Source organism: Kamptonema sp. UHCC 0994 (assembly GCF_029167235.1).
Taxonomy (GTDB): domain Bacteria; phylum Cyanobacteriota; class Cyanobacteriia; order Cyanobacteriales; family Microcoleaceae; genus Kamptonema.
Window position 1 is genome coordinate 1 of sequence record NZ_JARFTR010000048.1, and the last position, 44,933, is coordinate 44,933.

The 44,933-nt window shown below is 42.4% G+C and carries 43 protein-coding genes; 21 read left to right on the top strand and 22 right to left on the bottom strand.

Annotation, left to right across the window (positions count from 1 at the left end; translation table 11 throughout):
- Positions 1-48: 48 nt before the first annotated feature.
- The 10 genes from PY364_RS04725 to PY364_RS04770 form a co-directional block, all read right to left on the bottom strand.
- Positions 49-822 carry an ABC transporter permease gene (locus PY364_RS04725; RefSeq protein ID WP_275521037.1) on the bottom strand — a complete coding sequence of 258 codons (774 nt, stop codon included), beginning with the start codon at positions 820-822 and terminating at the stop codon, positions 49-51.
- A gap of 188 nt (positions 823-1,010) precedes the next feature.
- Entirely contained in the window at positions 1,011-2,054 is a 1,044-nt protein-coding gene (locus PY364_RS04730) for a hypothetical protein (RefSeq protein WP_275520999.1), read from the bottom strand.
- 224 nt (positions 2,055-2,278) lie between these two features.
- Positions 2,279-2,833, bottom strand: a complete 555-nt coding sequence (locus tag PY364_RS04735) for a hypothetical protein (protein WP_275521000.1) — start codon at positions 2,831-2,833, stop codon at positions 2,279-2,281.
- 169 nt (positions 2,834-3,002) lie between these two features.
- Entirely contained in the window at positions 3,003-4,028 is a 1,026-nt protein-coding gene (locus tag PY364_RS04740) for an ABC transporter permease (protein ID WP_275521038.1), read from the bottom strand.
- Between the two features lie 468 nt (positions 4,029-4,496).
- Complete coding sequence (locus tag PY364_RS04745; protein ID WP_275521001.1) at positions 4,497-4,841, bottom strand: hypothetical protein; 345 nt, start codon at positions 4,839-4,841, stop codon at positions 4,497-4,499.
- Between the two features lie 324 nt (positions 4,842-5,165).
- On the bottom strand, positions 5,166-5,909 hold the full coding sequence (locus PY364_RS04750; protein WP_275521002.1) for an HAD family hydrolase: 744 nt from the start codon (positions 5,907-5,909) through the stop codon (positions 5,166-5,168).
- 357 nt (positions 5,910-6,266) lie between these two features.
- A complete protein-coding gene (locus tag PY364_RS04755; RefSeq protein ID WP_275521003.1) occupies positions 6,267-7,400 on the bottom strand; it encodes a 30S ribosomal protein S1 in 1,134 nt (377 codons plus the stop codon).
- 261 nt (positions 7,401-7,661) lie between these two features.
- Positions 7,662-8,225, bottom strand: a complete 564-nt coding sequence (gene nrdR, locus PY364_RS04760) for a transcriptional regulator NrdR (RefSeq protein ID WP_275521004.1) — start codon at positions 8,223-8,225, stop codon at positions 7,662-7,664.
- A gap of 143 nt (positions 8,226-8,368) precedes the next feature.
- A complete protein-coding gene (locus PY364_RS04765) occupies positions 8,369-8,464 on the bottom strand; it encodes a photosystem II reaction center protein T (RefSeq protein ID WP_275521005.1) in 96 nt (31 codons plus the stop codon).
- Between the two features lie 734 nt (positions 8,465-9,198).
- On the bottom strand, positions 9,199-10,377 hold the full coding sequence (locus PY364_RS04770) for a glycosyltransferase family 2 protein (protein WP_275521006.1): 1,179 nt from the start codon (positions 10,375-10,377) through the stop codon (positions 9,199-9,201).
- A gap of 157 nt (positions 10,378-10,534) precedes the next feature.
- Here PY364_RS04770 and PY364_RS04775 point away from each other — a divergent pair, with 157 nt between their 5' ends.
- Positions 10,535-10,921 carry a transporter gene (locus PY364_RS04775; protein ID WP_275521007.1) on the top strand — a complete coding sequence of 129 codons (387 nt, stop codon included), beginning with the start codon at positions 10,535-10,537 and terminating at the stop codon, positions 10,919-10,921.
- 258 nt (positions 10,922-11,179) lie between these two features.
- On the opposite strand, the gene PY364_RS04780 is transcribed toward PY364_RS04775, so the two are convergent.
- On the bottom strand, positions 11,180-12,070 hold the full coding sequence (locus PY364_RS04780) for a hypothetical protein (RefSeq protein WP_275521008.1): 891 nt from the start codon (positions 12,068-12,070) through the stop codon (positions 11,180-11,182).
- Between the two features lie 170 nt (positions 12,071-12,240).
- Between PY364_RS04780 and PY364_RS04785 the strand changes: the two genes are divergently transcribed.
- The 9 genes from PY364_RS04785 (at position 12,241) to glcD (ending at position 19,128) form a co-directional block, all read left to right on the top strand.
- A complete protein-coding gene (locus tag PY364_RS04785) occupies positions 12,241-12,849 on the top strand; it encodes a hypothetical protein (protein ID WP_275521009.1) in 609 nt (202 codons plus the stop codon).
- A gap of 233 nt (positions 12,850-13,082) precedes the next feature.
- The gene (locus PY364_RS04790) at positions 13,083-13,331 is read left to right on the top strand and encodes a hypothetical protein (protein WP_275521010.1); all 249 of its coding nucleotides are present in this window, start codon (positions 13,083-13,085) and stop codon (positions 13,329-13,331) included.
- Positions 13,332-13,344: 13 nt separating this feature from the next.
- Positions 13,345-13,737 carry a type II toxin-antitoxin system VapC family toxin gene (locus PY364_RS04795; protein ID WP_275521011.1) on the top strand — a complete coding sequence of 131 codons (393 nt, stop codon included), beginning with the start codon at positions 13,345-13,347 and terminating at the stop codon, positions 13,735-13,737.
- Positions 13,738-13,758: 21 nt separating this feature from the next.
- Positions 13,759-13,971, top strand: coding sequence for a hypothetical protein (locus PY364_RS04800; protein ID WP_275521012.1), 213 nt, complete (start codon positions 13,759-13,761; stop codon positions 13,969-13,971).
- Entirely contained in the window at positions 13,971-14,357 is a 387-nt protein-coding gene (locus PY364_RS04805) for a type II toxin-antitoxin system VapC family toxin (protein WP_275521013.1), read from the top strand. Before PY364_RS04800 ends, PY364_RS04805 begins: the two co-directional genes overlap by 1 nt.
- A gap of 3 nt (positions 14,358-14,360) precedes the next feature.
- Positions 14,361-16,754 carry a CHAT domain-containing tetratricopeptide repeat protein gene (locus PY364_RS04810; RefSeq protein ID WP_275521014.1) on the top strand — a complete coding sequence of 798 codons (2,394 nt, stop codon included), beginning with the start codon at positions 14,361-14,363 and terminating at the stop codon, positions 16,752-16,754.
- A gap of 142 nt (positions 16,755-16,896) precedes the next feature.
- On the top strand, positions 16,897-17,145 hold the full coding sequence (locus PY364_RS04815; protein WP_275521015.1) for an AbrB/MazE/SpoVT family DNA-binding domain-containing protein: 249 nt from the start codon (positions 16,897-16,899) through the stop codon (positions 17,143-17,145).
- On the top strand, positions 17,139-17,495 hold the full coding sequence (locus tag PY364_RS04820) for a type II toxin-antitoxin system PemK/MazF family toxin (RefSeq protein ID WP_275521016.1): 357 nt from the start codon (positions 17,139-17,141) through the stop codon (positions 17,493-17,495). The genes PY364_RS04815 and PY364_RS04820 overlap by 7 nt, the downstream gene beginning before the upstream one ends.
- Positions 17,496-17,652: 157 nt before the next feature.
- The gene (glcD, locus tag PY364_RS04825) at positions 17,653-19,128 is read left to right on the top strand and encodes a glycolate oxidase subunit GlcD (RefSeq protein ID WP_275521017.1); all 1,476 of its coding nucleotides are present in this window, start codon (positions 17,653-17,655) and stop codon (positions 19,126-19,128) included.
- Here glcD and PY364_RS04830 read toward each other — a convergent pair.
- Positions 19,125-21,026: a PAS domain S-box protein gene (locus PY364_RS04830; RefSeq protein ID WP_275521018.1), complete on the bottom strand. Its 1,902-nt coding sequence runs from the start codon at positions 21,024-21,026 to the stop codon at positions 19,125-19,127. The two genes, glcD and PY364_RS04830, sit on opposite strands and share 4 nt — an antisense overlap.
- 196 nt (positions 21,027-21,222) lie before the next feature.
- Here PY364_RS04830 and purH point away from each other — a divergent pair, with 196 nt between their 5' ends.
- The 3 genes from purH to PY364_RS04845 all read left to right on the top strand — a co-directional run bounded on the left by purH (position 21,223) and on the right by PY364_RS04845 (position 24,551).
- Positions 21,223-22,776, top strand: a complete 1,554-nt coding sequence (gene purH, locus PY364_RS04835) for a bifunctional phosphoribosylaminoimidazolecarboxamide formyltransferase/IMP cyclohydrolase (RefSeq protein WP_275521039.1) — start codon at positions 21,223-21,225, stop codon at positions 22,774-22,776.
- A 149-nt stretch (positions 22,777-22,925) separates the two neighbouring features.
- Positions 22,926-23,846 carry a 2OG-Fe(II) oxygenase gene (locus PY364_RS04840; protein ID WP_275521019.1) on the top strand — a complete coding sequence of 307 codons (921 nt, stop codon included), beginning with the start codon at positions 22,926-22,928 and terminating at the stop codon, positions 23,844-23,846.
- A 24-nt stretch (positions 23,847-23,870) separates the two neighbouring features.
- Complete coding sequence (locus tag PY364_RS04845) at positions 23,871-24,551, top strand: GDSL-type esterase/lipase family protein (protein ID WP_275521020.1); 681 nt, start codon at positions 23,871-23,873, stop codon at positions 24,549-24,551.
- Positions 24,552-24,668: 117 nt separating this feature from the next.
- Here the strand turns inward: PY364_RS04845 and PY364_RS04850 are convergent, their stop codons facing one another.
- Positions 24,669-26,153 (bottom strand): ankyrin repeat domain-containing protein, encoded by a 1,485-nt coding sequence (locus tag PY364_RS04850; protein WP_275521021.1) that lies wholly within the window; start codon positions 26,151-26,153, stop codon positions 24,669-24,671.
- A gap of 95 nt (positions 26,154-26,248) precedes the next feature.
- On the opposite strand from PY364_RS04850, the gene PY364_RS04855 reads away from it, so the two are divergent.
- Positions 26,249-26,719 (top strand): DUF4079 domain-containing protein, encoded by a 471-nt coding sequence (locus PY364_RS04855; RefSeq protein WP_275521022.1) that lies wholly within the window; start codon positions 26,249-26,251, stop codon positions 26,717-26,719.
- Between the two features lie 264 nt (positions 26,720-26,983).
- On the opposite strand, the gene PY364_RS04860 is transcribed toward PY364_RS04855, so the two are convergent.
- Both PY364_RS04860 and PY364_RS04865 read right to left on the bottom strand, forming a co-directional pair.
- Positions 26,984-27,940: a glycosyltransferase family 2 protein gene (locus PY364_RS04860; protein ID WP_275521023.1), complete on the bottom strand. Its 957-nt coding sequence runs from the start codon at positions 27,938-27,940 to the stop codon at positions 26,984-26,986.
- A gap of 155 nt (positions 27,941-28,095) precedes the next feature.
- Positions 28,096-28,803: a DUF1997 domain-containing protein gene (locus PY364_RS04865; protein WP_275521024.1), complete on the bottom strand. Its 708-nt coding sequence runs from the start codon at positions 28,801-28,803 to the stop codon at positions 28,096-28,098.
- A 251-nt stretch (positions 28,804-29,054) separates the two neighbouring features.
- On the opposite strand from PY364_RS04865, the gene PY364_RS04870 reads away from it, so the two are divergent.
- The 3 genes from PY364_RS04870 to PY364_RS04880 all read left to right on the top strand — a co-directional run bounded on the left by PY364_RS04870 (position 29,055) and on the right by PY364_RS04880 (position 30,686).
- Positions 29,055-29,714, top strand: a complete 660-nt coding sequence (locus PY364_RS04870; protein WP_275521025.1) for an SDR family oxidoreductase — start codon at positions 29,055-29,057, stop codon at positions 29,712-29,714.
- A 107-nt stretch (positions 29,715-29,821) separates the two neighbouring features.
- The gene (locus tag PY364_RS04875) at positions 29,822-29,947 is read left to right on the top strand and encodes a hypothetical protein (protein ID WP_275521026.1); all 126 of its coding nucleotides are present in this window, start codon (positions 29,822-29,824) and stop codon (positions 29,945-29,947) included.
- 34 nt (positions 29,948-29,981) lie between these two features.
- Positions 29,982-30,686 (top strand): glycoside hydrolase family protein, encoded by a 705-nt coding sequence (locus tag PY364_RS04880; protein ID WP_275521027.1) that lies wholly within the window; start codon positions 29,982-29,984, stop codon positions 30,684-30,686.
- Between the two features lie 124 nt (positions 30,687-30,810).
- On the opposite strand, the gene PY364_RS04885 is transcribed toward PY364_RS04880, so the two are convergent.
- From PY364_RS04885 to PY364_RS04895, 3 genes are all read right to left on the bottom strand, one after another.
- Entirely contained in the window at positions 30,811-31,827 is a 1,017-nt protein-coding gene (locus PY364_RS04885) for a histone deacetylase (protein ID WP_275521028.1), read from the bottom strand.
- A gap of 198 nt (positions 31,828-32,025) precedes the next feature.
- Complete coding sequence (gene cbiE / locus PY364_RS04890) at positions 32,026-33,309, bottom strand: precorrin-6y C5,15-methyltransferase (decarboxylating) subunit CbiE (protein ID WP_275521029.1); 1,284 nt, start codon at positions 33,307-33,309, stop codon at positions 32,026-32,028.
- A 106-nt stretch (positions 33,310-33,415) separates the two neighbouring features.
- On the bottom strand, positions 33,416-34,198 hold the full coding sequence (locus PY364_RS04895; RefSeq protein WP_275521030.1) for a DUF1868 domain-containing protein: 783 nt from the start codon (positions 34,196-34,198) through the stop codon (positions 33,416-33,418).
- Between the two features lie 143 nt (positions 34,199-34,341).
- On the opposite strand from PY364_RS04895, the gene holA reads away from it, so the two are divergent.
- Together holA and PY364_RS04905 are read left to right on the top strand one after the other, a co-directional pair.
- Positions 34,342-35,319, top strand: a complete 978-nt coding sequence (gene holA / locus PY364_RS04900; protein WP_275521031.1) for a DNA polymerase III subunit delta — start codon at positions 34,342-34,344, stop codon at positions 35,317-35,319.
- 824 nt (positions 35,320-36,143) lie between these two features.
- Positions 36,144-37,286, top strand: coding sequence for a hypothetical protein (locus PY364_RS04905; protein ID WP_275521032.1), 1,143 nt, complete (start codon positions 36,144-36,146; stop codon positions 37,284-37,286).
- Between the two features lie 152 nt (positions 37,287-37,438).
- Here the strand turns inward: PY364_RS04905 and PY364_RS04910 are convergent, their stop codons facing one another.
- The 3 genes from PY364_RS04910 to rpmI form a co-directional block, all read right to left on the bottom strand.
- On the bottom strand, positions 37,439-37,969 hold the full coding sequence (locus PY364_RS04910) for a tetratricopeptide repeat protein (protein WP_275521033.1): 531 nt from the start codon (positions 37,967-37,969) through the stop codon (positions 37,439-37,441).
- Positions 37,970-38,112: 143 nt separating this feature from the next.
- Positions 38,113-38,469: a 50S ribosomal protein L20 gene (gene rplT, locus PY364_RS04915; protein ID WP_275521034.1), complete on the bottom strand. Its 357-nt coding sequence runs from the start codon at positions 38,467-38,469 to the stop codon at positions 38,113-38,115.
- 19 nt (positions 38,470-38,488) lie between these two features.
- A complete protein-coding gene (gene rpmI / locus PY364_RS04920; RefSeq protein ID WP_007354712.1) occupies positions 38,489-38,686 on the bottom strand; it encodes a 50S ribosomal protein L35 in 198 nt (65 codons plus the stop codon).
- Between the two features lie 145 nt (positions 38,687-38,831).
- Between rpmI and PY364_RS04925 the strand changes: the two genes are divergently transcribed.
- On the top strand, positions 38,832-40,493 hold the full coding sequence (locus tag PY364_RS04925; RefSeq protein ID WP_275521040.1) for an adenylate/guanylate cyclase domain-containing protein: 1,662 nt from the start codon (positions 38,832-38,834) through the stop codon (positions 40,491-40,493).
- Positions 40,494-40,723: 230 nt separating this feature from the next.
- Here the strand turns inward: PY364_RS04925 and PY364_RS04930 are convergent, their stop codons facing one another.
- The gene (locus tag PY364_RS04930) at positions 40,724-43,144 is read right to left on the bottom strand and encodes an FHA domain-containing protein (RefSeq protein ID WP_275521035.1); all 2,421 of its coding nucleotides are present in this window, start codon (positions 43,142-43,144) and stop codon (positions 40,724-40,726) included.
- Between the two features lie 169 nt (positions 43,145-43,313).
- On the opposite strand from PY364_RS04930, the gene PY364_RS04935 reads away from it, so the two are divergent.
- Positions 43,314-44,780, top strand: coding sequence for a serine/threonine-protein kinase (locus PY364_RS04935; protein WP_275521036.1), 1,467 nt, complete (start codon positions 43,314-43,316; stop codon positions 44,778-44,780).
- Positions 44,781-44,933: the final 153 nt, after the last annotated feature.

The following is a 44,933-nucleotide window of genomic DNA, read 5'->3' on the forward strand; positions in this document are numbered from 1 at the left end:
GGTGATTTTACCGCCCAGAGGGCGGCGTTACGGGCAATTAAAACTCCCTTAAAGTCTTCTCTCTACGCTCAACATCCGCCGATAAGATAGCCAACCTCCTCCTACCATTAAAACAGCAAAACCTGATAAAAACCAGAAGTGCGGTGCAATATCAGATAACCCTTTACCACCTGCCCAGACACCCATTAACGCCTCATTCATGTGATAAATGGGATTGTATTTAGCAAGTTCTAGTAGATTTTTTGGAAATAGCGAAGCTGGCAAGAATGCACCACCTAAAATTAATAGAGGAACACCAAAAGCTGCTACCAACGAATTAACATCTTCAGTACGTCGCGCAAATTGCGTACCGAGAACAAAGCCAACCCCAACATAAGAGATAATACTTAATAAGATAATCAGACATCCCAAAGGAATAGAACCTTGAAATTGTGCTCCAAAAAAGGTCGCGATCGTATATACTAAAAGTGTCTGACCAATGCCAATACAACTGTGAGCAACAAAAATTCCTAAAAAGTAAGACGTGCCACTGAGGGGTGAAATAAACAAACGTTTAAGGGTTTGTTGTTCTCGCTCCGCTACCACAGTTGCCACACTACCACCTAGACAACTAAAAAATAGCGCCGCACCTACCAAAGTTGCGGGAGCAGCACTTTCAAAAGCCTTTGCAGTTGTGAGCTTAGCACGTTCTGCCAAAATAAATCCATTAAGAAGTAGCACAGAAATCGGAAAAATACTCCAAAAAACCAAGCTTCGCCGCCGCCGCAATAATTCAGTTAAAATGCGCTGCGCTACTGCCAGCGTTTCGTGCCAGTATTTCATAAAATGGGAAATTTGGGAAGGGATAAATCCAGTAGAGTTGGTCATGCCAACTCTACTATTTTATAGCAACCGCTAAGGCATTTAAGACACTCTGATTTCCTGCCACCATAGATTTTATTCCCTTCTTCCCCTAGCCCCTAGCCTCTCTTTTCCCCTAGCCCCTAGCCCCTAATCCCTAGCTATACTCCTCATTTAATCGAAAAACTTGTACCTCGATAACATCCCTGAAAAGAAGTTACACTTGTATTATTGAGCTGTTCGAGTACATCGACCAGTGACGGTGTATCAATACTATCAGAGGGAACGCCCCATTGGTAAGTAAAGTTGCCAAGAGAAGTTCCATTTCCGTTGTAAGTATACTGCTCGATAGGGATTCCAGCAACACCAGAAATAGTTTGCTCGTGATAGCCATTGACGATAATTTTTTCGATTTCCGCGCCTGGTTCTGCGATAATATTCCAGCGGACTGGTTCGTAAGCTGAAAGTGCAAGAATGATGCGCTTATTTTGACGTTCTACTCTCACATCAATCGTACCAGTGGGATGATTTACGCCGCTATGATCTGTTCCCGCTTCATAAACACCAATTACATGAAGCTCTGTATTTCCTGTCGAAAAAGCCACATAAGCAGAAAAATCATTAGAACTACCGATGCCACAGTTAGCATCTGGACTAACTGGCGAGATAGGAATTTTTGCTGCTAATTGTTGTTGAACAGTTGGCACTACCCATAACTTAGTTCCCGCGCCTAAAGCAACTATTAAACCCACTGCAATGCCGAGGGGAATAAAATTTGTCAGATGGCGGATAGTGTCTGAACTTCTAAATTTTCCTAGTGTCTGTTGTACAGATTCAGCAGTTTCTTGAATCGGATTGTTATTACCATCAAGACAGGCGAGTAAAGCTAAACTTTCCGGCTGTTCGAGCAAACTTTGGACAGCTTTTCCTTCGCCGATATATATATTTCGGCTTTGTCTGTCTAAAAGTAACCAGTTGCGATCGCTTTCCGTTAACTGATAGTCTTGTACAGAGGGATTGACAAGCCGATGTTGCAAGAAAATCCGCCATGCCATATTCTTGCCAGTTCCGAAGTTTTTGCCATCAGAGCACATAAGCTGTTCAATTTCCGGTTCCCAGTGCCAAGCTACCCAACGGCTGTCTCCTTGATAGCCTAGGGATTTCTCTAGTCGGGGATGAGCGGTGATATCTAAGTGCTGAACTAAGTTTGACATGACAGTTATTCGCTCCTAGCAATAAAGTTTTGGCTTTACTTAATCTTGCCACTTCTACCGCCAACACGCCAATAGAAATCGTATTTTTTTTAATCCTTGCTGGGGGGATTTTAAGTGAGGTACGCACCTACCAATTACCAATTGCCAGTTAACTGTTAACTGTTAACTGTTAACTGTTAACCGTTAACCGTTAACTGTAGTCAAAGAATTACCGTAGACCTTCTTTACTGTTGATTTTGAGGGCCGTTAATACTATCCCTAGTTGGTGCAGTTCCTCCAGGGCCAAAAGCACTTGAAGGAACTCTAGGAAGATTAATCCCAGTATTATCGGGAAAGTCTAAGCTATCATTGGTATTATTTCCATTACTAGGAGATTGACTGCCATTTGGATTACCAGATGTCGGGTTTCCCATATTTCCGGTGCCTGGATTTCCTCCTGTATTCCTACCCTCATTATTAGTTGTAGGTAGACTTATTCTTTCTCTAGTATTAGGGTCATTCGTCGGATTAGTTCCAGCGTTTATGGGATTAGTTTTATTGGCTGGATTATTGCCATTATTGTTCGCGGGAGTAGTGCGAGTGCTGGTAGAATTGGAGCCGCACAATTTTCTTAAATCCAGAGTTGTGCCATTTGTAGTTTCGATATAACAAATGGGTACGTAAACTTCCGGGTTTGATACTCTGGGAAACTCGGAATTTAAAGGCTGGCTCAGAGCAGCCTCCGCCATAAATGGAGTCAAGACAGCCGATAAAGCCACCATGCTGTGCCATATTTTCATTAGTATTTCCTCAAGAATTCAAATCTGTTATTTCTAGTATTACCTCGAAAATATTAAGATGTCCTCATTCTCAAAGCGGATAAGTAAGTAGATTGACGCATCATCCTTCGTAACGCGGCCGTCTCGGCGGTATCCTTAACCGCCGAGACGGCGGCGTGACAAGTAGATTTTAGTACCTAATTCGCGGGTCGATATAGGCATTTAAAAGATCGATAACAATACTAGCAACCACGACAATTGCGGCAAAAAATACCACAATTCCTTGTACTGTTGGGTAATCTCGATCGGAAATCGCCTGATAGAGTCGATTGGCTAACCCAGGCCAAGAAAATGTTACTTCTGTTAAAATTGCACCGCCTAAAAGTGCGGCAAATGTTAATCCTAAAACTGTGATTACTGGAATTAAGGCGTTTTTCAGAGCGTGAGCCCATAAAATCTGTAATTCGGGAATACCTCTAGCTCTAGCTGCTTCTACATAATCGGCTTGCAAAGTTTGCTTGAGGTTTACCCGCACAATTCGCTCGAAAATGCCGCTGAGCAGAATTCCTAATGTCATGCTAGGCAATGCTAAATAGTGTAAAGTTGTAAAAAATTGGCTAATATTGCCGCTAAGAAGGCTGTCAATAGCATATAGTCCAGTGAGGTTTTGTGGTGGGGGAAAAGTTACAGGAAATCTTGTTCCTAATGGAAACCAACCTAACTGGACTGCGAAAATTAATTGTAATACCATCCCTGCCCAAAAAGCGGGTATAGAATAAGTGATGATACCAAATAAACGGCCTCCGGCATCGAGGATGGTGTTGGGATGGGATGCTGCTAGGGAACCGACGGTGACACCGACAATCACAGCTATGGTCATGCTAAATACTGCAAGTTCGACTGTTGCGGGGAAATTGTCTTGGATAATTTGCCAAACGGTTTGGCCGCGACTGGTGATAGATGTTCCTAAGTTAAAATTTAGTAAATCTTTCATGTAGTTGAGGTACTGCTGCCACAGGGGATCGCCTAAACCAAGTTGCGATCGCAAAGCTTCTTTAACGCTGGCCGGAGCTCGCGGCCCCAAAATCGCATCTACTGGGTCGCCTGGGGTAGCTCGTAGCAGTAAAAATACTACTGTGGTAATAGTCCATAGCATCAGCGGTGCTAGCATTAAACGGCTGAAAATATAATATTGCAGGGCTTTGGAACGGGACATAATATTTGGTAATTGGTAATTGGTAATTGGTAGTAGATGAACATATATATTATGTGTCATTGCGAGTGAAACGAACCAATCTCCCTGAGCCTATTGGTAGTAAATGAACATATATATTATGTGTCATTGCGAGTGAAACGAACCAATCTCCCTGAGCCTATTGGTAGTAAATGAACATATATATTATGTGTCATTGCGAGTGAAACGAAGCAATCTCCCTGAGCCTATTGATAGTAGATGAACATATATATTATGTGTCATTGCGAGTGAAACGAAGCAATCTCCCTGAGCCTAATGCCTCTCTCCATAGTTGGGTGTTGGTCGTGCAATTAGGACAGGACTTACCACTCTGACCAAAGAAACCGGGTTTTTTACCAATTTGTGGTCTGCAAGGAAGTATTTTCGTAAAAAACTCGGTTTCTAAGCCCAGATTCAATTAGCTATTAGCAATTAGCTATTAGCAATTAGCTATTTTCCTAAGAGAGATTCAAAGGTAGCCTGCAAAGACTTGATATCAGCAACTCTTGCTACTAATAGGTTTTCGCTGCCGGCATCCTGTAAGCGGCACTTCCAATAATGAATACTTTCTGAGTTTGCCATCCAGAAGCTAATTACTGCCTCTACGACTCGATCGCCATCCCAGCCGCGAGTTGGAGAAACTGTTTCTACTGATTGGACAAAGGCATCTAGAGTACATTTACGGTTTGCCAAGTATTCTACACCAGTGCTGGGGGATTCCGTGAGAATTTTTTGCTGTTGATTAAAGAAGGATAAAATCGGAGAGACACCCAAGAGTTCAAATGTGTAGTTCATGCCATCCTCCAAAAGTATTAAGATTGAAAGAGCGTAATTTTTAACTCGCTTACTTTATTAATAGCAAATCTGAGCTAGTATAATTGTTACATCGCTTACATTAGCCCTGTTCAATCTGTAACAAAAAGTTGCATAATATTAGCTTAACTCCTTTGTGTAAAGGTTTTCAGTTACTTTACACTGTGGTAAATATTAGCAAGTTTCCCTTTGGAGAATCTATCTAGATCGTTAGCACTCTAGTCGTGAGAGTGCTAATTAAAACGATCGGGGCGGGTTGGGAAATCGACAACTGGCTGATAGTAAAGATACTGGCAAAAGCTGCATCTATAGATCGACAATTTTAATTTCATCCAGAGATGCGATCGCGACATCTGCTTTTTCTAAATGACTAGCCTTCGCTTTCCCCCAACAAATCCCAATACAACCCGCTGCGCCTGCATTTTTACCCATCTCAATATCGCCGGCCGAATCTCCAACCATCAAAGTTACTGCGGGTTCTACGCCAAGTTTCTCGCAAGCTTGGAGAAATAATGCCGGATCGGGTTTATTAAGGTTAGCTGAATCCACTCCCATTTTTAGCTGAATGTAATCGCCGAGTTGATGGCGTTCGACAAATGCTACTACTGTTTCAGTGGTTGCTGCTGAAAGAATTCCCTGTTTTAAACCTGCTTCTGAAAGATATTTTAGCACTTCCAAACTACCGACAAATAAAGGCGAAGGTGCTGTATTTTTTAACATTTGGTCGGCTTCATCAAAGGCACGATGAGCAATGGTTAAAGATTCTAACCAACCCCTGCCAGTTTCGGCGATATAGCCAGCAGCTACTATTTCATTTTCTCGCCTACTGCCGACTGCCATCAAGCCTGTGGGGTCAATTTTGCCGCCATCGATACCGAAGGCCATCAGTAAGGGTTCGCCAATACCGGGAATTTGCGCGTCTGCGAGGCGCGATCGTTTTAACCCCAGATTTCTCAAAAATTCCTGTGAATCTTCGAGTGTGCCATCTTTATCGAAAATGATGGCTTGAATATTTGGAAAAGTAATTCCCCGACACTTAATATTTACCAATTTAGTAAACTCCTATGTTTTGTTAGTTGTTAATTGTTAGTTGTTGATTGTTGGTTGTTGGTTGTTAGTTGTTAGTTGTTGGTTGTTAGTTGTTGGTTGTTAGTTGTTGGTTGTTATATCAAATCTGGCTAAATACTTGTAATTGTCAATCCTTGCAAAGTAATCCTAAAACTTGGGGATTGCTTCGCTTTGCTCGCAATGACAGATCGTAAGTAATTTGCCGGACACAATATTAGCTATTGGCTGGTAACAGTTAACAGTTAACAGTTAACAGTTAACAGTTAACAGTTAACAATTTATGGAAATAGTTACAAAAAAAGAGGGTAGTTCCCTCTTTTCATAAGAAAAATAGGGATGTTAATCTTCCGTTGCTGGGGGAATTTCTTCCTCTGGAATCTCCGCCACTATCTCTTCAATTGCCGTCGGAGTTTCGGCAGAAGTTTCTGCCGGAATTTCCGCTGCTATCTCCTCCATTGCTGGCGGAATGTCGTCTATTTCCTCAGTGGCCGAAGGAATATCGTCTGGAATGTCGTCTAGTTCATCAGTTGCGGCTGGGACTTCTGCGGGAATCTCAATAGCAGCTTTGGCTTGCTTTTGAGCTAACATTTTCTCGCGGAATTTAGCGGCCATTTCCTCAGCTTTTTCATAAACCAGGTCGCGATTTTTTACCATTGCTCCTGGTTCAGGTTCTAACTGCTTCGTGGAGAGGGAAATTCTACCCCGTTCAGCATCTAGGTCAATGATCATTACTTTCACTTCATCATTGACATTGAAAACGCTGTGAGGCGTATCTATGTGATCGTGAGAAATTTCGGAAATGTGTAATAGACCGCTGACTCCACCGATGTCGATAAATGCACCGTAAGGTTTGATACCGCGCACTGTACCGATTACCACTTCCCCAACTTCGAGGCGGTTCATCTTCCGTTCTACGAGGGCTCGGCGGTGACTTAAAACGAGGCGATTACGGTCTTCATCTACTTCTAGGAATTTTAATGGCAGTTCTTCTGCGACTAATTCTTCCTTGGGTTTGCGGGTGCTGATGTGAGAACCGGGGATGAAACCGCGCAACCCTTCAATTCTTACTAATGCACCGCCGCGATTGGTTGCAAAAACTTGCGATCGCACTGTTGCATCTTCTGCTTGAAGTTGGCGCACTCTTTCCCAGGCTCGCATATATTCTATGCGGCGAATGGAGAGGGTGAGCTGACCGTCTTCATTTTCATCGGTGAGGATGAAAAATTCTCTGGTTTCGTTTGATTGCAATACCTCTTCTGGAGCTTCTACCCGATTGATTGACATTTCCTGAATGGGAATGTACGCGGCGGTTTTTGCGCCGATATCAATTAGGGCTCCTCTGGGTTCTATACTGAACACCGTACCTGCTACTATATCGCCAGGGCTGAAGTGATAGTCATATTTGTCTAATAGGGCGGCAAAATCCTCGTGAGTAAAGCCAACTTCTTTAACTGCTGTTTTCTGATTGACCATGCGAATAGTTTCCTGGGATTTCTCTCCTTAGTTTTTTGTTCCTGTGGATGGATGCTGTAGATTTTAGTTAATAAGCTGTTGGCTTTTCTATCAATCTTTTGTAAAAGTTAGCGCTAGCTAACCGTTACCGGGTGCAACCCCACACCCGCTACCATTATTATTACTCGAAACTTCAGGTTAGGAGTGTTAATTATAATCATGGGGCGGTAAGATAGTTTATTATAGCCTAACTATGCCCGTTTAAAACTATTTGTGGTGAGTTTAGTTGGGTGTCGCGCAGGATGCCTGAATTTCTAGCTCTCTGGACTCTGAGGGAGTTAACTCGGAATCTGCGATCGCGTCTGGATCGGTTTCTCTTTCGATGTTAGCGTCGTGGTCGCTTTGTAGGCGATCGAGGGCTTCGACGAAATCCCGAATGCCTTGAAATTGGCGGTAAACTGAGGCAAATCGGACGTAAGCAACTTCGCTCAAACGTCGCAACTGTTTGAGAACTAATTCGCCAATGTCTGAACTTGCAACTTCTCGAAGCGATCGCCCTTGCAGTTCTGATTCAATTTCATCGGCAATTTTTTCTACTTCTGCGGCGGCAATACCTGTTTTTTCACAAGCGCGAACGATCCCCCGTAGCAATTTGGATTTATCAAAGGACTCGCGTTTACCATCGCGCTTAATTACTGTTATCGGCACAAATTCTATGCGTTCATAACTGGTAAATCGGTGTTGGCAGTTCAAGCATTCGCGGCGACGGCGAATGCTTTTACCGGATTCGGCCGATCGCGACTCCAGAACGCGGCTATTTGGATCGTGGCATAAGGGACAGCGCATAACTACTGATTTTTACAGACTTCTAAAATAGATGGCAATTCATCTCGCCCAACTTAGGGCCGAGATGAATTGCGGGACTTGTATATATTGCTCAGCGCTAAGAGCTGAGAGCTGTTGGATAGTAAGAGCTCGGAGGGAGCTAGTTACTTGCCAATCCGAGGGGGTTCCCGGAAGGCGATCGCAAAAAAGATTGTGCCGATCGCTAAAGCCAAAATCAAAATGTAAGCAACGCTTTCCATATCCTAGTTTTTCCTTAATCTTCCAGTTCTATGTAAGTTTATCCCAATTGGGGAAACTATTACTAGCACTATCCAGACTATATATTATTTTGACACTCTCAAGGAAGAAGTAAGAAGGAAGAGGGCAAAAGACTTATGTAGCCAGCCTTCTAATTTAGGTTTAATTAGGTCGATTTACTTAGACGCGACCGATAATCAAAGTATCTGCTAATTCGATGCGATCGCGACAAAGGTACGTAGTTGCGCTTTAGCGCTCCTGCGAAGGTATAGGAAAGAGCGCTAAAGCGCAGCTACATACCTGCTAATTTGATGCGATCGCGCCAAAGGTACGTAGTTGCGCTTTAGCGCTCCTGCGAAGGTATAGGAAAGAGCGCTAAAGCGCAGCTACATACCTGCTAATTTGATGCGATCGCGACAAAGGTACGTAGTTGCGCTTTAGCGCTCTTGCGAAGGTATAGGAAAGAGGGCTAAAGGGGAACTACATACCTGCTAATTTGATGCGATCGCGCCAAAGGTACGTAGTTGCGCTTTAGCGCTCCTGCGAAGGTATAGGAAAGAGGGCTAAAGGGGAACTACATACCTGCTAATTTGATGCGATCGCGCCAAAGGTACGTAGTTGCGCTTTAGCGCTCCTGCGAAGGTATAGGAAAGAGCGCTAAAGCGCAACTACATACCTAAAAATTAACTCCTATCTTGTGACACTTGGCTTTAGTCCGATAGAAGTCGCTCAAAGCTCAGCGCCGTTTCAACCCCAATACGCTGAGAAAAAAGCTAGACAAAACTATCTGAAAACCTACAGTCAGACAAGTGATAGAGGGAATTACTAAGCGCAAAGTTTTGGAAGGGTCTAAAGGGCCAAAAGAAGTCTCGCCCCAGAGGGTAAACGACAAAATGGAGCCGATTATTCCTATCAACATCAGTAGGATTCCTACTATCAATCCTATTTCTAGACTGACGTAGCGCAACAATTTTTTAATTTGCGGATCTTCAGGTAACAATTTTTCGCTGATGGCGAAGACTTTGGTAAATAAAGCGAAACTAACGGCTTGAAAGCCGACAATAATCGCGATCGCAGCATAAAGCAGAGTGTGTACGTCAAAACTGACACGCCCAACTACTCTCGTAGTCGGTAACAGCCACATTCCCACCGCCAAACCCACAAATATTAGCAACAAACCGGGATACAGAAACAGCCACCTAGGGCTGTACAGCAGCAAAAATCGCAAGTGTCGCCACCCGTCTCGCCAAGTCCGCAAGTGGGGCGGGCGGCTGCGACCATCGGGAGATAATGTAGTGGGGACTTCTGCGATTCGCAGTTGATTGAGAGAGGCTTTAACTATCATTTCACTGGCGAATTCCATCCCTGTTGTTTGTAAATCCAGTTGCAAGATTGCGTCTCTCCTGAAGCCTCGAAGCCCGCAGTGAAAGTCACCGCAAGGACTTGCGAATAACAGCCGCCCCACCCATGTCAACACAGGATTCCCTAAATATCTGTGCAATCGAGGCATTGCTCCCGGCTTTACGCCACCTTGGAAGCGGTTCCCCATTACCAAGTCGTAGCCTTCTCGCAATTTTTTCACAAAAGAGCCAAGGTTGGAGAAGTCGTAGCTATCATCAGCGTCACCCATAATTATGTAAGTTCCGCGTGCGGCTACGATCCCGCCCATGAGAGCGCTGCCATATCCTTTGGCTGCTACGGGGATTACTCTGGCTCCCAGCCGAGTTGCGATCGCCTGGGAACCATCTGTGCTACCGTTGTCTGCGACGATCGCTTCGCCAGCAATATCGAGTTCTCGTAATGACTGCTGTGCTTTCTTGATACAGGCTTCTAAAGTTTCAGCCTCATTCAAGCAGGGCATTAGTATGGATAATTCCAGAGAGTATTCCTCGCTTGCGTTTGCGTCTTCTACCATATTTTTGTTATAATTTTACCCATTCTGGGCAATAATTGTTTTAACTACCTCTAAGTTTAAAATGTAAGGGATTGAGAAAACAGGTAAATATTGAGCGCGGCTGTTGGGTGAGATTTTTTTCAACTATTATGACAGTATACTATAGGTTAATTAACTAATGACTCGAAGTGTTTTTCTAGTTTTGCTTGCTGCTATCCTTTGCGGTGTTCTTGGTCAATTTAGTCTTAAGGGAGCAGCTAATATTTTAGGGCCGATTGGCGCAGCGAATTTAGCTGAAAAAGTCATAGCAATGGCAAGTCAACCTTTAATCTGGGTTGGTTTAATTTTATACGGATTGGGTGCTTTTGGTTTTATTGTCGTGCTATCTCGCGCCAACATTAGCATCGTCTCGCCTTTACTCTCAATTAGTTACATTTGTGTAGTTTTAGGCGGTAAAATTATATTTAATGAGCCTTTGCCACCATTGCGACTGGTAGGTGTAGCTTTAATTATGACCGGAGTGGTTTTTGTACTTAATAGTTCGCCTAGTAGTTCTGGTGGTTAAGAAGCCGGGTTTAACTCGCATTTGGACAAAGCTTATTTTGCTTGCTTTCGTGCTTAGGGAGAAGGCGGAAGGGGGGCTGTTTCATTGTAGCAAGATGACCGCTTTAACTTTGATATTATTGAATAATACGAAATCCGGGTTAGTCATCTCCTTTATGTCCTCATTGCGAGCAATCGCAGAGGTCTTGAGATTGCTTCGCTTCGCTCGCAATGACAATAAAGAGGGTAATAAACCCGGATTTGGTATAATAATCAAAATTTAGGGCGATCGCGGTTTAGATGGTTCGGGGCTAAAAATCATTAATTGTTCGCCTAAATTACTTTCTTGAATCGCTAAAACTATGGGGCGGTCATCAGATTTTGCATCTTTTGGCAAGTCTTTAAATAGATAAATCCAGCCGCCACGTTCTAGTAATAATCGCCAAATAATCGGCTTTTCGGGGTTAGTAATGATATCGGTTTCTTCGGTTATGTATAATTCATTAAATAAGCCTCTATCTCCAATAATTTTATAGCCTTTTAGAGATGGATCGGCAAACACATCATCGAGTTTGCGTCCTAATGCTAGACGGTTTTCAGGTATGACTAGAGTAACAACTGGTAAGGTGGAGTTTTCGCCGGCATCTCGTTGTGCGTCAGTAATGCCTTGATTGCGGGCTAAGTGAAATAACATCAGTAAAATCCAACCTACTATGATTATTTCATCAACCAGCGATCGCAGAAATTCTATGGAGTTAAATTTTTTGGCATTAAATAATACTAGAGATTTGATTGGGTGATAGAGTAACCATAGTTTTGTTTTTTCAGTATAAAGAAATATTTGCCACAATACAGCGTCTATTACCTGAAAAATAACTTTATTTAATATTGAAATTATCCATAAGCTGAGGTAAATTGCTAGGCCGGTACTCAGGAAGGCGATCGCACTTTTGGCAATTGTCCGGCCATCGGCTAAAAACACCTGGAGGGGAACGATAAAAAATGATTGGGCGGGTAAATCTAGGGTGGTAATTTCTAGTTGAAAGAAGTAGAAATATGACCAGCGGTAAATCCAGCCACTGAAGAAAAGGGCAGCACCAACTAAGCCAACGACGCTGGCAAATTTGCCTAAGATATTGGGTTCTTTGGCGGGTTCGGAAGATGGAGACACGGAATCTATTTTAAGGTAGTTGAGTTATAATTTTATCAGTCAGGACTTACGCAAAACTATCCGTAACGCCGCCTTCTAGGCGGTAAAGATACCGCCAGGATGGCGGCGTTACGTAATCGTGCGTAAGTCCTAAGTATAACAGGACTTTGCCCATTATTCAGATGAGTCTTATGGGGAAAATGATTATTAAAGCACTTTCATCAAGGTTAGCTGTCGCATTTTTGGCGATCGCAACAGGTTTACTCACGCAGGCGACTGTGGCCAGTCAGGATTTGCAGAGGCAAGATTTGCCGTTTTTGCAAGCGGAGGTTAATGCAGGTAAGACACCTTTAAAAGTGGCGTTACCGACTTTAGCACAAGTGTTTCTGAAGGGCAATTCGTCAAAGATTGGACAAGTAATAGTAATTGATTCTCAGGGACAAAAGTTAGTGCTGAAGCATCAAAGTGGTCAAACACTATCGCTTCCTTTGGATCAAGTTGAAAAAGTGGTGTTTAAGGATGGGAATGTGTTTTATAGAACTGATGGCCGGATGGTGATGCGGGGGAATGGGAATGAACCAGTAGGTAAGCAAGATTCTTGGGTTAATATTCCGCTGAATGATTTTAAGTTGGGAGATGCAAATAAAGGTCAAGGAGAGGTGACTTTGGGGCCGCCTGTGGTTGATGAAGATAAGTTAGAGGGGATTCGGTTGGTGGCGAAAAATTCACAATTTGTTGTGGATGAAATGCAGTTTAATTTGCCGAAAAAGACGATGATGATTAAGGCAACTCCTTATTAAGGTAGGGAGACGGCATTGCCTATTAGTGTCAACTTAAGGTCAAATACTTAGTCCGTCAGGGGTTAAAACCCCTGCCTCAAAGCTAAAGTCCTCTAAAGAGGACTAAAGAACTCATTAGTCCTCTTTAGAGGACTTAAATTATTAGACAGGGGTTTTAACCCCTGGCGGGTTTTGGGAGTGCGACATCAATGGTGCTACAATAGGTAAAACTTCGTTAAAAGGGAGATACAACCATGAAAATAAAAGGCATCAAACGGGGTAACATTATCGAGATATCAGAAAACTTAAACATTCCTGATGGTTCAGAAGTTCTGATTGAAGTACCAGAGGCTTCGCGAAAGAGCGATGAGGAAAGAATGAAACGTTTACATCAAGTATTTGGAGCTTGGAAAGATAATACTGAACTGGAGGAAATTTTTGCCGAGATTGACAGAGAGCGGCATAATTATTTTGGCAGGAAAATAGATTTTTTAGATGATTAGTAGGAGATAAACTGTGTATTTGTTGGATACTAATATTTGTGTGGCACTGATAAAAGGTAATCCCGCTGCTGTTGCTAAATTCGATCCTAAATCTAAGGAGTGCTATCTATCGACAATCGTTTTGGCTGAACTCTATAAAGGAGTGTATTGTTCGCAGCAATTTGAAACAAATTTTAGGGAGGTAAATCAATTTATTAGGGAAATGGAAATTGTCCCATTTGATGGAGATGCGGCGGCAGAGTTTGGGATAATTCAAGGTGAGTTAAAACGTATAGGCAGACCGACAGGAGAATTAGATGCTTTAATTGCGGCGGTTGCTAGAGTGCGTGGAGATATTGTGGTGACTCACAATACTCGTGATTTTATCAATATTCCAGGGTTGCAATTAGAGGATTGGTTAATTTGATGAGGAGAAGTAGGTAAGGTTATGAAACGAATCAAAGGCATCAAACGGGGTAATATTATCGAAATATCAGAAAACTTAAATATTCCTGATGGTTCAGAAGTTCTGATTGAGGTGCCAGAGGCTTCGCCTCCTAAAAAACAGCGCCGTCCCCCGCTGTTTGGAAGCGATCGCGAAGTGATTTCCATATCTGACAAATTTGATGAGCCGTTAGAAGGTTTTAAGGATTATATGTAATGAGACTTTTGCTAGATACACATACCTTAATTTGGTTTTTTGCAGGCGATTCTCAACTGAGTTCTATCGCACGGATTCTAATTGAGGATGAAGATAATAATAAACTATTGAGTGTAGCAAGTGTTTGGGAAATGGCGATTAAGAAAAGTCAAGGAAATCTGAATTTTACTTTGCCTTTTCAAGAGTATATTGAAGAAAAACTCAGTTGGGAAGACTTTAATCTGCTGAATATCAATTTAGATCATCTCAATGCGATCGTAACTATGCCTTTTCATCATAAAGATCCGTTCGATCGCTTAATCGTCGCGCAAGCAATGGTGGAAGGGATACCTGTATTAAGTAAAGATTCTGCGTTTGATGCTTATTCTATTAATCGAATTTGGTGAATTATGAAAAGGATAAAACGAATTATTATCAGTGTTTTGGCTTTGGGTGTGTGTTTGACTCCTCTGACTGTGCCGATGATGGTTCAACCTAGTTGGGGGCAAAGTCAAGATTCACAGGTTTTAAAATTATTATTGTTACTTATACTGCAAGCAAAAGAACACCAACAAAAAGAGCAATATCAACAGGCAATTGAAACCTTGCAGGAAATTATACCTATTTCACGACAAATTCAAAACACTACTATTGAGTTATGGGCGCTTAGTGCTATGGGTTTTAATTATAACCAGATAGCTAAGTATCAGGAAGCATTGGATTACTATAACCAGTCTCTTACTATTGCCAAAAAAATTGGAAATCAGGATTCTGAAGCTGCTATTCTGGATAATCTTGGTCAAATTTATTATAAGATCGGTCAGCCACAAAAAGCATTGGAATATCTCAACCAAGCCTTGTCTATTCTACAAGAATTGGGTGAGCAGTCTAAGAGGGTGAGGACTCTAAATAATATCGGCGTAATCTACAATAGTATTGGGCAGCCACAAGCAGCTTTGAAATACTATAATCAAGCTTTACCAATTCTACAGAAGGCTGGTGATCGCAGTGGAGAAGCTGCTACTCTAAATAATATAGGTGCAGTCTATAGCAGCACCAAACAGCCTCAAGAGGCTTTAAAATACCTTAATCAAGTTTTGCCAATCATGCAGGAAATTGGCGATCGTGCGGGAGAATCTGCTACTTTGAATAATATCGGTGTAATCTACAGTAGCATCGGACAGTGGCAAGAGGCTTTAAAACACTTTAACCAAGCTTTGCCAATTATAAGGGAAGTTGGCGATCGCGCTATTGAAGCTGCTACTTTGAGTAATATTGGTGCAGTTTACCGAGATATGAATAAACCCATAGATGCCATCAAAAATTATGAGCAATCCGTCAATATTATGCTAGAAATACGAAGTGGTTTACAGCAAGAATATCGGCAAAAGTATTTAAAATCTGTAGGATATAGACCTATCAGCCTTATCGACATCCTCATCGATCAAAACCAACCCGATCGCGCCTTCCAATGGGTCAACCTCGCCACCACAGCCGACCTTGCCGACTACACCCGCCTCATCAACGCCAAAGTCAAAAACCCAGAAGCACAGCAATTAATTGACCAGTGGAATCAAAGAAGTCAGCAAATTCAATCCTTATCTCGCCAATTACAAGATAAATTTTCCGACCAACTTTCCCAACAAATCAATCAACTTCACGAAGACAACAGCAAACTTGCAGAAGAAATCCGCCGCGATTTCCCAGAAGTCGCCGAACTCTTTGAAACCACACCCAAAGACATCACCCAACTCAGATCCAGCATCCCCCCAGAAACCGTAGTCATTCAACCCGTCTTACTCACAAATGTCAAAAATGTCCCCAATACTATCGCCCTATTTGTCATAACAAAAGACAGTTTAAGCGTTAAAAAAATCCCAATTGACCCCGCAGAATTTGATAAACTCCTCACCGAATACCGCGAACAACTGCAAAACTATAAAGACGGCAGCATCATCGTAACTCGCCGCAAACTCTACGATATCCTCATCCGCCCCGTAGAAGAACAAATCAAAGCATTTTCTCCCAAACAATTGAGCATCATCGCCACAGGAAAACTGCGGTACATCCCCTTTGAATCACTCTATGACAATGAAGCAAAAAAATACCTAATCGAGAAATATCCCATTAACTATCTCACCCGCATTTCTACAAAAACAATTCCTGATTCATCCCTAAAAGGCGGCGTGTTAGCATTAGGAAATCCCGTTCCCCGCGCTCCCTATAATTTACCAGATTCACCACAGGAAGTTCAAAGCATTACCCAAATGTTTCCCGGTAGTTTATCCTATATCGGCAATGCTGCCACCTTCGACCAATTCAAAAATCAAGCACCTCGCTTTCCCTTTTTGCACTTAGCAACTCACGGATGTTTTCAACCTGAAGGTTGTTGCTTGCCTGACTCTCTAAATTGTAGAACACCCGACAGAGTGGATTTACAGCCGAATACTATCCTGTTTGCCGATCGCGAATTAAACATAGCCGATGCCGCATTATTAGGCCTAGAAAATACCCGACTTCTCACCCTCAGCGCGTGTCAAACTGCCCTGCAAGCTAATTCTAATGGTGAAGAAATATCGGGAGTTGCCTATATATTTGAGCGTGCCGGTGCAAAAGCAGTGATGGCGACTCTCTGGAGTGTTGAAGATCAGGCGACTAAGGAATTGATGATTGAGTTTTATCAGAATATCAATAAAGGCATGAGCAAAAGTGAAGCTTTACGGGAAGCAAAAATTAGTTTGATTCAAAGTAAAGGACATCCTTTTTTCTGGGCAGCATTTATACTAATAGGTGATGGACGGTGACAGCAGTTTAATGTTAATTCGAGAAGGAAACCGGTTTCTACGATAACTTTGGCATCCTCACCGAGATTGGCGTAAGAAACCCAGTTTTTGAGCCACCACACGAGTTACAATAGATAAACCTGAGCATGAAAATCGCAAATGTATGACAGCAAAAATAAACATCAGCAACTTGGGTAATTCCTTAGCTTTGCCAATACCAGACTATATTGTAAAATTTTTCAACCTGAAAGCAGATGATTCAGTAATTTGCAGTATAGAAAATGGAAAAATGGTCATAGAGCCTGTAAATCAGAAAGTTTCAAAATATACCCTAGATAAATTATTGGCAGGCGAAATAGAACCTAGCGAAGAAATCTCTTGGGGAAAACCAGAAGGAGAAGAAGTTTGGTAAACTATATCCCCGAACGAGGTCATTTCATTCGCCTCAATTTCGATCCTCAAGCAGGACACGAACAAATGGGTATTCGACCTGCACTGGTTGTGAGTCAAACTAAATTTAACCGAAAAATGGGGTTTGTGTTTGTCTGTCCGATTAGTACCACACAACGCAAAAATCCGTTTTATGTTCCCATTCCCGAAGGTGAAGTGGTGACAGGTGTAATTATGACAGATCAACTGCGTTCTTTAGATTATCGCTCAAGGCAAGCAAGTTTGATTGGTGAATGTCCAGAAGATTTAGTTAAGGAAGTATTGAAGCGAATTGAACCTATCTTGTTTGAAGATATGACTGTTGAGGAGTAGTTAATTATTAAGAATACGGCAGTTTTATAGTTTGCATTAACAATATCGACACTAATCCAAAAAACCGGGTTTATGCGATAATTATTGCATCATCACCAAAATTTAGCTAAGAAACCCGGTTTCTGATTCCCACACACCCACTTAAATTTACCCACCAATGATCGCCCTCGAAACTGAACGCAACTGGAAACCCATCATCAAAGAATTTGAAGCTGTAGTCGGCAAAAACGGCGTAGTTCAACGCCGCGAAGAATTGCTAGTCTATGAATGTGACGGACTCACCAGCTATCGCCAACGGCCCGCGCTAGTAGTATTACCGAGAACCACAGAAGAAGTCTCAGCGGCCGTAAAAATATGCGATCGCCACTCTATTCCCTGGGTAGCTAGAGGCGCGGGCACCGGTCTTTCTGGCGGCGCTTTACCCGTCGAAAACTGCGTATTAATTGTCACCGCCTTAATGCGAAAAATCCTGAAAATAGACTTAGAAAATCAGTTAGTTGTTGTACAACCCGGCGTAATTAATAATTGGGTAACGCAAGCAGTTAGTGGTGCTGGTTTCTATTACGCGCCCGATCCTTCTAGTCAAATTGTATGCTCAATTGGTGGTAATATTGCCGAAAATTCCGGCGGCGTTCACTGTTTGAAATATGGGGTGACAGTTAACCATGTTTTAGGCTTAAAATTAGTCTTACCTGATGGTTCAATTGTTGATGTCGGCGGACAAATTCCCGAAATGCCTGGTTATGATTTAACAGGTTTATTTGTCGGTTCCGAAGGTACTTTAGGAATTGCCACAGAAGTTACCTTAAGAATCCTGAAAGCACCAGAATCTATTTGTGTGTTATTAGCAGATTTTACCAGCATGGAAGCAGCAGGAGCATCAGTTTCAGATATTATCAGCGCGGGGATTATTCCCGGTGGTATGGAAATCATGGATAACATCAGTATTAATGCTGTAGAAGATGTTGTCGCTACTGGTTGTTATCCCCGCGATGCTGCTTCTATTTTATTAGTAGAAGTTGATGGTTTAGAAGTGGAAGTAGCGGCAAATAAACAATTAATTGCTGATATTTGTCAGAAAAATGGGGCGCGGAACATCACAACGGCAAAGGATTTAGAAACCAGGTTAAAAATTTGGAAAGGAAGGAAAGCTGCTTTTGCTGCTGCGGGTCATTTAAGCCCAGATTATTACGTGCAAGATGGCGTAATTCCCCGGACACAAATGGTTTATGTGTTGAAAGAAATTGAGTTATTAAGCGAAAAATTTGGCTATCGGATTGCTAATGTATTTCACGCTGGGGATGGCAATCTACACCCGCTAATCCTTTACGATAATGCTGTTAAAGGTGCTTTGGAAAAAGTGGAAGAATTGGGCGGTGAAATTCTGAAATTGTGCGTGAAAGTGGGGGGAAGTCTTTCAGGAGAACACGGTATTGGTGCTGATAAGAAATGCTATATGCCGGAGATGTTTAGTGAGGTAGATTTGGAGACAATGCAGTGGGTACGTCAGGTGTTTAATCCCCAAGGTTTGGCGAATCCGGGGAAGATGTTTCCCACACCTCGCACTTGCGGGGAAGCAGCAAATGCAAAGGTTGAAAGTGTTAAGAAATTTGAGGGAGTAGACGTTTTTTAGGTTAAATGCCGAATTGGAAGCTTAATATTAAACTCTGTACCTTGACCGATTTCGGAAACACAATTAACTTCACCTCTATGTCTTTCAGTAACAATTTGATAGCTGATTGACAAGCCAATTCCCGTACCTTTACCTACTGGTTTTGTCGTAAAGAAAGTATCAAATATCCGTTGCTTCACCTCTTCCGTCATTCCTGGGCCATTGTCAGCAATTTTGATTTCTACATAATTGTCATCTACAACAGAGGTGCTAATCTTAATCTTACTAGGATTGTCGCGAATTTCTTGGATAGTTCGCTCTTTATTGCTATCTTCCAAAGCATCAATTGCATTGCCGAGAATATTCATAAATACTTGATTAATCGGCCCTGCATAACATTCCACAGCAGGCAATTCTCCGTACTCTTTCACAACCTGAATAGCCTGAGTGCTTCCCGTAGCTTTCATACGATGATTAAGAATCAGCAAAGTGCTATCAATTCCTTCGTGGATGTTAACAGCTTTGATCGCCGATTCGTCATGTCGGGAGAAGTTTCGCAGTGAGTTAACTATCTGGCAAATACGGTCAACGCCTACATTCATTGAAGACAGCATTTGAGTTAAATCTTCCATTAAAAAATCAAGTTCTATCGCTTCTATTTTCTCTTTAATTTCTAAGACAGGATGGGGATAGTGCTGCTGATAAAGCTTGAGCAAATACAACAATTCTTGAGTATAGTTATCGAGGTGAGTGAGATTGCCATAAATGAAGCTGACAGGGTTATTAATTTCGTGAGCAACTCCTGCAACTAGCAACCCCAGACTGGACATTTTTTCACTCTGTACGAGTTGGGAATGGGTTTGTTGTAGTTGGTTGAGAGCTACTTCTAATTTTGTCGCTTGTTCTCTACTTTTTGCTTCGGAAATCTGCAAGGCTTCTTCTGCTTCTTTGCCTTTAGTCACATCCATCTGTACGCCGATAAAATGAGTTAATTTACCCTTGCGATCGCGCACTGGAGAAATTGCCAATTGATTCCAAAAAGCTCTCCCATCTTTACGATAATTCTTCAAAACAACTGTGCATTGGCTTTGATTTTGCAAAGCTTGACGGATTTGATCTACCGCTTCGGGATCGGTATCATTTCCCTGCAATAATCGACAGTTATTTCCGATGATTTCCTCCTGCGAATAGCCAGTCATTTTCGCAAAAGCAGGATTACAATAAATATTAGCCAGGTTAGATGTTGTCGCGTCGGCAATCACAATTCCGGTGCTAGCTGCTGCCATCGCCCGACTGTAAAGCCATAGCATTTCCTCTGTGCGTTTGCGATCTGTAATATCGCGCAGTGTGGCCAAATAAGCCATTTTTCCTTCCCATTCCGTCTCCACCACCCGCATTTCCACTATGGCATTTTCTCGATCTTTACGTAGGGCTTCAACTTCTGTTTGTACAACACGCATTCCTGGTAATTCTGTTTTTCCTACTTGATGAATAATATCTGTATTTATCTCTAGATCGCAGGCAGAACCTTCTACTACCAAATTCCCAAAAAATTCCTTACCTAAAAGCTCCTCATCTTTGCATCCAAAAAGATGTTGTGCCGAGGAATTTACAAAACAAACAAGTCCTTTTTTGTTGACAACAACTATACTATCGGCATTTTTAGCAATTACATTGTGAAATCTGGCTTCACTAGCTTTTAGATCGCGTTTTAGTTCTTCAATTGCTAATTGCATCTGGTGCAATTCGCGCTGGTGAGAAATATAAGATAGTGGCAGGTGACTTTCTGTTGTATCCTTCGAGAAAATATCGGGCGATTCTTCACTAATTGCTTCATTAGCAAGCTTTTTACTTATCGTTTGCTTTAAACCATTGATATTAGTAATATTACTTTCTGAGTTGGCATCAGGAACAAACATATTTAAGAACTCCTAATAAAATTACTTAGAAAATTTATGGTCAAAAATTATGAGCAGATTTAGCTTGATCTCACCTTGGTAAAAGATTCTAGCACATAATTTTTTTCGCAAATATTAAATTTTGATTAAACTTGATTATTGGTATAAAATAATCTTAAAATATAAATTGTATCTTTGCGATCGGGATTTAGAACCAATGGCGCGTCTGGCACTGCTGAGCACATCTGATAAAACGGGGCTAATTGATTTAGCTCACACTCTGGTAGAAGAATTTGGCTTTGACATCATTAGTAGTGGCGGGACAGCGAAAGCTCTAAAAGATGCTGGGTTGCCAGTCACAAAAGTTGCCGACTACACGGGTTCTCCAGAAATTTTGGGGGGACGAGTCAAAACGCTCCATCCCCGCATTCACGGCGGTATTTTAGCGCGTCGAGATGTCCCCCAGGATGTAGCAGATTTGACTGAAAATAATATCCGCCCCATTGATTTAGTCGTAGTTAATCTGTATCCTTTCGAGCAAACAATTGCTAAATCAGAAGTAACTTTGGCTGAGGCAATTGAGCAGATTGATATCGGTGGCCCTGCGATGCTGCGTGCCTCAGCTAAAAATCACCCTCATTTGACCGTTTTATGCAATCCAGAGCAGTATCCTATTTATCTGGAAGAATTGCGGGAGCGCGGAGGAGAGGCTTCCTTAGATTTCCGGCAAAAATGTGCAATTGAAGCTTTCAATCATACGGCAAATTACGATCGGGCGATCGCATCTTATCTCACAAATCAATCCTCTCTAGAAGCCAATCGCTCCTCTCTCGTACAACATTTTACAATTGCCGGAACCCAGTTACAATCGCTCCGCTACGGCGAAAATCCCCATCAAGCGGCTACTTGGTATCAAAGTGGAGAAAACCCTACTGGTTGGACGACTAGCACAATACTCCAAGGCAAAGAATTAAGCTACAATAATCTGGTAGATTTAGAAGCAGCTCGCAGACTGATTGTAGAGTTTCCAGACACTCCCGCTGCGGCAATTCTTAAACATACAAATCCCTGCGGTGCTGCTATCGGAAATTCCTTGTCAGAAGCTTATCAAAAAGCTTTCGATGCTGACTCAATTTCAGCTTTTGGCGGGATTGTAGCTTTAAATCGTCCCATTGATGAGGCTACGGCTAAAACATTAACTCAAACATTCTTAGAATGTGTAGTAGCGCCTGCTTGTGAACCAGCAGCTCAAGAAATCCTCAAGGGTAAGTCAAAAGTGCGGGTTTTGATTTTACCAGATTTGATTCAGGGGCCGCCACAAACTGTTAAAATAATAGCAGGTGGCTTGCTCGTGCAAGACTCAGACAATGCTATAGAAGATGCTAGCAAATGGCGCGTTGTAACTGAGAAACAACCTACGGCGGAACAGTTAGATGAACTGTTATTTGCCTGGAAAGTTTCCAAGCACGTTAAATCTAATGCTATTGTCGTGACGCGCGATCGCGCTACATTAGGTATCGGCGCTGGACAAATGAATCGTGTAGGATCGGTTAAAATTGCCTTAGAACAAGCCGCTTTGAAAGCCAATGGTGCATTTTTAGCCAGTGACGGTTTCTTCCCCTTTGACGACTCCGTGCGAACTGCTGCGGCGGCTGGAATAGTTGCGATCGCACAACCAGGAGGTAGTATGCGCGACCAAGATTCCATCAACGCCGCCAACGAACTCGGACTGGTAATGGTTTTCACCGACGTTCGCCACTTTTTGCATTAATGTTAACAGTTAACAGTTAACAGTTAACCGTTAACTGTTAAAGAATTCGCTGGTAAGTTCTTCCTTCTTCCTTCTTCCTTCTTCCTTCTTCCTTCTTCCTTCTTCCTTCTTCCTTCTTCCTTCTTCCTTCTTCCTTCTTCCTTCCTATTATGGTATCAACAACGCAGCAACTTCAAAGCAAAGATGTTAAAGTCAAAATTCTCCTAACAGGAGGACATCAGTGTACAGTCAATCTCAAATCAGATGCACCCCTATTGCACAGCCTAATCAAAGCTTTGATGGCTCGAACTCAGCAAACACCTGGTTTTTCGACATTATTCCAAATTCCCATAGATGATGGTCGTTCCGCTCTATGTTTTCCTAGCGAACAGTTAGTTGGCTTAGTCACAGAACCCCCGATTTACTTGCAGCAACAACAGGAACAAAAACCTATTATAGAAATTCCATCCCCCCCTCCCACTCCTATTTCCACCGTTCAGGATTTAACATCTCGCTATGCTCAAATTGAAAACTTCTTGACAGCCGCAGAAAACAAACAACTACTGCAATATGTCCTCGACAAAGAAGCAGAATTTGTTCCTACCAGCACATCAACTAATGCTGAAGATTATCGTCGTTCAATGGTGCTTCACTCCTTCCCTCAATTCTCAGAACTAATGGTCAATCGCATTAAAGCAATTCTCCCAGATGTCCTCCGCAAATTAAATATTCCCCCATTTCCTCTTGGCGATATTGAAGCTCAGCTAACCATGCACAACAACGCCAACTTTTACAAAATGCACAATGATAACGGCTCCCCAGACACATCTAGCCGATTCTTCACTTACGTTTACTATTTTAATCGAGAACCCAAGGGTTTTACGGGCGGGGAACTGCGGCTTTACGACAGCAAAGTTGAAAATAACTATTACGTTGCCGCCGACACTTTCAGAACCGTAGAACCCCGAAACAACAGCATCGTATTCTTCCTCAGCCGCTATATGCACGAAGTATTAGAGGTAAAGTGTCCTTCAAAAGCTTTTGCAGATAGTCGCTTTACCATCAATGGCTGGGTACGCCAAGCTAGTTAAAATTTAAGATGAAATAGGGGAGAAATGATGTTAGCAATTAATCCGCTAATTTGGATAGAAAAAAAGTTTTTAGGCATTTACACCGGATCAAAACTCATTCCTCCCCAGGATCACCTTAGTTCAACACTTTGGTGGAAAATTGCTGTATTATATCAAACTCGAATTACTCGCAATAAACAATACAAATGGGTGTTATTTGGAGATTCGATTTCAGCTCATATTGGCAATCCCTTTGGCAAATATTTCTTTAACTTTGCCATTAGCGGAATGAGTTTAGTTTCCCTAGTTGAACAACTAAAATTATTACAGAAAGCCCAGACTAAATGCGATCGTGCTATTGTTGCTATTGGTACTAATGATGCCTGGTACGGCATTAGCGATCAAATCTTTCTATCTTTGATGAAAGAGGCAATTTTCCTGCTACGAGAAATGGAAACCACTCAAATAGTTTTAATTCCAGCTTTTTATTCAACTGTTGCCGCTAGTTTTAACCCTTTACGAGCGGGTTCTCTTCAAAGAGTAGAGGAAATTAATGTACTCATTCATCAGGTAGCTAAAACCGAAAAATTATCCCTTGAAGGCGAAGGAATTTTTGCGCTTTATGCCGACAAATCCTTAAAGGAAGACTTAACAACCGACGGGGTACATCTCAATCAAGAAGGTTGCCAAGTTTATCAGCAATTTTTATTACAAATAATCACCTAATATGATTTAGTAAAAAACAGCCGACATACTGAATCAATTCAGCAGTCGGCAGAAAAAATTACAGCTTTTAACGTTTCTTCTCCAACTCCAGCTTAAAGCAGCAATTTAGCTTGAATTTTACTCAGTAGCACCCGTCTTTTTCAGCAAGTTTGCTGTGTCGCAGTAATTGTTATATTCCGCTAGCATTAAAGCCGTGTAACCGCCCTTATTTTTATGGTTTAAATCCGCTCCCACTTCAATCAAACTTTGTACAATATCGGCATAACCGCGATGTGCTGCCCACATTAAAGCAGTAGCATTCGCCTCATCTTGTAAATTGACATTTGCACCATTTTCTAACAATACTTGCACAATGGAAATATTGCCTCGATCCGCTGCTTTCATTAAGGCTGTTTTACCTTTTTCAGCAACTACATTCACATCCGCGCCAGCGTCAAGCAAAAGCTTGACTATTTCTGTATGTCCGTGAAATGCTGCTAAAGTTAAAGCTGTTTCCTCAAAGTTTTTTGCATTTAAGAAATAGGAACAATTCTGCGGCTCAACCTTTTGCAGCAAAGCTGCTACAATTGAAGTGTAACCGTGAAAAGTTGCCACCAGCAAAGGCGTATCACCTAGCTTATTTCTTACTTGGAAATTAGCGCCTCGATTCAAAAGCAATTCCACTACATCGGCATTACCTTCTACAACAGCAAAATTTAAAGCCGTTTCATCATCGTTATCTTTAGCATTGATATCGGCACCAGCGTCAAGTAAAAGAGTTGCAATCTCAATATTTCCTCCCCCCGCCGCCGCCATTAAAGCCGTACCTCCATCCCCATTTTTAGCATTTACATTTGCACCTGCATTCAGCAAAGATTTTACTACATCAACATGACCGAAATCAGCAGCCAAAGTTAAAGCATTTTCACCATCTCTATCCTGAAAATTAACATCAGCACCACCCGCCAACAATACTTCTACAATTGCTAAATTTCCAGATTTAGCACCTAAAATTAAAGGTGTTTTGCCCTCCCGATTTTTGAAATTTGCATCCAATCCATAATTAATCAAAATTCGGATGATTTCAGCATGACCTTGACTGCCGGCTAACAATAGTGTAGAATTATGTACATTAGCTTTAGCATCTAGTAAAGCTTGTACAACAGTCTTTTCACCTTGTAAAACTGCTACTTTTAAAGCAGTATCTCCGTCTTTATCTTCAACATTGATATCGGCTCCCGCATCCAATAGAAGTTGCACAATAGAGATATCTCCCTTTAAAGATGCCGCCATCAATGCAGTGCTGCCATCATCATTTTGGGCATTGACATCAGCACCCCTATTTATCAACAACCGCACAGCATCAACCTGTTTGTGAGCCGCCGCCAACATCAAAGCCGTGATGCCAAATTGTTTTCTGCCAAAGTTGACATCAGCGCCTTTATCAAGTAGAAGTCGCACAATTTCTGTATACCCTTTCTGCGCTGCAAACATCAAAGCCGTAGTGCCATCTCGATCCTTAGCATTGGCACTGACACCCTTAGCGAGTAAAGTTTGTACATTAATGATGTTGCCACTTTTCGCTGCCTGGATTAGTAAACCGTCGTGTTTGGTAGACCCCATAATTCCGCCTCATCCCATCTGTTTGTACCATCACATGAGACTGTCTAAATGGTATGCTAAGTTTTATAAAGTTTTTTGCCCATCCTGAGAACGCTATGAGTCTTGCAATTCCTGAATCAGTTAAAATTTGGAGCCAATTCATCCACCCTACTCTAATGTGGGTATTGTTTGCAATTTCATTTTACGCCCTTTACCTCGGCATCCAAATCCGGCGTACCAGAGCCAGCGAAGGCGAAGTCAAAAAAAAGTTGATCAAAGGTAAGTTTAACATCAAACACTACCAAATCGGCTCTATACTTTTAGCCATAATGGTAATCAATACCCTCATTGGCATGGGTGTCACCTACATCAACAACGGCAAACTGTTTGTTGGCCCACACCTCTTAGCAGGCTTAGGTATGACAGGAATAATTGCCACATCTGCCGCCTTATCTCCCTATATGCAGAGAGGGAATGATTGGGCAAGATACAGTCATATTACTCTCAATGTCATTCTTTTAGGACTATTTGCTTGGCAAGCAGTCACGGGAGTAGAAATCCTGCTGCGAATTATTAGCAAAATGTAGTAATTTGTTAGTTGTTAGTTGTTAGTTGTTAGTTGTTAGTTGTTGGTTGTTGGTTGTTAAATAGTAGGTCAAATTGGTTAAATAATCCCTTGCCTAATAGCTAGTATAGCAACCGACAAGGTGATTAACAGACATCCGTAACGCCGCCCTCTGGGCGGTTAGGGCACCGCCTAGAAGGCGGCGTTACGTAAGTTCTCAAAAATAGAAATTGCTCTGTTCGTCATGGCGGTTGCTATAACAACTAACAACTAACAACTAACAATTCTAAATTATTAGAGGAGAAAGCAACGATGCAGGCTTCCAAATTCGAGCAAGAATACCTTTCTCAATTAAATAATCAGTCTCCTGCTGATTTTCAAATACAACCTGTTCGCGATAAAAATCTGCTAGTTTATCAATGTCGCCAGAACAGAAAATATCTCTAGATTTAGTATGAAACGTAACAGGAATTTTAGTCTGGCCAAACCAATAATCCGAGAATTTACCTAACTGCTGATACTTGCGATAATAAAATCCAAATCCGCAACTGATATAATGAAGTATCACCGGACAACTCGTACACTGAGCCGTTTCAGGATGACGTTCAACTGTAGTAAATTCGTGAACCCCACTGGGTAAAACACCGGGCAAAACTCGCGCCGCCGCCTTACCATTTCCATAACCAATAAAATACTCTTCCCTCCTAAAAAACTTATTGTACTCATCAGGTAAAGGATAGGGCATCAAATGCCCGTGTTTTTTAAATAGTGTCACCTCTTTAAAGTAATCATCTATTTCCAATTTCTCTGGCACACCTTCAAAATTTCGGTAGAGAACTTGACCTATACTGTAGGGAATAAAATCAAAATGATCCGAGATTGACTCTTGCGTGTAAAAGAGCTCATCGCAGTCAATATGGATAATCCAATCCATCTGCATTTCCCAGGCTAATTTGATGGCAGTTTCAGCATTTAAAATCTGTCTAGCCATCACTTCGCTAGTGACGTGCTGAGCCATATTGTTGTAAAGAGTATTTTCCTTTTGCTGAAATTTCAAGCGTTCATCGCAAGGAATTGTGCTGACATTAGAAAATCTTTGAGCAATTTTTATCGCCTCATCTTCTGGGTTGTCAAAAAAGATAAATATGTGGGCTATCCCTATTTTCAAATGGTAGCGAATAAAAGATTCAAGAATATTTCCGGGGTCTTTGACAGTTGTTACAATGCAGACCTTTGAACTCATAAAAATCTCTGACTCTTGGTTGATTTTGCTAATATTACTTGGGCGATTGAAATCGCATCTAGACAAACTTTGATCCGCCTACGCGGACTACATAATTTTAACCCGCGCAGGCGGGTTTTGTCTGTGTAGCCGCGAATTTTATTCGCCCCGTAATATTATTTTTTATGAAGCTTTTTCGGAAACGGTATCCCTAACGAATTGTGGAAAACTTGCTGAGTTTTATAAGTTAAGCGACGGTTAACTTGACCTACAATTTTATCTAAAACCCCTTCCCCCGTCTTCTGAATCAAAGCACTAGATTTACCTCGAATAAACTTAGGAAAGTACAGCCCCACCGCCAAATCTAACCGCCATTTAACACTGGTAATTACTGGTGGTAACTGAGCAAGCTCAGAGGCATTTAACCGTGAATAAAACTCCTCTGTCGGTACTTCTACTAACTCCATAACTGAGCAAAAATTAACATCATATCCAGGTGCAGTATAATCGGGAATAGGAATCGTCCGAATGCGGTAAAATCCTTGCTCATCAGGGGGTAACAACTCCAAACCAATCCGCGCTTCTACGATATACCCAAAAGCGCCAAAACGCCCGATTAACATATCGTAACCATTCTCTCCAAGGGGTTCAGCTTTCATCGGCAAAGCACAGGGGATAAACCAAGTATGGTGATTATTAAAATGGTTAGCTACCGCTTCAACATCAGCATACATCTCCATACTGTCTTCAAAATGGCTGTGAAACCAAGTTTGCTCAGTTTCTGCCGATACCTCTGTAACTTCTGGTTGTGGGATGTTAGATGGTTCGTTCCTAAGTTCTTCAGAAGCTTGAACAGCTTGATATTCAGAGGAATCCTGCTGCATGATATGCTCTCCTGTAATAGATGCGGTTTTCTCGGCTTAAGGATGTCAGTTGAGGATTTAATCTCTAGAATCGATCGTGGTGAAAGTTGTGCTTAGCAGCAAGAAAAATTTGATCTTAACTCAGCATAACGCGAGATGTAAGCAACCCCAGTCTAAAGATAGGGGCTTCAGCTTGATATTCAAGGTAGGCTAAAGTTTGTCATCATTTTTTCTCCTCGGTCTAATGCCGCAGGATTTCTAACGGAGTTTTTATGAAAGCATTTGTAGCAGGGGCAACTGGTCAAACTGGCTGTAGGATTGTTAAAGAATTGATAAAGCGCAATATTCCTGTCCGTGCTTTAGTTCGGAATTTAGAAACAGCTAGGGAGATTCTACCTCCAGAGGCAGAATTGGTGACAGGGGATGTATTAAATGCAGCTTCTCTCCCGGAGCTCATAGGTGATTGCACAGTGCTGCTTTGCGCCACCGGTGCGAAGCCTAGCTTTGACCCGACAGGGCCTTACAAGGTGGACTATGAAGGTACTAAAAATCTTGTAGATGCTGCCAAAATTAAGGGGATTGAGCATTTTGTGTTGGTGACTTCTTTGTGCGTTTCTAACTTTTTCCACCCGCTGAATTTATTTTGGCTGATTTTGGTGTGGAAGAAGCAAGCGGAGGAATATTTGCAAAAAAGTGGTTTGACTTACACGATTGTCCGGCCTGGGGGTCTGAAGAATGAAGATAACACGGATGCGATCGTGATGGAGTCGGCTGATAAACTTTCTGATGGGAGTATTCCACGAACTAAGGTAGCGCAGGTTTGCGTTGAGGCGCTGTTTCAACCTGCATCTCGTAATAAAATTGTGGAGATTGTCGCGAAGTCTGAGGCGGAGACCAAGAGTTTTGAGCAGTTGTTTGTTGGTGCGACTTAAATCGGGAACCGTGCGATCGCATTTTGTAGTAAGTAGTCGGACATAATTAAACATAGGGTGGGCGCTTGTCTCAACCATCTATAGCCATGAGTTACAGGCTTTTGGCCATGAGCGCCCACTCTAAAAGTTATAGCGTTTATTTATGTCAGGACTTATGCACATTTTACGTAACGCCGCCATCCTGGCGGTTTCTTTACCGCCAAGATGGCGGCGTTACGGATAGTTTTGTGTAAATCCTAGACATGAACAGCAGAGGAATTACAGAGAATGACAAGAATTAGAGTTAGGGATGTCCGTCGCAGAAAACTAGGCTGGTTCCGCCGCTCAGAAATCCAAATTGTTAAACGCCTGATTTTTAGCAGCATAACTGTCTTGATTCTAGCATTCTTGATTCGGAATTGGCACGGAAATCAAGAATCTTTTTTAGTTCAAAATAATAGTAATCAATTGCCTCCTTTAGCAATGAGAGGCGGCGATCCTTACATTCGAGCACTGATGCGAACGATATCAGCAAGCGAGTCGAATGTTAGCAAACCCTACTCTGTTATTTACGGTGGCGAAGTTGTATTAGATTTAAGCCGTCATCCCGATTTATGCGTAAAAATTGTCTCCGGCCCCAATCGGGGAAGGTGTACTACAGCGGCGGGGCGATATCAATTTTTGAGTTCCACTTGGGAGGAAAAAGCGAAGCGATATCATCCCCATCCTTCTCAGTTTATATTTTGGAAAGAGTACAGTTTTGAGCCAAAATTTCAGGATGCTGTTGTTTATGCTTGGCTGAGCGATACCAAGTTTTGGAAAGCTGATATTTCCGCACTGTTACAACAGGGTAAATTCAATAAAGTACAGCGGTTGTTATCGGGGACTTGGACAAGTTTAGGCTATGGGATAGAAGACAATTCTATGACAGGAGAGTTGCCCAAAATATATCAGGAAATTCTACAAGAAGAACTTGGGAAAAATGATTCTTAACTGTTAACTGTACTCAAAACTAATTGCTAATTGCTAATTAACAGGTTTTACTTCCCTCCATTAAATCAACAACTGAACCGTATTGGAATTTAACTGTTAGCAGAAAGAGAAAACCAGCAGAATCTTAAATATATGTTGCTAAAGTCCTGACATGAGCGGTTGCTGCTGACACTGTTACTGGCAGTTTATAGCCACCTCCATGAGCAGAGAGGACTGGACATCCATATCTTTTGGCAAAATCCAAAGCAATTTCAGTTAGTTTACAGAAGTCATCATTTGTCCAGCCTGTTGTACGTTCTCCACAATCATCTTTATGGGAATCATAACCCGAAAAAATAGCGACTAGATTAGGTTGCCAAGGCACATTTTCTAAAGCTTGCTGAAAAGCATCAATACTTTCATCTCCAGAGTAGAATTTCCCAGTTATACCCTCCTCTTGCAAAACTTCAACTGGAAAAGATTTAGTCATAACAGGAATGTTACAGTGTCCAACCGCAACAGCCGCATCTGTAGTTCCAGCTTTCAAGTCTGAGGCTTTAGCCATGTAGAGATCCACGGCACTATGAATACTAATACAATAGACACTGAAATCGTTGCTAAAAATTTCCTGAGTTCCGTCACCATGATGAATATCCCAATCAATAATCAGAACCTTTTCAAATCCCTGAAGCTGAGCATATCGAGTAGCAGCAGCAAGGGGATTAAGGAGACAATAACCATGTCCCCAGTTACTATGAGCATGATGTCCAACCATACTAAAACAGTAAGCACGTTCTACGAGTCCTTGTTTCATTTGGTCAATCGCTTCCAGCATTCCTCCTAAACCATAGAAATAACCTGGTAAACAGTATTCTAAGCCTTGACACTCAATGCTTAATTCTGGTAAGGATAAGCTAATTTTGTCCAAAGGTTTATCGAGAGCTTTTAGGGCCAGTTTTCGGAGATAGTCATGGGTATGAACTCTGAGATAATCAGAAATTTTAGCTTTTCTCAATGGTAATACTGGATAATCTTGAAGAGATTTTTCAAGACTCTGGCGAACTTGGTTATAGTAAGGAAAAGAGTATTGGCTAAAAGAAATTTCTTGAAGAGGCTTAGAAGTATAAAATGCTTGGGAGTGAAGGGAAGTGACAAGCCGCATTATTATCATCCTATACGCAATATTAGAACCTGTTTGAAAAGAATGCCCGCCATCGCTATGAAAACATAGTGCTTCGGCTTAAGTTTCAAAGCGAGCGTATCAAATTTAACAATTATAGCAAGTTAAAAGGATTAAGCTAAAGAAGCCTGACAATTGAAACCATGACCGACTCCATCACCGCCCAACTTACCCAAGCTTCTAAAGGGCTACTCTTCCTCTAACTCCCCGATTCATCGTTACAATAGTCACTGGATTTAAGGAGTCAAATCTTGTCAAATCTCCCATAGGCACGGAGCGCGACAACTGCACCTGCATAATTTTACAATTCCAATTGGGTTCGCGCCGCATTCTTTCCTCCTTCCAACTCAAAACAGCAGCTAAATCTTCTACACTAGATATTGCCAATACTATTACTCCTCCCGGCAACATTCGCAAAGCACATACACCTAAAATTTTAGTAATTTCTCCCCCACTGCCACCGACAAAAATTCGATTAGGCGGTCGCAAACGATGTAGAATTTCAGGAGCATTGCCGTGAATTGAAATTACATTTTGTACCTGAAAACGGCGACAATTTTTTTCAATTAAAGACGTACCTTCCTCCATTTTCTCGATCGCATAAACCTGAGAATCCGGGAACAACCGGGCAATTTCAATCGAAACCGCACCAGTACCCGCACCCACATCCCAAATCGCTTGACCTGGTTGTAACGACAGTTCCCCCAAAATCAACACTCGCACTTCTCGCTGAGTCATTAAGCCAGGGCGATCGCTAAAACTGAGAAAATTGCCATCCGGTATCCCTAACATCGGCAAACTGCCTAAATCCAGGGGTTCCGTAGCTGCCCTAGACTCCCGCAACAGCACGACCAAATTGAGCGGTGCAAAAGTCTCCCCCTGCAAAGCATCTAACGACCATTCCCTGACTCGTTCATCAGGGGCCCCCAAATTTTCGCATAGCCAAAACTGATAACGACTGGGCAAATCTAAAGCCTTAATCAAATTTGCGATCGCCCCTGGAGAATAATTCTCATCCGTCAGCACAGCAATCTTATCAACACCTTGCTGTAACTTAGCAGTCAACTCCTCAAAAGACCGCCTGTGAGCATTAATAAAGTGGGCATCTTGCCAAGGAAGTTTCAGGCGGTTAAAAGCTAACTGTACAGAGCTCAAATGCGGATGAAAAATTAACTGTTCGGGAGGCAATTCCGCCACCAGCAGCCGTCCCCAACCGTAAAATAGCGGGTCGCCCGAAACCAAAACTACTATTGCACCCGGAAACGAAGTCGCCAATCGCCGACGAATTTCTTTAATTGCACCCGTCAAATCTCCTAAAACCAAGCGTTCTGCCCGATGCTTAGAGAAATAACCTAAGTGGCGATCGCTCCCCACCAGCAGAGTCGCCTTTTCTACAATTTGCTGCACCGACTTACTCAGTCCCGCAGCACCATCCAAACCAATGCCAACAATATGTACAGTCAATTGTTTACTCAATTGTGCGCCGTCAACCGATATTTAAACAGTTAACAGTTAACAGTTAACCGTTAACCGTTAACAGTTAACCGTTAACAGTTAACAGTTAACCATTTTAAAATTCCAAAACTGGCCAGTTTGGTTCGCGATAATAGTGAGTCATATCGTCAAACTTCCGAAGTTCGACCCGATGTATCCCAATTTCTTGGGGTGCATTTAGCCATTGGTCATTTAACTCAGACAAAAGAGAGCAAAAGCGATCGCGGTCTAGCCCCGACCCGATATCGCCAAAATAAGCCAGAGTAATGTGAGCAGTAAAATGATATTGCTGTTCAATTCCCAAAGCCATTAAATCAGGATTTTGATAAATACAGCGGCGGAACTCCAAAATCTGCTTGTAAGAATTTTCATCCATAGGGGCTAAACAGACTGCGATCGCTCTAGTTCGCACCATTAGACCCAACACCATCCAGCGAATGGCAGGAATTCCAGTTACAGTCGATTTGCAACCAGCAAAGCATTCGCCAATGCGCGATCGCAATTTCTCCTCAAATTCAGGATTTTGACTGGCATCAAGGAAAGCACCGTCCCAAATTAAATCAGCCAAAGTTAAATGGAAGCTGTCTTTCGGCACAGGCACGATCGCCCCCGCCTCTAACTGCTTCACCAGCGTTTGTTGGCACTCGTCCAAACTCGCATAAAAAGCAGCATTTTCCGACTCTTCCCCCCAAGGCGGTGTCGTTACCGTATAGCCGGGAAAAGTTACGGGCTCTCTCCTACCCCCTGGTTGAGGCTTAAACTTAGGAGATTCCTGAATGTGCTCCACCTGGGACTTGTAGGTGTCCAGCAGCGTCAGCCGCGCCGCCCGATTCACGTAAGCTTGATAAGTATCGTCCAATCTCGATTGCCTCGCGCTAAGTAATAGCTTTCAGTACCTAGCCAATTTTAGATTGTAGATTGGGATCAATAAGAGTCAAAATCTGAAATCACCCAAATTGACGACTAATCTCAAATCCTAAATTCGGCAACTGATAGTCTCTTATGCAAATTTACCTCTTCTGGGGAGAGGATGACTTCTCTCTAGCCCAAGCAGTTGATACCCTGCGCCAAAAAGTCCTTGACCCCAACTGGGCGACTTTCAACTATGATAAAATTCTTCCCGACCAGTCGGATGCAGTTATTTCTGCCCTCAACCAAGCCATGACACCGCCCTTCGGCACGGGCAGCCGCTTTGTCTGGTTAGCCGATACCCCCATAGCTCAGCAATGTTCCCAGGAACTATTCGCCGAATTAGAACGGACACTGCCAGTCATTCCCTCCACCACCGTGTTGTTGTTGACAACTCGTAATAAACCCGACAGTCGGCTCAAGTCTACAAAATTATTGCTCAAATCTGCTGAAGTCCGCGAATTTTCTCCCATCCCTCCCTGGAAAACAGAAGAATTGGTCAAGCGGGTACGCCAAGCCACAGAGGAAAGAGGAGTAAAATTGACCCCAGCAGCGATCGAACTTTTAGCTGAATGCGTCGGGAACGATACCAGGCAGTTAAATAGCGAATTGGATAAATTAGAGCTGTACGCAGGTAACACTAACAAACCTTTGGGCGATGAAGCGATCGCCACCCTAGTTCGCTCAAACACCCAAAACAGCTTACAGCTTGCCGCAGCTATCCGCCAAGGCAATACAGCCCAAGCCTTGCAGCTAGTTGCCGAACTAATCGGACATAATGAACCAGCCTTAAAAATTGTAGCCACCTTAACCACTCAATTTCGGACTTGGCTATTGGTAAAATTAGGGGTACAAGCCGGCGAAGCCGATGAAAAAATAGCTCAAGCCGCAGAAATCAGCAATCCCAAACGAATATACTTTTTCCGCCAAGAAGTCAAGAGTCTAACTGTCGAAAAATTGCAAAAAACCCTCCCCCTACTGCTAGAGTTAGAATCATCTCTCAAGCGGGGTGCACAAGAGGTTTCAACTCTACAAACCAAGGTCATAGAACTGTGCAGACTATTCTATTAACAGCAAATGGTAAGAAAATGCCAGAAAAAGCTAAGGTGGTGAATAAATATTTATTCGACACACCCCTTTACTCTCAAGCCTCTTGGTTTTACGGCACTTGATTTTTGGCGGATTTAGCTTAAAACAAGGAACACAAAGATACACTTGAAGAGCGCATCCAAGACACGGTAACTTTAGCTAGCACACGGTTGAAATCCCGCAACACATCCGCGTCATGCCAATAGGTATCGTCAGGGGTAAAAAATCAGCAGCTAGAGTGCAATTACAAATCAGGATGCTCCGTGCTAAAAAAGTAACCACAGACTCAGTATTTGAGCGAGTGGGTAGTGGGGTTGGTTGCAGTAGCCAAAATACCTAGATTTACCTAGTATTGAATTAACAAATTGTGGGTATTGGGTGAAGATCGGTGAGTTGTTTTAGCGGAATTAAGTTATAATAAACTTGCGCTTGGTCAATGCGAGTTATTAAGGCTCAAGTAACTTGAGTGTTACTAAAACACCTGATCCGAATTGACTACACCAACTGAATATACAAACACCCAAAGGTTTCAAGCTCTAACAGGGGAGTAGTGGACAAGCTTATAAAAGCAAGCAGTAATGCAATATTACTTACCTTTGGTTAAGTTACACCGTAGACTTAGGCTTTTGCTCCTCTATTAGCGATAGTAGATTTGCATAGGTTTTTATAAGCGGCAATGACAAACCCTTTAAGTATCAACTTTTTGATTGTGGATTCACCCCCAAAAAGTTGTCCTTAAAAATCCCCGCGTCTTTAGACCGGAGAGTGTCAATAACCTGCTCGCAGCCCTCTAAAAAGTGCTAGCTATGACACAACAGAACCTGCGGGAACTTGCTAAGCAGGGCGATCCCAAGGTGATCGCGTCTGTAATTAACCGCACACTCCAACCCAAAGGCATCAATGCCCAAGTGGGACGGGACAATGACAACCTCCAGGTAATGCTGGAGTCAGATCAAGTTCCGAACCAAACTGCCCTTATGGACTTTATCCGTAAGGGGATGATGAACTTGGGAGTTGAATCAATTCACACTGTGAAGGTTTATGGTCGTCAGGTAGGTGAAGACTTACCGGCCTGGGAAGACGAGATTGAGCTGATGCCAGCCGCCGATCCAAAGTTTTATGCAGATGAGGGTGCAATGCCTAAAAAACCTGTAGATGATGTCGATCTCGAACCCGAAGATTACGATCGGGAGGAAGAATACAACCCCGATGAGGATGAGGATGAGGATGAGGATGAGGATGAGGATGAGCTAGATGAAGCTCCACCTCAAAAGAAGCAGATTCCTAAATTAGCAATAATCGCGGGGATCGTTTTTGTACCGGTGGCTGCGATCGCAGGGCTTTACTTTACAGGAAATTTGCCATTTTTAAAGAGTTCGGCTCCTCCGTCCCCAGCTTCTTCCCCAGTAGCATCACCTAAAGCTGCTTCTCCGAAGCCAAAACAGGCCGCTTCACCCAATGCGGCGGCGGCTCCCAATACTGCGAAACCAGTTGCACCTTCTCCAGTAGCTTCTGCTACACCGAAACCAGCCGCACCTTCTCCGGTGGCTTCTACTACACCGAAACCAGCCGCACCTTCTCCAGTGGCTTCTGCTACGCCGAAACCAGTTGCACCTTCTCCAGTGGCTTCTGCTACGCCGAAACCAGTTGCACCTTCTCCGGTAGCTTCTGCTACGCCGAAACCCGCCGCACCCGCACCCAAACCTGCCACACCTAAACCTGATTCTTGGAGATTAGCGGTGAATAAGGCTCAAAGTGCGGCAAACCTTGCCCAGACATCCATATCAAAAGGTGAGTGGGAGGAAGTGGCGAGTGAATGGGAGAAAGCTGTTCAGCTAATGAAGGCTGTTCCGCCATCTAGCCCAAATTATCAAAAAGCTCAGGAGAAGGCGGCAGAGTATCAGTCAAATCTGAGTATAGCTCAGCAGCGAGCTGCGGCCGTGCAGTGATTTTTGAGTTTGTTTATAGGGCGATCGAAATTTGCTGTGCAGAGGAAAGGTTGCAGTTGTAAAAGGGGCTTCAAGCTAGGCTTGATATTACAACTGCGTTGTTTCCCTTACCTGTATTTCTTCCTTCTTCGGTCTTCCTTCTTCGATCTTCCCTATGCAGAAGTAACCAACCGTTTCTTTAGAGACTCGGTACGGCGTTTAGCAGTAGGATTATCAGGCTCCAATTTTAGAGATTCTTCGTACATTTCTAAAGCCTGAGTTGTTAATTTCTTACGCTCATAAGTATGGGCAAGGTTATTAATTGCCGTCACATAATCCGGTTTTAACTTAATAGCTTCTTTGTATTGGCGGATGGCTATATCGTATTGTTCTTGACCGAAGTGTGCGAAACCGAGGGCGTTGTAGATGATAGCAGCATCTTCTTCAACTTTTAAGTCTTTGGATTTCAGGGCTTTTTGAAACTGTGATGTTGCTTGAGCATATAACTTTTTATCTACATAGATACTGCCCAATTCGTAATATTCCTGTGCTGTTCCTTTTTCATTACCGAGTTTAGCTTCTAACCGCAAGAGAGTAGTTTCGATCTTACGAGTTTTGATGATCTGGCGCAGAATAAACCAGCCAGCGCTAGCAAGTATAGCTAGCAAGACTGATAGATAAACAATGGGCAAACCGCTATCCATGCTGTTTAAATAGGTAGATTGAAAATCTTATTTATTTTATCCTTAGTGTGAAGCCCCTACTAGATCGCCAAAAGAATTCGGACGATGTAGGGGCCTCACATTTGAACGATACTCTGGCGGGATCACCTGCCTAAAACCCCAATTTATCCTTGTGCTTGATTTGCCAATTCCACCACTTTGCCGAAAGTTGCGGGGTCAATGATTGCCATTTGCGCCAGCATCTTACGGTTGATTTCAATATTGGCTTTTTTCATGTTGCCGATGAGCTTGCTGTAGCTGGTGCCGTGTATGCGAGCTGCTGCATTGATGCGAGCAATCCACAGGCGGCGGAAGTCGCGCTTCCGTTTACGGCGATCGCGATAGGCGTTGCGAAGCGCCTGCATTACCCGCTGGTTAGCTGTGCGAAACTGTTTAGACTGTGAGCCTCGGAATCCCTTAGCTAGTTTGAGAATTTTTTTGCGGCGTTCTCTAGCGACGTTACCGCGTTTTACCCGTGTCATCGTTTATTTCCGTTAAACTTTACAAGTATGGAAGCATCAGACGCACATTCTCTTCGTTAGTCGGATCGAGGACGACCATTTGAGAGAGAGTGCGTTTACGATTGGAGCTTTTGTGCTGTAGTAAGTGGCTTTTGTAAGCTTTCCGCCGCACAATTTTACCGCTGCCAGTAGCTCTAAAGCGCCTAGCAGCCGATTTGCGAGTTTTTAATTTCGGCATGGACTGGCCTTAATTGGACACAAGCTTTAAGGATACCACGTTTTTGCTATTGTGTACAAGAGATTTTTGGGGGCGATCGCAGGTGCATCTGAGGCGACATCGACAAGAGATACCAAGCTCAGACGTGAAAAGATATACTAAAAATATGCACAAAAGTTTGAAAAAAAGAATTTTGAAACTGCTAAAAATACTGTGGGAGCAAGTTCAGCGGCTAAAGGTACGGATAGTTTCGCGGATCTTTCACAAGCGCTTCTCTTCTCCGTCGGCGATGCGATCGGCACCTTTACCAATTAATGAAGAAGATAGACTAAAAGCTCTTTATCGCTATAATGTCCTCGATACTGCCGCTGAAGAAGCTTTTGACGATCTAACTGCTTTGGCATCCCACATTTGCGGTACTCCAATTGCTTTAGTGAGTTTAGTTGATGCTAACAGGCAATGGTTTAAATCAAAAGTAGGTATAGAAGCAGAAGAAACTCCAAGAGATATAGCCTTTTGTGCTCACGCTATTTTACAGCCGAATGAATTGCTAGTTGTACCAAATGCGATAGAAGACGAGCGCTTTGCTAGCAACCCCCTAGTAACTTCCGATCCTAATATTAGATTTTATGCTGGAACTCCGCTAGTAACTTCTGATGGTTTTCCCATTGGCACTTTGTGCGCGATTGATACAATTCCTCGCCAATTAACTGCAAAGCAACTTGAAGCACTACGCATTTTAGGTCGTCAAGTGATTAATCAAATGGAATTGCGAATTAATTTGGCTAACTTAGAGCGCACTCGCATCAGACATAAGCAAGCAGAGGATAAATTGCGGGCTAATGACGAGCAAATTGTCAATCTTTTAGAAGGGATAGCGGATGCTTTTTTTGCCTTAGATCGGCAGTGGCGATTTACTTATGTGAATTATAAAGCAGCGCAAGTGTTTGAGCGATCGCCAGAAGAAGTTTTTGGTAAGAATATATGGGAAGAGTTTCCTGAGTTCTTAGAATCGACGTTTTATGAAGAAGCACACAAAGCTGTATCTCAACAAGTTGGCGTGACTTTTGAAGAGTTTCACCCTCATTTAAAACGATGGTTTGAAGTCCGGGCTTTTGCTTCTTACGACGGTCTTTCTGTTTTTTTTCATGACATTTCATCTCGCAAGCGGATGCAAGCAGCTCTGAATATTGAACAGAAAAAAACTGAGGGTTTATTACTTAATATTTTACCTAAAGTGATTGCGGATAGGTTGAGACAGGAAGCTGTACTAATTGCTGATAGATTTGATGAGGCGACAATTTTGTTTGCGGATTTAGTTAATTTTACGCAGTTGTCAACGCGGAAGACGGCGACGGAGTTGGTTTACTTGCTAAATGAAATGTTTTCAGATTTTGATAGACTGACGGAAAAGTACGGTTTGGAGAAAATTAAAACGATTGGGGATGCTTATATGGTAGCTGGCGGAATTCCCACTCCTAGAGAGGATCATGCAGAGGCAATTGCAGAAATGGCTCTCGATATGTTAGAAGAAATTAATCAATTCAGTGTTCAAAGGGGAGAGAACTTTAATATCCGTATTGGGATTAATAGCGGGCCGGTGGTAGCGGGGGTAATTGGTACTAAGAAGTTTATTTACGATTTGTGGGGTGATGCTGTAAATACGGCCTCGCGGATGGAATCTCACGGAATTATTGGGAGTATTCAAGTTAGTGCAGATACTTATGAGTTATTACGGGACAAGTATGTATTTGAGGAGCGTGGTGTTGTTAATATTAAGGGGAAAGGGGAAATGATTACGTATTTGTTGACTGGGAGAAAGTTATAGCAACCGCCAAGGCGGTTAGGGGCTAGGGGCTAGGGGCTAGGGACTAGGGAAAGAAGGGAAAGAAGGGAATAGAATGAGGGAACTATAGTTCGGCGGTTGAAACCGCAACTACACAAACAAAGTCCGCCTACGCGGACTAAGAAATAAAGAGTATATTTAAGCCGGATTTGATATAACTCAATTACCAATTACCAATTACCAATTACCAATTACCAATTACCAATTACCAATTACCTAAAAATATCTTTACGTTTTTGAAACAGGAAAGTTATCGCAAAATAAACAACTGTATGCAAACATAAAATAGCCCAGTTGAGAGCTAGATTTTCCCAAGTTGGCTCATAGACAGCACTCCGATCGAATAATTGAGGCAAAAAGTTACCATCAGACAATTCTATAGGCTTTGCCACCATAGCATTTACATTCACTAAACTTCCATAAGCTCCTACAGACCAGCGGCTTACTGTTAGCCAAGAAATCCAACCACCTAGTCTTTCTATTGTAAACAAACTATCTAATTTAAACCATACCCCAGAAAATATCATCTGAAACACTAAAATTAGAGGTAGAATTTTATAAGCTTGACTGATATTATTGACAAATGCTGATACCATTAATCCCAAATTCATGCTAGCCAGCAGCGTTAAAAAAGTAGTGATAGCTAAACCGATAGGCCAGGCAATTATATCTGAGTCTGGCTGTTCAAAACTGATTAAAATTACTGCTGTAATTACCAGAGTTTGCAGACAAGCTAATCCTTTTAATCCGATTAACTTTGAAATAACATAGGGGAATAATCCGATACTTCCTAAACGCTCTCGCCTAAAGATTACCTGTTCTTTAACAATTTCTGGAATTGAACTATAAACACCTGCCAAAATATTAGACAAAGAAAATAATAGTAAAAATCGCACTGCTAAAAAAGCAAGTTTTGAATCACTATTATTACTAAAAACGAATGGCTCTGTATTTTTTATTGCCGCTAATAAGATAGGGAAAATAACAGCAGCAAACATCCCGAAAGCAAAATTTATATGATCGCGAATTGCTAATTGAAAATAGCGCTGAGTGAGTAGATTTAACTGTCTCAAAGGTGAGACTCTAGCAGAGTGAGAAAGTTTCGCAAATTTAGCTTGTTGTTGATAAAGTTGAGGGCTGAGTGGGGAGGCAATATAACGCTGGTAATAGCTAGAATAGCGATATTTATCTTCCCACAATTTAACAATAGATTCACCTTTTTCTAATTCACTATAAATAGCTGCGAAATCTTGATTATGAAAGGCAAAAAAACTATGAATATCTGCTGGTGGGCCGAAGTAGCAAAGATGGCCGCCGCCACCAAGAAATACTAGGCGATCGCAGATGGTAATATTAGTATTAGCCTGGGCGGTAAAAATCACAGTTCGCTGTTGTTCTGCCAATTTCCGCAATAGCGATACCATCTTTTTCTCTAATCCTGGATCTAGTCCTAAAGTCGGTTCTTCCAAAAAAAACAGCTTCGGATCTACAACTAATTCTACTCCAATACTTACTCGCTTGCGTTCGCTATTGCTGAGAGTATTTATCAACTTATTGCGCTGGTCAAACATTTCAATATCATCTAAAACTTTTTTGAATACCTGTTCGACATTCGCATCGGAAGGCAAACGTAATTTAATAGCATAAGTCAGGGCTTCTGCTACTGTCAATTCACCATGAAGGGCATCTTCTTTAGGTACGAAACCAATCAAAGAGTTGTAGCTATCAAAATGTTTTCGCAAATCTTCGCCATTGGCGTACACTGCACCACGATTTGTGGGTTCAATCCCTAATAAAGTCCGCAATAATATTGATTGATTAGCATCGCTTGTCCCAGCTAAAGCGACTAAATTGCCGGGTTCAATAGCGAGGGAAATGCTATCAAGTAAACGCTGACTTTCATTATTTTTATTCTTGCCATCACGGACTAATTCTATTGCTTCCAAACGGAGCGCATCACCGGGATTAATTAAGGTTATTTCACCAGCTTGATAAATTAAAGTAAAAGGGCCAATGCGAATTTTTGCGCCTTCAGTAAGCACCACAAAATTATTAATCCGTTTGCCATTGACAAAAACGCCATTGCTGCTGCGATCGGTGAGGATATATTGCCCGTGAGCGTTAGCATCAATGGTGGCGTGGCGACGGGATACAATAGGAGAGTTGAGTTGTACGGTGGCGTTGCGATCGCGACCTAAGAGCACAGAACGATTCCGCAGCGCGATCGCAGTTCGTGGTAAATTACCAGCAGTAGGACTAGCAGGATTAAAATAAATTAGCTGAATTTGGTTTCTAGGGTCTTGACCGATCCGCAATTCTGTCTCGTGTCTTAAAGCCAAACCTTTTACAGCAGTCACCTGTGTATAGCTAGGGAGCGCAAACATCCCATTAGTGCTGGGTTTGCTACCATCGCCGTCATAAATCCAGTAATCTTCCCCTTCTCGGCGCAAAACCGCTTGACTGCTAGAAATAATCTGCCAAACTTGAGGAACCAGTAAATCAGCTTTGTAGGGATCGCGCCCCAATACGTGCTCATTTTTTGTCAATTCTAAGCGCAAAGTCTGCCCCTGATTGTTGAGTTCTAAATAGGGGTTGTTAAATAAATGTGTTTTCTTTTGCGTTTGACTCGTCATGGGGTTGTCTGGAAACCAAGTGCGATCGGAGCAGAAGGCCAAAGTCGATCGGGTATATTCTTATACGAATTGGGAGGCTTACCCAAATTGTTCCGAAATCAACTATTAAAAGAGATAGTAATGCTATACCATGTTTAAGAAATTGCTACAAAGCTAATTCTTCCCCAGCATGAGCTACTGCATCAATCCCAAGTGCCCGCGTCCTCAAAATCCTGAAAATGTTAGCTTTTGCCAAAGCTGCGGCTCTCAATTAGTGATTGAGGGGCGCTATTGGGTACTTCGCCCCCTGGGGAAAGGCGGCTTTGGTCAAACTTATGAGGTAAATGAGGGTAGCATTCCGAAGGTTTTAAAATTACTCACCTACAACGAGCCGACGGGTGTACGGCTATTTCAGCAAGAAGCCCACGTTTTAATGAGGCTGAGACATCCGGGTTTGCCAATAGTAGATCCAGATGGCTACTTTACGTTTACGCCAAATAACAGTCGCGAACCTCTGCACTGTCTGGTGATGGAGAAAATTGAAGGTGTAAATTTGCAACAGTGGCTAGAAAATCGGAGTCACCAACCCCTAGCGATGGATTTGGCTATTGACTGGTTGGAACAACTGGCTAGAATTTTGCATCTCGTCCACAGTCAAAATTACTTCCACCGGGATATTAAACCGCCTAATATTATGCTCCGCCCGAATGGGCAATTAGTATTAATTGACTTTGGCGCAGTGCGGGAAGTGACAGAAACTATTGAACGAAGAAGTAACAAAATAACTAGAATTTTTTCGCGAGGATACACGCCGCTTGAGCAAATGGAAGGGGCTGCGGAGCCTCGGTCTGATTTTTTTGCCCTCGGTAGGAGTTTTGCCTGTTTGCTAACGGGTCAAGAACCAAGCAATTTAGAAGAAAATTCTCCACCAGGAAAGTTCATTTGGCGCACTCTGGCTCCGGGAGTGTCGAAGCCGTTAGCAGATTTGATTGATGATATGATGGCTTATTCTGTTAATGCTCGTCCTCAAGATACACAATTTTTGTTGCAGCGTATAGCTAAACTTCGTGAGCCGCCTCGCACGCCTACAAAATTCCCTGTAGGAAAGAAGCAAGTTTTAATTGGTGTGGGAGTTGCAACCGCGATCGCACTTGCCGCGATCGTTCCTAAAATTTTACCTCAACCTACACCTGAAAAATTATTATTATATCAAAATACTGAAAATAACTTTAGGATGAAATATCCTGAGAAGTGGGAAATGAAAGAAAGTCAAGGTTATTTTGACCCGAATATAGTTACGTTCCGAGCTCCTAAGAAAAACGATTCGGATATCTATCCAGAGGATATTATTGTTACTATAGACGATTTATCTTCAAAGCCGATGTCTCTTGATGAATATACCAAAATATCCATCACCCAAATAAAAGAGATCAAGGATACTAAGGTTTTAGAAGATAGTTCAGCTATGCTTGCTAATACAAAGGCTCATAAAGTTATTTTTACTACTAGAGAAGAGGATAAAAATATTAAGAAAATGCAAGTCTGGACAGTTAAAAATAATCGTGCTTATACTATTACTTATACAGCAAATAAAGATGAATATTCTAATTATCTAAAATCAGCAGAAACTGTAATAAATTCTTTGGAAATCAATTGATATATAGCTAGGGGCTAGGGGCTAGGGGCTAGGGGCTAGGGGCTAGGGGCTAGGGGAAGAGAGAGGGAGAGGGGAGAGAGGGGGGAATTTTTCCCCAATTAGCAATTAGCAATTAGAAAATAGCCATTAAGTAGTTGGACAAAAATAAATAAT

Bases quoted from the DNA above. Each gene is read 5' to 3' on its own strand.
- PY364_RS04910 (WP_275521033.1), bottom strand. From the start codon at position 37,969: ATGGATAGCGGTTTGCCCATTGTTTATCTATCAGTCTTGCTAGCTATA.
- PY364_RS04840 (WP_275521019.1), top strand. From the start codon at position 22,926: ATGGTATCAACAACGCAGCAACTTCAAAGCAAAGATGTTAAAGTCAAA.
- holA (WP_275521031.1), top strand. From the start codon at position 34,342: ATGCAAATTTACCTCTTCTGGGGAGAGGATGACTTCTCTCTAGCCCAA.
- PY364_RS04725 (WP_275521037.1), bottom strand. From the start codon at position 822: ATGAAATACTGGCACGAAACGCTGGCAGTAGCGCAGCGCATTTTAACT.
- PY364_RS04740 (WP_275521038.1), bottom strand. From the start codon at position 4,028: ATGTCCCGTTCCAAAGCCCTGCAATATTATATTTTCAGCCGTTTAATG.
- PY364_RS04855 (WP_275521022.1), top strand. From the start codon at position 26,249: ATGAGTCTTGCAATTCCTGAATCAGTTAAAATTTGGAGCCAATTCATC.
- PY364_RS04775 (WP_275521007.1), top strand. From the start codon at position 10,535: ATGACTCGAAGTGTTTTTCTAGTTTTGCTTGCTGCTATCCTTTGCGGT.
- PY364_RS04810 (WP_275521014.1), top strand. From the start codon at position 14,361: ATGAAAAGGATAAAACGAATTATTATCAGTGTTTTGGCTTTGGGTGTG.
- PY364_RS04770 (WP_275521006.1), bottom strand. From the start codon at position 10,377: ATGGTAGAAGACGCAAACGCAAGCGAGGAATACTCTCTGGAATTATCC.
- PY364_RS04880 (WP_275521027.1), top strand. From the start codon at position 29,982: ATGACAAGAATTAGAGTTAGGGATGTCCGTCGCAGAAAACTAGGCTGG.
- PY364_RS04925 (WP_275521040.1), top strand. From the start codon at position 38,832: ATGCACAAAAGTTTGAAAAAAAGAATTTTGAAACTGCTAAAAATACTG.
- PY364_RS04815 (WP_275521015.1), top strand. From the start codon at position 16,897: ATGACAGCAAAAATAAACATCAGCAACTTGGGTAATTCCTTAGCTTTG.
- PY364_RS04755 (WP_275521003.1), bottom strand. From the start codon at position 7,400: ATGGTCAATCAGAAAACAGCAGTTAAAGAAGTTGGCTTTACTCACGAG.
- PY364_RS04875 (WP_275521026.1), top strand. From the start codon at position 29,822: ATGAGCGCCCACTCTAAAAGTTATAGCGTTTATTTATGTCAGGACTTA.
- PY364_RS04935 (WP_275521036.1), top strand. From the start codon at position 43,314: ATGAGCTACTGCATCAATCCCAAGTGCCCGCGTCCTCAAAATCCTGAA.
- PY364_RS04905 (WP_275521032.1), top strand. From the start codon at position 36,144: ATGACACAACAGAACCTGCGGGAACTTGCTAAGCAGGGCGATCCCAAG.
- PY364_RS04765 (WP_275521005.1), bottom strand. From the start codon at position 8,464: ATGGAAAGCGTTGCTTACATTTTGATTTTGGCTTTAGCGATCGGCACA.
- PY364_RS04865 (WP_275521024.1), bottom strand. From the start codon at position 28,803: ATGCAGCAGGATTCCTCTGAATATCAAGCTGTTCAAGCTTCTGAAGAA.
- PY364_RS04830 (WP_275521018.1), bottom strand. From the start codon at position 21,026: ATGTTTGTTCCTGATGCCAACTCAGAAAGTAATATTACTAATATCAAT.
- PY364_RS04885 (WP_275521028.1), bottom strand. From the start codon at position 31,827: ATGCGGCTTGTCACTTCCCTTCACTCCCAAGCATTTTATACTTCTAAG.
- PY364_RS04785 (WP_275521009.1), top strand. From the start codon at position 12,241: ATGGGGAAAATGATTATTAAAGCACTTTCATCAAGGTTAGCTGTCGCA.
- PY364_RS04730 (WP_275520999.1), bottom strand. From the start codon at position 2,054: ATGTCAAACTTAGTTCAGCACTTAGATATCACCGCTCATCCCCGACTA.
- glcD (WP_275521017.1), top strand. From the start codon at position 17,653: ATGATCGCCCTCGAAACTGAACGCAACTGGAAACCCATCATCAAAGAA.
- PY364_RS04860 (WP_275521023.1), bottom strand. From the start codon at position 27,940: ATGAGTTCAAAGGTCTGCATTGTAACAACTGTCAAAGACCCCGGAAAT.
- purH (WP_275521039.1), top strand. From the start codon at position 21,223: ATGGCGCGTCTGGCACTGCTGAGCACATCTGATAAAACGGGGCTAATT.
- PY364_RS04800 (WP_275521012.1), top strand. From the start codon at position 13,759: ATGAAACGAATCAAAGGCATCAAACGGGGTAATATTATCGAAATATCA.
- PY364_RS04870 (WP_275521025.1), top strand. From the start codon at position 29,055: ATGAAAGCATTTGTAGCAGGGGCAACTGGTCAAACTGGCTGTAGGATT.
- PY364_RS04790 (WP_275521010.1), top strand. From the start codon at position 13,083: ATGAAAATAAAAGGCATCAAACGGGGTAACATTATCGAGATATCAGAA.
- PY364_RS04850 (WP_275521021.1), bottom strand. From the start codon at position 26,153: ATGGGGTCTACCAAACACGACGGTTTACTAATCCAGGCAGCGAAAAGT.
- nrdR (WP_275521004.1), bottom strand. From the start codon at position 8,225: ATGCGCTGTCCCTTATGCCACGATCCAAATAGCCGCGTTCTGGAGTCG.
- PY364_RS04845 (WP_275521020.1), top strand. From the start codon at position 23,871: ATGATGTTAGCAATTAATCCGCTAATTTGGATAGAAAAAAAGTTTTTA.
- PY364_RS04745 (WP_275521001.1), bottom strand. From the start codon at position 4,841: ATGAACTACACATTTGAACTCTTGGGTGTCTCTCCGATTTTATCCTTC.
- PY364_RS04805 (WP_275521013.1), top strand. From the start codon at position 13,971: ATGAGACTTTTGCTAGATACACATACCTTAATTTGGTTTTTTGCAGGC.
- rplT (WP_275521034.1), bottom strand. From the start codon at position 38,469: ATGACACGGGTAAAACGCGGTAACGTCGCTAGAGAACGCCGCAAAAAA.
- rpmI (WP_007354712.1), bottom strand. From the start codon at position 38,686: ATGCCGAAATTAAAAACTCGCAAATCGGCTGCTAGGCGCTTTAGAGCT.
- PY364_RS04930 (WP_275521035.1), bottom strand. From the start codon at position 43,144: ATGACGAGTCAAACGCAAAAGAAAACACATTTATTTAACAACCCCTAT.
- PY364_RS04735 (WP_275521000.1), bottom strand. From the start codon at position 2,833: ATGAAAATATGGCACAGCATGGTGGCTTTATCGGCTGTCTTGACTCCA.